Consider the following 57671-nt stretch of genomic DNA (forward strand, 5'->3'; position numbering starts at 1 on the left):
GCCGGACGCCGGAGCAGGTCAACAATGACATCGAGCGCGACAAGATTCTTACCGCGGCCGAGGCCATGCAGTACGGCCTGATCGACCAGGTGCTTGATTCCCGCAAGATCAAGCCGCAGGCCATTGCCAAGTAGCGCAACAAGTACGTAACAAGAAGTTCCCGACGCCGGTGCGGCCCGCCTTAAGTGGCCGCACCGGTGTTGGCTTTCCACCCAACACGCCTAAAGTGACCTAGAGTGGAACATGTCACAGGCCGCAGCAAGATACTAAAGGGGTTCACATATGGCTCGGATTGGCGAGAGCACGGATCTGCTGAAGTGTTCTTTCTGCGGAAAGAGCCAGAAGCAGGTTCGGAAGCTCATTGCCGGGCCCGGCGTCTACATCTGCGACGAGTGCATTGAACTCTGCAACGAGATCATTGAAGAAGAACTCGCGGAAGTCGCTGACCTGGGCAGTTTCGAACTGCCCAAGCCCCGCGAGATTTTTGACTTCCTGCAGGAGTACGTCATCGGCCAGGAGCCGGCCAAACGCTCGCTCGCCGTCGCCGTGTACAACCACTACAAGCGCATCCAGGCCGGCCACGCCCCCAAGAGCGGCAGCCTGGCCGAGGGCGTGCACCACGACGACGTCGAGATCGCCAAGTCCAACATCCTGCTGATTGGCCCCACCGGCTGCGGCAAGACGTACCTCGCGCAGACCTTGGCCCGCCGCCTCAACGTCCCCTTCGCCGTCGCCGACGCCACCGCACTGACCGAAGCCGGCTACGTCGGCGAGGACGTCGAGAACATCCTGCTCAAGCTCATCCAGGCCGCCGACTACGACGTCAAAAAGGCCGAACAGGGCATCATCTACATCGATGAGATCGACAAGATCTCGCGCAAGAGCGAGAACCCCTCCATTACCCGGGATGTCTCGGGCGAGGGAGTCCAGCAGGCCCTGCTCAAGATCCTGGAAGGCACCGTCGCCTCGGTGCCGCCGCAGGGCGGCCGCAAGCACCCGCATCAGGAATTCATCCAGATCGACACCACCAACGTGCTCTTCATCGTGGCCGGCGCCTTCGCCGGACTCGAAGAGATCATCGGTTCGCGGTCCGGGCGCAAGGGCATCGGGTTCGGCGCCCCGCTCAACGAGGTCAAAAACAACGCGGACTCCTACGGCGAGGTTATGCCCGAGGACCTGCTGAAGTTCGGGCTCATCCCCGAATTCATCGGCCGCCTCCCGGTCATCACCACCGTCTCCAACCTGGACCGGTTCGCGCTCATCCAGATCCTCTCCACGCCCAAGAACGCCCTCGTGAAGCAGTACCAGAAGATGTTCCAGCTCGACGGCGTCGAGCTGGTGTTCGAGGACGAGGCGCTGAACACCATCGCCGACCAGGCACTCGAACGCGGCACGGGCGCCCGCGGTCTCCGCGCCATCATGGAGGAAGTCCTCCTCCCCGTGATGTTCGACCTGCCCAGCCGGGACGATATCGCAACCGTGGTCATCACCGAAGACGTCGTCGCGAACAAGGCGGCGCCCACGATGATCCCCCACGACGTCAAGCGCCGCAAATCCGCCTGAACCGGAATAAATAGGCCGCACGGGCCGCTGACACCTTTGGCGTGCCCGGTCATTGAGCCAGCGGCGCACCTGTTCCCCCCGCAGACTTCCCCTAGGAGAGCACCTGTGCCTGAAACCCTGAACACTCCAGCAACAACCAACAAAGCCGACTTCTGGTTTGATCCGATGTGCCCCTTTGCCTGGGTGACCTCGCGGTGGATCAACGAGGTGGAGGAAGTCCGCGACATCAGCACTGAATGGCACGTCATGAGCCTCTCGGTGCTGAATGAGGGCCGCGAGGAGCTCCCCGAGCAGTACCGGGAGTTCATGAAGAAGGCGTGGGCTCCCGTTCGCGTCATCACTGCCGCCGCTGAACAGCATGGTGCGCAGTACATCAAGCCGCTCTATGACTCCATGGGCACCAAGATCCACAACGAAGGCAACAAGGACATCGACGAGGTCATCGCCAAATCGCTCGCCGAGGCAGGACTGCCGGCCGAGCTTGCGGCGGCCGGCCAGAGCGACGAATTCGATGCGCAGCTCCGCACCAGCCACGAGGCAGGCATCTCCCTGGTCGGGCAGGACGTGGGCACCCCGGTCGTCGCCTTCAACGGAACGGCCTTCTTTGGCCCGGTCCTGACCCGCATCCCGCGGGGCGAGGAAGCCGGACAGATCTGGGACGCCACCGTGACCCTGGCGTCGTTCCCGTACTTCTTCGAAATCAAGCGCAGCCGTACCGAAAGCCCGGTCTTCAACTAGGCCCGTAGACACCGCGCCGGGCACCTGCCCGGCCTGCAAAGAGCCCCGGTAGAATTACTCTGATGTAGTTCTTCCGGGGCTCTTGTGCATCCCAAACCCGGGGATCACAATAGAACTTACCCACTTCGAAAGAAGCGGGACGCAGAAACCAAAGATTCAGTGACACTCATCCGACGCAGCCTTCGGCAAAGTCAGATGATGGCTACCAGTGACGAGGTAGGAAGACCTGGAAATCCGAGGATTCTGCCAGATTGTCTAAGACGTCACGTGACAATCGAAAAGTCGAAGCCCCACCAACGGCAAAACGCTGATGGGGCTTCCCCTTTGCCCGGAAACGGGCGGGCAGGATTGTCCCGGCTACGCCTCCGCGGGCGGCGCCAGGACGACGTCGCTCACGGCCAGTTCGCCCTCGCCGCCCACCAGGGCGAGCTCGCGCGCGTTGGCTGCAGCCTTGAGGTCGGCCAGGCCGGCCTTCAGCTGCGTAATGAGGGACTCCGAGGCCGTGATGGTCGCGGACAGTACCTCGGTGCGCTGCTTGACCTTGGCCTCGGACTTGGCCTTGCGGATACCGCTGAGCGCGGTCCCCACGGTGGCCAGCAGGGTAGTGTCGCCGTCGATCTCGATCGCGGACGGCCAGGCCGCGCGGTGCACTGAACCGGTGCGCCACCAGCTCCAGACCTCCTCCGTGGCGAAGGGCAGGAACGGGGCGAACAGTCGCAGCAGCGTGTCCAGGCTTGTTGCCAGCGCCGCGAGGACGGACGCCTGCTCGGCCTCGCCCGCCGCACCGTAGGCGCGGTCCTTGATGAGCTCCACGTAGTCATCGGTGAAGTGCCAGAAGAAGCTCTCCGTGATCTGCAGGGCCCGGGCGTAATCGTAGTTCTCGAACGCCTTCGTGGCCTGCTGGACCACATCGGCCAGCTGGGACAGCACGGCCCGGTCCAGGGGGTTGCCGAGCACGGACAGGTCCGAGGACACCACAGAGTCCTCGGTGGCGCCCAGGTTCAGCACGAACTTGGAGGCGTTGAGCAGCTTGATGGCCAGCCGCCGGCCGATCTTCATCTGGGCGATCTCATAGGCCGTGTCCGCGCCGAGCTTGGCCGAGGCCGCCCAGTAGCGGACGGCGTCCGAGCCGTATTCCTCGAGCACGTCGGTCGGGACGATCACATTGCCCTTGGACTTGGACATCTTCTTGCGGTCCGGGTCCAGGATCCAGCCGGAGATGGCCGCGTGCTTCCACGGCGCGGAGCCCTGCAAGGCGTCAGCTCGCACGGCGGAGGAGAACAGCCAGGTCCGGATGATGTCGTGGCCCTGCGGGCGCACGTCGAAGGGGTAGACCTTGGCGAAGAGCGCCTCGTCGGTGCTCCAGCCGCCCACGATCTGCGGGGTCAGCGAGGAAGTTGCCCAGGTGTCCAGCACATCGGCGTCGCCGGTGAAGCCGCCCGGCACATCGCGCTGGGCTTCCTCATAGCCGGGGGCGGCGTCGGCGGCCGGGTCCACCGGCAGCTGCGCGTCGGACGGGACGATCGGAGCGGCGAAGTCCGGGTTGCCGTCGGCGTCCAGGGGGTACCAGACGGGCACCGGCACGCCGAAGAAGCGCTGGCGCGAAACGAGCCAGTCGCCGTTCAGCCCGGAGATCCAGTTCTCGTAGCGTGAGCGCATGAATGCCGGGTGGAAATCGATCTCGTGGCCGCGGGCAATGAGCCGTTCGCGGCGTTCCGCGTCCCGGCCGCCGTTGCGGATGTACCACTGGCGCGAGGTCACCACCTCGAGGGGCTTATCGCCCTTTTCGAAGAAGTTGACCGGGTGCATGATTTTCTTCGGCTCGCCGTCGAGGAGCTCCGCGGCGGTAAGGAGCTCCACGACCGTTTCCTTGGCGCTGAAGACCGTCTTGCCGGCGATGGCAGCGAAGGCCTCGCGGCCTTCGGCGGTGGTGACCCACTCCGGGGTGTCGCCGATGATGCGGCCGTCGCGGCCCACAATCGCGCGGGTGGGGAGCTGCAGTTCCCGCCACCAGGTGACGTCGGTGAGGTCACCGAAGGTGCAGACCATGGCGATGCCGGAGCCCTTGTCCGCCTTCGCGAGCGGGTGGGCCTTGACCTCCACCTCGACGCCGAACAGGGGGGAGGTGACCTTCTTGCCGAACAGCGGCTGGTACCGTTCGTCGTCGGGATTCGCCACGAGCGCGGCGCAGGCGGCCAGCAGCTCGGGGCGGGTGGTCTCGATGTAGATTTTGTCGCCGTCTTCGGTGAAGAACGGGTAGCGGTAGTAGGCGCCCGCGACTTCCCGGTCCTCGAGCTCGGCCTGGGCCACTGCGGTGCGGAAGGTGACATCCCACAGCGTGGGAGCCTCGGCCATGTACGCGTCGCCGGCGGCGAGGTTGGCCAGGAAGGCGCGCTGGGAGATGGCGCGGGACTTGTCATCGATGGTGCGGTAGGTCAGGTCCCAGTCCACGGACAGGCCGAGGGTCTGGAAGAGGTTCTCGAAGACCTTTTCGTCTTCGACGGCGAGTTCCTCGCACAGTTCGATGAAGTTCCGGCGCGAGACGACGTCGAAATCGCGCTGGTTCTTGGCGGGCTCCGCCGGGGGCCGGTAGCCGGCGTCGTACGCGGTGGTGGGGTCGCAGCGCACACCGTAGTAGTTCTGCACACGGCGCTCGGTGGGCAGGCCGTTGTCGTCCCAGCCCATCGGGTAGAACACGTTCTTGCCGGTCATACGCTGGTAGCGGGCCAGGACGTCCGTCTGCGTGTAGGAGAACATGTGCCCCACGTGCAGCGAACCCGACGCCGTGGGCGGGGGAGTGTCGATCGAGTAGACCTGCGCCCGGGTGGTGTCCGGGTTGAACTTGTAGGTCCCTTCGTCAAGCCAGCGCCGGGTGAGGGCGTCTTCCAGCCCCTCCAGGGCGGGCTTGTCCGGAACGTTGATGGGGGCGGTGGTGGGCGTGTCTGTACCCTGCGTGTCTTCAGCCATGGAGCAATTCTTTCACGGTCCGCCCCGGGCAGGCGCAGTGGCCCGCCGCAGAGCCGTTAGTGTGGTGCCATGACTGAGGGAATCCAGAACAAAGCAGCAGTTGTCACCGGCGCCAGCACCGGAATCGGCGAGGCCACCGTGCGTGCGCTCCGGACCGAGGGCTGGACCGTGTACGCGGTCGCCCGCCGCGCGGACCGGCTGGAGGCGCTCGCCGCGGAAACCGGCGCCGTCGCGCTGCCGGCCGACGTGACGGACGACGCCGACGTCGCCCGGCTGGTCGACGAGGTAACGCGGGCCGGCGGCATCGACACACTCATCAACGTCGCCGGCGGCGCCCGCGGCGCGGACAAGGTGGCCGAGGCCAAGACCGAGGACTGGGAATGGATGTTCGAGGTCAACGTTCTGGGCACCATGAAACTCACCCGGGCGTTCCTGCCCATGCTGCGCGCCTGCGGTGAAGGCACCGTCCTGAACCTGACCTCGACGGCGGGACTGTCCGCCTACGAGGGCGGCGGCGGCTACAACGCGGCGAAGTTCGCCCAGCACGCGCTCACCGGGGCGCTGCGCCTGGAAGAGGCCGAGCACAACCTCCGCGTGATCGAGGTGGCCCCCGGCCTGGTCCAGACGGAGGAGTTCGCGCTGAACCGCCTCGGCGGCAACTCCGACGCCGCCGCGAAAGTGTACGCCGGCGTCGAGAAGCCCCTGACCGCCGCGGACGTCGCCGACGTCGTCCGGTACGCCGTCACGGCACCGCACCACGTCAACCTCGACCAGATCGTGATCCGCCCGGTGGCGCAGGCCGCCAACTACAAGCTGATCCGCAAGGGCTGACGGGACCGGCGGCGGCACGGGGACGCGGTGCAGGCACTGCGTCCCCGTGACAGTTGTTAGACTTCTCGTAACAGCTTTGACCCGGCCATCACCGGTGAGCTTCCGGAAGAACGCCCCGGCGTAACGTCAGCACGTGCCAGGGCCAGTAGAACCGGACGGGTAAGCCCGTCACAGCAGTAATGAGCGGCCGACGCCGGTGCTTCCCCACGGGGAGAGGAACCGGCGACGGTAAGTGAGGTGGTACCGCGGTGCCGGTGGTGTCTGAAGACAACGCAGGAGCCGTCCTCGCATCCTGAATGAATCCATTTGTTCACTAGCTCAACCCAGGATGTCGAGATGACTTATTACCCGAAGGCCTCCGCCGCACCGTCCGGCGCCGGCGCCCGCACCTCTGATTCCAACGCAGCAGGCGTATCCGCCTCCGTGAAGTTCCCGGAAATCGAAGAACGCATCCTCAAGTACTGGGAAGCGGACGGCACCTTCCAGGCCAGCATCGACCAGCGCGATGCTGGCAAAGATGGGTCCAACGAATTCGTCTTCTACGACGGCCCGCCCTTCGCCAACGGCCTGCCGCACTACGGCCACCTGCTGACCGGCTACGCCAAAGACCTTGTGGGCCGCTACCAGACCCAGCGCGGCCGCCGGGTGGAGCGCCGCTTCGGCTGGGACACCCACGGGCTGCCCGCCGAGCTGGAGGCCATGAAGCAGCTGGGTATGACGGACAAGACCCAGATCGAGGCCATGGGCATCGACAAATTCAACGACGCCTGCCGCGCGTCGGTGATGAAGTACGCCGATGAATGGAAGAGCTACGTCACCCGCCAGGCGCGCTGGGTCGACTTCGAGAACGACTACAAGACGCTCAACGTCGAGTACATGGAGTCCGTGCTGTGGGCCTTCAAGCAGCTGCACGAAAGGGGCCTGACCTACAACGGCTACCGCGTGCTGCCGTACTGCTGGAAGGACGAGACGCCGCTGTCCAACCATGAACTCCGTATGGACGACGACGTCTACAAGAACCGCCAGGACCAGACCGTCACGGTGACGTTCCCGATCACGGCAGGGGAGTCGGAGCTGTCCAGGCAGCTCGCCGGCGTGCAGGCGCTCGCCTGGACCACGACGCCCTGGACGCTGCCCACCAACCTGGCGCTCGCCGTCGGGCCCGCCATCACCTACGTCGTCCTGCCGGCCGGCCCGCACGGGATCAAGGCCGCCTCGGCCGAGGCCCCGGTCACGGGCAGCTTCCTGCTCGCCGCCGAGCTGCTGGGCGCCTACGCCAAGGACCTTGGCTATGGCGACGGTGCCGAGGGCGTTGCCGCCGCCGAGGCCGCCGTCACGTCCAGCCACACCGGCGCCGAACTCGACGGCCTGGGCTACGAGCCGCTGTGGGACTACTTCAGCGACGCCGAGAAGTTCGGCACGGAGAACGCCTGGCGTTTCCTCGTGGCCGACTACGTCACCACCACCGACGGCACCGGCATCGTCCACCAGGCGCCCGCCTACGGTGAAGACGACCAGAAGGTCTGTGAAGAGGCAGGCATCCCGGTGGTCCTCTCCGTGGACGAAGGCGCGAAGTTCCTGCCGCTGTTCGGCCACGGCGACCTCGCCGAGATCGCCGGACTCCAGGTCTTCGACGCGAACAAGCCCATCACCCAGGTGCTCCGCGCCCAGGGCCGCCTGGTCCGCCAGGCCAGCTACGAGCACAGCTACCCGCACTGCTGGCGCTGCCGCAACCCGCTCATCTACCGTGCCGTGTCCTCCTGGTACGTCGAGGTCACCAAGTTCAAGGACCGCATGTCCGAACTCAACCAGGACATCAACTGGATCCCCGGCAACGTCAAGGACGGCCAGTTCGGCAAGTGGCTCGCCAACGCCCGCGACTGGTCCATCAGCCGCAACCGCTACTGGGGCAGCCCCATCCCGGTGTGGCAGTCCAGCGACCCTGACTACCCGCGCACGGACGTCTACGGCTCGCTCGCCGAGATCGAGGCCGACTTCGGCCGGCTGCCGCTGAACAAGGCCGGCCAGGTAGACCTGCACCGGCCGTTCATCGACGAGCTCACCCGCCCGAACCCGGACGACCCCCGCACCCCGGAGGAGGGCCAGTCCGTGATGCGCCGCGTCGAGGACGTCCTGGACGTCTGGTTCGACTCCGGCTCCATGCCCTACGGCCAGGTCCACTACCCGTTCCAGAACGAGGAATGGTTCGACACCCACAACCCGGCGGACTTCATCGTCGAGTACATCGGCCAGACCCGCGGCTGGTTCTACATGCTGCACATCCTCTCCACCGCGCTGTTCGACCGGCCGGCCTTCCGCAATGTCATCAGCCACGGAATCGTGCTGGGCTCGGACGGGCAGAAGATGTCCAAGAGCCTGCGCAACTACCCGGATGTCTCCGAGGTCCTGGACCGCGACGGTTCCGACGCGATGCGCTGGTTCCTGATGTCCAGCCCGATCCTGCGCGGCGGCAACCTTGTGGTCACCGAGCAGGGCATCCGCGACGGCGTCCGTCAGGTCATCCTGCCGCTGTGGAACGTGTACAGCTTCTTCACGCTCTACACGAACGCGGCTGACGGAGCGCGGGGGTACGACGCAAAGCTCCGCTACGACGGCTACGCCGACACCCTGGACCAGTACCTGATGGCCAACACCGGGGACCTCGTCCGGAACATGACCGCGCAGCTGGACGCCTACGACATCTCCGGGGCCTGCGACGAACTGCGCAGCTACCTGGACATGCTCACCAACTGGTACGTCCGCCGCAGCCGCCAGCGGTTCTTCGACGAGAACGTCGACGCCTTCGACGCGCTCTACACCGCCCTGGAAACGGTCTGCCGGGTCTCCGCGTCCCTGCTGCCGCTCATCTCGGAAGAGATCTGGCGCGGCCTCACCGGCGGGCGCTCCGTGCACCTGGCCGACTGGCCGGACGCGGACCTGTTCCCCGCCAACCCGGAACTTGTTGAGGCCATGGACCGGATCCAGCAGATCTGCTCCACCGGCTCCTCGCTGCGCAAAGCCGCAAACCTGCGCGTGCGCCTGCCGCTGCAGGAACTCACCGTCGTGGCGCCCGGCGCGGACGCGCTGGACGGCTTCGCCGCCGTCGTCCGCGACGAACTGAACCTGCGCTCCGTCCGCCTGCTCGACGCCGGCAACGCCTCCCCGGAGGAGTTCGGCATCGAACAGAAGCTTGTGGTGAACGCGCGGGCCGCGGGTCCGCGTCTCGGCAAGAACGTCCAGCAGGCCATCAAGGGCTCCAAGTCCGGCGACTGGTCCGTCAGCGAAGCCGGTGTGGTGACCGCGGGCGGCCTCGAGCTCGAACCGCAGGAGTACACCTTGGAAACCGTCGTGGCAGAAACCGCGGAAGGCGAGGGAGCTGGTCCTGCCACAAGGGCGGCCGCCGTGCTGCCCGGCGGCGGCTTCGTGGTCCTCAACACCGAGGTCACCCCGGAACTGGAAGCCGAAGGTGCCGCCCGCGACATGGTCCGCGCCATCCAGCAGGCCCGCAAGGACGCCGGGCTCAACGTCAGCGACCGGATCCACACCACCGTCACCGCCCGGCAGGACGTTTTGGATGCCCTGCTGGCCAACGCCGGGCTCGTCCAGACCGAAACCCTGACGGTCCGGCTGGACACGGTGGCGGCCGACGTCAAGGAACCCCAGGTCAGCGTCGTCAAGACCGCTGCAGAAAAAGTAGAGGCCTAATCCATGACCGATGAATTCTCCGTAGAAAGCGTCTACGCCGAGCTGCTGGGCCGGGCGCCGGAAAACAAGATGGAGCCCCGGCTGGCCCCGCTGCACCGGGCCATGGACATCCTGGGGGAGCCGAACAAGGCGTTCCCGATCATCCACGTCACCGGCACCAACGGCAAAACCTCCACCGCACGGATGATCGAGGCCGGCCTGCGGGCCCACGGGCTGAGCACGGGCCGGTACACCAGCCCGCACCTGTCCAAAGTCACCGAACGGATCAGCATCGACGGCGAACCGGTACCGGACGAGACTTTCGTCCGGATCTGGGACGAAATCCGCCCGTACCTGGCGATCGTGGACAGCGAACTCGAGGCCCAGGGCCAGCCCCGCTTGACCTACTTCGAGTGCCTCACCATCCTGGGCTTCGCGGTCTTCGCGGACCAGCCGGTCAACGTCGCCGTCATCGAAGTGGGCCTGGGCGGCATCACCGACGCGACCAACGTCGGCGACGGCCAGGTCTTTGTGGTCACGCCGATCTCGCTGGACCACACGGACCTCCTCGGTGACACCACCGAGGACATCGCGCACGAAAAGGCCGGCATCATCAAGCCCGGCGGCTTCCTGGTCAGTGCCGCGCAGCCCCGCGACGCGGCTCAGGTACTGCTGGAAAAGGCCAAGGAAACGAACGTCCCGTTCCGCTTCGAAGGCGTCGAGTTCGGCGTCGAATCCCGCACCGTCGCCGTCGGCGGGCAGATGGTCACCATCCAGGGCATCGCCGGCCGCTACGAGGACCTCCTGGTGCCGCTGCACGGCGCCCACCAGGCCGAGAACGCCGCCGTGGCGATCGCCGCGCTGGAGGCCTTCTTCGGCGCCGAAAAAGCGCTCGACGCCGAGGTGGTCCAGGAGGCCTTCGCCTCCGTCACCTCGCCCGGCCGGCTCGAGGTGGTGCGCACGGCGCCGACCATCATCGTGGACGCCGCGCACAACCCTGAAGGCATCCGGGTGTCCGCCGAGGCCATCCACGAGGCGTTCAGCTTCACCAAACTCGTGGTGGTGGTCGGTGTCCTGCGGGAAAAGGACGCCGAGGAGATCCTCCGCCAGCTCAAGGAATCCCTGGGCGACCTGGCCGCCGAGTACTGCTTCACCCAGTCCAACTCGCCGCGCGCCGTGCCGGCCGAAGACCTCGCGGAACTCGCCGTCGAGCTGGGCTTCGGCGAGGACAACATCCACGTGGCCGAGAAGCTCGACGACGCCCTCGAATGGGCGGTGGAACGCGCCGAATCCAACGACGACCTCGCCGGCGGCGTCCTCGTCACAGGCTCCATCACGCTCGTCGCGGACGCCCGGATCCTGCTCGGAAAGGCGGATGCGTAAGTCATGGCGAAACTCACCAAGGCCCAGCGCGAATGGCGACCGGGCATGCCCAAGAAGCGCCGCTCCACCAAGGTCATGTTCGCCTCGACGGTGCTGCTGCTGGAGGCCTTTGTGGTGCTCTTTGGCACCCTCACCGTCTTCGGGCTGCGGCGGGACGAGTTCCCGCCGGTCCTGATCTTCTCGGTCGGGATCGGACTGGCGCTCGTCTACGTCTTCACGTGTGCGGTGCTCTCCAAACCGTGGGGCGTGGCTTTGGGCTGGATCCTGCAGATCGTGTTGATCCTGACCGGCCTCCTGGAACCGGCGATGTTCCTGGTGGGCGGCCTCTTCGCCGTGGCCTGGTGGTACGGGATCCGCACCGGCATCCGGATCGACCGGGAGGCCGCGCAGCGGGAACGCGAGCAGGCCGCCTGGGACGCCGCGCACCCCGAAGACCAGAGCAACTAGACTTATTTCCGAATCCCACCCCAAACACATTGGAGCAGCTGTGAGCATTGAGCGCACCCTCGTCCTGATCAAGCCCGACGGCGTCACCCGCAACCTGACCGGCAGCATCATCGCCCGCATCGAAGCCAAGGGCTACACCCTGGCCGAGCTCAAGAAGGTCGATGCGAGCCGCGAACTGCTGGAGCAGCACTACGAGGAGCACGTGGGCAAGCCGTTCTACGAGCCGCTGGTCGAGTTCATGCTCAGCGGCCCGGTTGTCGCCGCGATCTTCGAGGGCCACCGCGTCATCGAGGGCTTCCGCTCCCTCGCCGGCACCACGGACCCGACGACGGCGGCGCCCGGCACCATCCGCGGCGACTTCGGCCGCGACTGGGGCCTGAAGGTGCAGCAGAACCTGGTCCACGGCTCGGACTCCGTAGATTCCGCGGAACGCGAGATCAAGATCTGGTTTCAGAACTAAACGGTTCCCCGCCGTGTGAGAGTCACCGAGGTGACAGTTAAGGCCCATGTTCAACGTGAACATGGGCCTTAACTGTCACCTCGCGGCGGTTAACCGGGGTCCATCTCCTCAGTAGCCGGACGTCCCGATGAAAACCTGGATGAAGGCGAAGAAGATGGTGGCGATGACGGCGACATAGAGCAGCGCCGTGATGATCCAGCCGGAGTCACCCAGGACCCTCGTAGGGCCCGCGGGCAGCCGGATCACACCGTGGCTCACATTGCGGACCGTGACCCAGACGAACAGCGGAATCATCGCGGCCCAGACCACCATGCAGAACGGGCACAGGATGTGGATGGAGTACAGCGCCTGGGACCAAAGCCACACCACAAACGCGAAGCCCAGTGTCACCCCGGCCTGCAGTCCCAGCCAGTACCAGCGGGCGAACCTGGCACCCGCGAGCATCCCCATCGCAGTGGTGATGATGACAGCGAACGCCACGATGCCGATGAACATGTTGGGGAATCCGAACACCGAACTCTGCGGTGTCTGCATGACCTGGCCGCAGGAGATCCAGGGATTTACATCGCAGACCGTGACGTGGCCGGGATCCTTGAGGACCTCAAGCTTCTCCAGCACCAGAATTCCGGAGGCGAGCCAGCCGACGACGCCGGTGATAAGCAGGAGCCACGCGAAAGGCCGGTCGCGGGTCATCGGAGGCAACGGCCGTTCCGCAGCGGACGGGTTGGTGTCTTGCTGCTGCGCGGCTGCCTCGCCGGTGGCGCTGGAGATGCTGGGCATGAAAGTCCTTCGGGTCGGTGCAACTGGTCCGATTCTATCGCCGGTGACTGGACGAAGCCGGGGAAGGCCCCTGCCTTCCCCGGGGATTCGTTTCCACAGTGCGGTCCGGATGCCTTGGTTACGCCTGCTTTGACGGCTCCTGTGAGACAATGATCGTGGCTGGAACCCGATCCACATCCGGGTCCCGGTCCGGCGACTTTGTTCCCAAGACCGCCAATGATGAGCAGGGAGCTACGGATCCTCTGATCCAGGCTGTCCCGCAATGCCATTGGACGGCACCTGGTTGTGGCGTGTAGATCAACGGGTTTCAGAACAATTCCGCCGGCCCTCCAGGGCTGCCGCACCCCACTGCCGGTGCGAACCTGAGGGTATCCAATTGACTTCTGTCAATGCCTGCGGGTGCTGACAAATATTTGCCCCAACGGGTGCCGGATGTGGCGGCACGTCAGGGGCAGGAGCATCGCCATATATGGATAATGACCAGGTTGTCACGGGTAACGGAGATTCTCTCGTTGCCGAAGAAGCAGTAGAAACGGCAGAGGCTGCTGTAGCCACACCGCCGAAGCGGCCGGTCCGGACCCGCCGCAAGGCCCTGCCGAAGAAGGAAGCCGCAGCGGAGGCCGCGCCGGACGCTGCAGTCGCCGCGCCGGATGCAGCTGTCGCGGCAGAGGCTCCCGCTCCCGAGGCCAAGGCGCCTGCGCGCCGCACCCGGGCCCGCAAGGTCGCCGAGCCGGCCGAACCCCTGCCGGCCTTCGCTGAGGAAACCGCGGCCGAGGCGCCGGCCGTTGAGGCGCCGGCAGTAGCCGCCGCCGAAGCACCCGTTGAGAAGCCGGTCCGCCGCCGCGCGAGCCGCGCCAAGGCCGCCGCCCCTGTAGCGGAGACCACTGTCCCTGATGTCGCTGTCGCTGAGGCTCCGGCTGTCGAAGCCCCGGCAGCGGAAGCCGCCGCGCAGACGCCGGAAGCACCGGCCGAAACCAGTGTCTCTGTAGCAACAGAAGCCACAGAATCGCCTGCCGAAGCGCCCTCCGCCGCCGCCTCGCTGTTCCTGGAGCCGGGAGCGGTCACCTCGATGATCTTCCAGGCGCCGGACCTGAACGCCGTCGTGCGCCCGGCGCCGGCCGCCGCCGTCGCAGAGGTTGAGGAAGAAGAGACCGAGGAGGGCGACGGCGAGGACGCCGGAAGCCGCCGTCGCCGGCGCAGCCGCGGACGCCGCGGACGCAGCAGCCGTGGGTCCGACAGCGAGTCCGGTGCCGATTCCGATTCCGATTCGGCTGAAGGCGACAAAGCCGAAGCAGAAGAGGCAGAAGAAGGCTCCGAGGGGACGCTCGAAGACGGCGTGACCTCGCGTCGCCGTCGCCGTCGCCGCCGCGGCGAGCAGGACCTTGAACTGACCGGCGGGGAAGACAACGATCCGCCCAACACCGTGACCCGGGTCCGCGCGCCCCGTGCGGCCGCCGAGGCCCCGGTCAACAACCGCGTCACGTCCCTCAAGGGTTCCACCCGGCTGGAGGCGAAGAAGCAGCGCCGCCGCGAGTCCCGCGATACCGGCCGCCGCCGCACCGTCATCACCGAGGCCGAGTTCCTGGCCCGGCGCGAATCCGTGGACCGCCAGATGATCGTCCGCCAGCGCGACGACAGAATCCAGATCGGCGTCCTCGAGGACGGCGTCCTGGCCGAGCACTTCGTGTCGAAGACCCAGCAGGATTCCCTGATCGGGAACGTGTACCTGGGCAAGGTCCAGAACGTGCTGCCGTCGATGGAAGCCGCCTTCGTCGACATCGGCCGCGGCCGCAACGCCGTGCTCTACGCCGGTGAAGTCAACTGGGAATCCGTGAACCTCGAGGGCAAGCAGCGCCGGATTGAAAACGCGCTGAAGTCCGGCGACTCCGTACTGGTCCAGGTCACCAAGGATCCGGTGGGCCACAAGGGCGCCCGGCTCACCAGCCAGATCTCCCTGCCCGGCCGCTACCTCGTTTACGTTCCCGGCGGTTCCATGACCGGCATCTCCCGCAAGCTGCCCGACGTCGAACGCAACCGCCTCAAGCGGATCCTCAAGGACCGCCTGCCGGAAGATGCGGGCGTCATTGTCCGCACCGCCGCCGAGGGTGCGTCCGAGGAAGAACTCACGCATGACATCAACCGCCTCCGCGCCCAGTGGGAAGGGATCGAGGGTCAGTCGACCTCGACGAAGATCCTCGCGCCCGAGCTGCTCTACGGCGAACCCGATCTGACCATCAAGGTGGTCCGTGACGTCTTCAACGAGGACTTCTCCAAGCTGATCGTCTCCGGCGAGGAAGCCTGGGACACCATCGAGGCCTACGTCACCTACGTGGCCCCCGACCTCGTGGGCCGGCTGGAGAAGTGGACCAAGGACACGGACATCTTCGCGGCCTGGCGCATCGACGAGCAGATCCACAAGGCCCTGGACCGCAAGGTCTTCCTGCCCTCTGGCGGCTCCCTCGTGATCGACCGCACCGAAGCCATGACCGTGGTGGACGTCAACACCGGCAAGTTCACCGGCAGCGGCGGCAACCTTGAGGAAACCGTCACCAAGAACAACCTTGAAGCGGCCGAGGAAGTCGTCCGGCAGCTGCGCCTGCGCGACATCGGTGGCATTATCGTCATCGACTTCATCGACATGGTGCTCGAGTCCAACCGCGACCTGGTGCTGCGCCGCATGGTGGAGTGCCTCGGCCGGGACCGGACCAAACACCAGGTGGCTGAGGTGACCTCGCTGGGCCTCGTGCAGATGACGCGCAAGCGCATGGGCACCGGTCTGCTGGAAGTCTTCGGTGAACAGTGCGAAACCTGCGCTGGCCGCGGCATCGTTACCCATGACGAGCCGGTGGAACACCGCCGCGCCAACGTGGTGGCCGCCGAGCACCACATCCCGCGGACCGAGCAGCAGCCGGCCGCGCGGACCGAACGCAAGAGCCGCCGCCGCGGCCGGGGGGGCCAGGGCACGGACGTGCAGTCCGCCCCGGCAGTTGCACACGCCGAACCCACGGAAGCTGAGCGCCACGCCAAGGCCGAGGCAACCCGGGCCGCGTTGGCGAACATCGCAGCAGCGGCGCACGCCGCCCACCTGCACGACGACGAGGCGGGCACCGCTGCCGACGCCGGGGCCCGCGAGGCAGCCGTCGAAGCCGCTGTCGAGGCAGCTGTGGACCTGGCAGCATCCGAGGAAGCAGCCGGACGCCCCGCCGCCGTGCTGACGTTCGGCGGCGAGCAGGTCGCCCTGCCCTTCGTGGAGCACGCGGACGAGGCCAGTTCGCCTGCATTGACGCTGGACCTGCTGACCGAGGCCTTCGCCCACCTGGGTGAAACCGAGGAAGCGAAGGCACCGGCAACACGGGAACCGGCAACACGTGAACCCGCAGGCCGGGCCGCGCCCGCCGCTCCGGCGCGCACCGGCGGAACCGGACCGGGGCGCGCCGCCCAGGCGCCGGGTTCGCAGACTGAAGCGGAAGCCGGGGCAGGCACGTCCCGGGCCCGCCGCGGCCGCCGCAACCGGAGCGCCAGCCGCGCCCAGGGTGCAGCGAACGAGACCTCGGTGGAACAGCGCCAGGAATCCCCGCAGGCGGCAGCCGTTTCGGTGCACGAGGCGAAGGTCCCGGCAGCGACGACGCCGGCGGCCAAACCGGCCGCCAGTGAACCGATCATCCTCGGTGTCGGCGTTCCGGCCTCGGAGCTCTAGGAATCGGGCTCTAGCACCGGAACATTTCAGCAAGGCCGCGGGTGCGGTCCGGCCGGCGTAGCAATACGCCTGGTTCGGGCCGTGCCCGCGACTTCGTTAAGGCATGCGGCTAGGCTGGATCCCTGACACGGGGTGCCGCGCATCGAGCCGGCTGAGATCCAGACCCGTTGAACCTGTCCGGCTAGTACCGGCGAAGGGATGTCTCTCGTGACCACCGCCTCATCGTTTCTTCCGCCTGTCCCTGCTCTTTCGGCGCCCCGGATCCCGCGGGTGCTGGCCATCGCCGGCTCCGACCCCTCCGGCGGCGCGGGGATCCAGGCCGACCTCAAGAGCATCGCCGCACACGGCGGCTACGGCATGGCGGCCATCACCGCCCTGACCGCCCAGAACACCCGCGGCGTCAGCGCGGTCCACGTCCCGCCGGCGGCCTTCCTGACCGCCCAGCTGGAAGCCCTCAGCCAGGACATCACCATCGACGCCGTCAAAATCGGGATGCTGGGGGACGCGTCCGTGATTGACGCGGTCCGCAGCTGGCTGGAGAAGACCCGCCCCGGCGTCGTGGTCCTGGATCCCGTGATGGTGGCGACGAGCGGCGACCGGCTGCTGCAGGAGGCGGATGAGGCGGCGCTTCAGGCGCTGCTGCCGTTCGCGGACCTGATCACACCCAACCTCGCCGAACTCGCGGTCCTGCTCGGAGAATCTGCCGCCGCGGACTGGGCCGCTGCGCTGGACCAGGGCAAGCGGCTCGCCGCCAGGACCGGCACGACGGTCCTGGTGAAGGGCGGCCACCTCGACGCCGGCAACGGCGGCAGCGGCGCCGACGCCAACGCTGGTGACGGGTGCCCCGATGCTCTGGTCAACACCGTTGGGCTCCTGGCGCAGGACGTCATCGTGGTGCCGGGGGAGCGGGTACACACCCGCAACAGCCACGGCACCGGGTGTTCGCTGTCCTCGGCGATCGCCACCGTGCAAGCCAGAAATACCGTTCAAGCGAGAAGTACTGCCCAACCCGGGAGTGCAGGGCAAGCGAGTAAGACTTTGCAGGCAGGGCCGGGGGACTGGGAGGCCGCGCTCCGCGAGGTCAAGCCCTGGCTGCGGGAGGCGCTGCGCGCCTCGGAGGCTCTCGACGTCGGAACCGGGAACGGACCGGTCCATCACTTCCACCACGTCCAGCGGCACACCCAGGACCATGGCACCATCGTGAGGGAACCGGCCGAGGGTGAGTTCGCCGTCGCGCTCCGCGAAGTGGCCGCCCCCGACCTTGAGGCGATTTACGGACTGGAGTTCATTAAGGCCCTGGCCGACGGGTCCCTTCCGGAGAAGGACTTCGCCTACTACCTCGGCCAGGACGCGCTTTACCTCAACGGCTATTCCCGTGTGCTGGCGCGCGCCGCCGCGATCTCACCCACTGAGGCGGAGCAGCTCTTCTGGGCCCGCTCCGCGCAGAACTGCCTCGAAGTGGAATCGGAGCTGCACCGGACCTGGCTGAGTACCCGCCCGGCCCAGGTAACGCCCGGACCCGTCACCAAGTCGTATGTGGACCACCTGCTGGCCGCCTCGGTGTCCGGCAGCTACGGGGTCCTGGTAGCCGCCGTGCTGCCGTGCTTCTGGCTCTATGCCGAGGTCGGGGAGTCCCTGCACGCCCAGTTCCTCGCCGCGGGAGCACCGGAGGCACATCCCTACGCCGTGTGGCTGGCCACCTACGCGGACGAGGACTTTGCCTCCGCCACCCGGCAGGCCATCGCGTACACCGACGCCGCGGCGCGGTCGGCCTCGGCGGGCGAGAGGCACGCCATGGCTCTGGCTTTCCGGCAGTCCGCCCGCTACGAGGTCGAATTCTTCGACGCGCCGCGGCTGCACGCCTGACCGTGGTGACCGGGAGGAGCCTGTACGATAGGTGGGCACGGTTCCGGAAGTCGTTGCGGCAGGCTCTGTCCATACAGAGTGGCGCCTATCACGTACCTCACTCCGGAACCAGCCTCATTTGCGGCCGAAGGCAAAATTAGCGTAGTCTAGACCTTCGGTGCTTACGCCAACACTTGGGTTATGACCTTGAGGACTCTCCGCTCGATTTCGGGTGCGATTGTCCACGGGATAGCTCATGGGTTCCCTTGGGGAATCCACCGGCGTAGAGGCACAGCGTGAGCCGGACCAAACACATTGGACCCAGGTTCCGCACGCAAATCTAGTAATAAACGTCGAGAGAAGTGAGTTCCCCAGTGGTGTACGCGATTGTCCGCGCAGGCGGCCGCCAAGAGAAGGTTTCCGTTGGAGACTTCGTTACCCTGAACCGCGTCCCCGGTGGAGCCGGCAGCACCTTTGAGTTGCCCGCACTGCTCCTGGTAGACGGTGACAAGGTTACGTCTGCAGCTTCGGACCTGGCCAAGGTAAAGGTTACGGCTGAGATCCTTGAGGACCTTCGTGGTCCCAAGATCGTCATCCAGAAGTTCAAGAACAAGACCGGCTACAAGAAGCGCCAGGGTCACCGTCAGGAATTGACCAAGGTCAAGATCACCGGTATCAAGTAACTAATCGTTACTGTTCAGGTTTTCAGCAGATTCCCCAGAATTTTAAGGCAGGCATTTCCAAATGGCACATAAAAAAGGCGCGAGCTCCACTCGCAACGGTCGTGACTCGAACGCCCAGTACCTTGGCGTCAAGCGCTTCGGCGGCCAGGTAGTTTCCGCAGGCGAGATCATCGTCCGCCAGCGTGGCACCCACTTCCACCCGGGCGCCGGCGTAGGCCGTGGCGGCGACGACACCCTGTTCGCTCTGACCCCCGGCGCTGTCGAGTTCGGCACCCGCCGTGGTCGTCGCGTTGTGAACATTGTGGCTGCTGCAGCTGCAGAGTAACAACAAGTCTTAAATCGGTGGGGCGGGCCATTAGGTCCGCTCCACCGGTGTTTTAACCGCATTACAATCATCTTGGGCGTCTTCGGACCCCGAGGAACAGCACTGAGGAGATCCACGTGGCTAGCTTTGTAGACCGGGTAGTACTGCACGTATCCGGCGGTACCGGCGGCCACGGTTGTGTCTCCGTCCACCGCGAGAAGTTCAAGCCGCTGGGCGGCCCCGACGGCGGCAACGGCGGCAACGGCGGCGACGTCATCCTGCGCGTGGACCCCCAGACCACCACTCTGCTGGACTACCACCACGCCCCTCACCGGCACGCCACCAACGGCGGCCCCGGAATGGGCGACTGGCGGGCCGGCAAACACGGCGAAACCCTGATCCTTCCGGTCCCGATTGGCACCGTGGTCAAGTCCAAGTCCGGCGAAGTCCTCGCGGACCTCGTGAGCGAAGGCGCAGAATACGTTGCCGCAGCCGGCGGCATCGGCGGACTCGGCAACGCCTCGCTGTCCTCGCAGAAGCGCCGCGCCCCCGGCTTCGCGCTGCTCGGCATCGAAGGCGAATCCAGCGACGTTGTCCTGGAACTGAAATCCATCGCCGACATCGCCCTGGTGGGCTACCCGTCCGCCGGCAAATCCAGCCTGATTGCGGCCATGTCCGCCGCGCGGCCCAAGATCGCCGACTACCCCTTCACCACCCTGATCCCGAACCTGGGTGTGGTCCAGGCGGGCGAGGTGCGCTTCACCATCGCCGACGTCCCGGGCCTCATCGAAGGCGCCAGCGAAGGCAAGGGCCTCGGCCACCACTTCCTGCGCCACGTTGAGCGCTGCGCCGCGCTCGTCCACGTCCTGGACTGCGGCACCCTCGAATCTGACCGGGACCCGCTCTCCGACCTCGCGGTCATCGAAGCGGAACTGGAAAAGTACGCGGTGGACATGAGCTACGCGGGTTCCGACGGCGAAGTGGTTCCGCTGAACCACCGCCCCCGCCTGGTCGCCCTCAACAAGGTGGACCTGCCCGACGGCAAGGACATGGCCGAATTCGTCCGCCCCGAGCTCGAATCCCGCGGCTACAAGGTCTTCGAGATCTCGGCCACCAGCCACGAAGGCCTCCGCCAGCTCGGCTTTGCCATGGCCGAAATCGTGCAGGCCGCCCGCGACGCCGTCGCCGCGGCCCCGCCGAAGGTGCAGGCCCCGGTCCTCAAGCCCCGCGCCGTCAACGAATCCGGCTTCAAGATCCGCCGCGAAGAGAAGAACCTTGAGCCGCTCTTCCGCGTCCTCGGCGACAAGCCCGTGCGCTGGGTCAAGCAGACCGACTTCACCAACGAGGAAGCCATCGGCTACCTCGCCGACCGCCTGGCCAAGCTCGGCGTCGAAAACGAGCTCTTCAAGCAGGGCGCCAAGCCCGGCGACATGGTGGTCATCGGCGAGGACGACGGCGTCGTCTTCGACTGGGAGCCCACCATGATGGCCGGCGCCGAACTGCTGGCCGCGCCCCGCGGCACCGACGTGCGCTTCGCCGACATCGGCGACCGCCCCACCCGCGGACAGAAGCGCGACGAGCAGATCGAACGCCGCGAGGCCAAGGCCGCCGCCCGTGCCGAACTCGAAGCCGAGCGCAAGGCCGGCATCTGGACCGAGTCCGTCAGCGGACGCCGGGCCGCCAAGCCGCTCAAGGAGAGTGGACTGGGCGCAACCGATGACGAGTAAAGCCGTCACTGACCGGGCCGGGGCGCTCACCCCGCGCCAGGCGTCGGACGCCGCCGCATCGGACGCATCCGCGCCCGACCGCTCCGTGCTGTCCGGGGCGCGCCGGATCGTGGTCAAGGTCGGATCCTCGTCACTGACGTCCATCAGGGGCGGCATTTCGGAAGAGGCCCTGACCGAGCTCGCCGACGCCCTGGCACACAAACGCAACGCCGGCACCGAGATCATCCTGGTGTCCTCCGGTGCGATCGCCGCCGGGCTGGCCCCGCTCGGGCTCGCGAAGCGCCCGCGCGACCTCGCCACCCAGCAGGCCGCCGCGAGTGTGGGCCAAGGCCTGCTGATGGCCCGCTACACACACGCCTTCGGCGCCCACGGGGTCACCGTCAGCCAGGTGCTGCTCACCGCCGAAGACTTCATGCGGCGCAGCCAGCACACCAACGCCTTGCGTGCCCTTGACCGGCTGCTGAACCTCGGCGTCGTGCCTGTGGTCAACGAAAACGACACCGTCGCCACCCACGAGATCAGGTTCGGCGACAACGACCGGCTCGCGGCCCTCGTGGCCCACCTGGTCCGCGCCGACGCGCTCGTGCTGCTCTCCGACGTCGACTCCCTCTACGACGGCCCTCCCGCGCACGGCGCACAACGGATCCCGCATGTGGCGGGTCCGCAGGACCTCGACGGCGTGACCATCGGGCGGACCGGCAAAGCCGGGACCGGCACCGGCGGAATGGTCACCAAGGTCGAGGCGGCCACCATCGCCGCCGGTTCGGGCATCCCCGCACTGGTCACCTCCACCGGCAACGCCGCCGCCGCGCTTGCGGGAAAGGACGTGGGAACCTGGTTCTCCGTCAACGGCTCCCGCAAGCCCGTCCGCCTCCTCTGGCTGGCGCACCTCGCATCCGTGGAAGGCACCCTCGTGCTCGACGACGGCGCCGTCAGGGCCGTGCGCGACCGCCGCACCTCGCTGCTGCCGGCCGGTATTTCCGCCGTGCACGGACACTTCGAGGCCGGCGACGCCGTCGAGATGGTCTCGCAGGACGGCACGGTGATCGCCCGTGGCCTGGTGAATTACGGCGCTGCGGAACTCCCGCAGATGCTGGGCCGCTCCACAAAGGAACTCGGCAGCAGCCTCGGCCGCGGATATGACCGGGTTGTTGTTCATGTTGACGATCTGGTGCTGGTCTAAGCTCCCTGCTCGCCTAAACTGGAACCATGACTGAGGCCCTGACCCCCCGCTCTGCCCTGCTCGCCGAGAAGCTGTTCGCCGAAGGTCTGCTCCCCGCGGACGGCCCGGCGGAAGGCAGCACGGAGCCCGGCGCGGCAACCTCGCCGGATGTCCCCGGCGCCCGCGAAGAAATCGACGTCGAGGCAGCCGTCCACGCCATTGCCGACCGCTCGCGCCACGCCGGCCGCAGGATGGCCCGCGCCAACCGGGCCTGGAAGGACCGCGGACTCCGCGCCATCGCCGCCGCGCTGCTGGAGCGGAAGGCCGGAATCCTCGCCGCCAACGCCAAGGACGTTGCGGCCGGCAAAGCCAACGGCACGTCCGCGGCGATGCTGGACCGTCTCACCCTCACGGAGGCCCGCATCCAGGGCCTCGCCGCCGCGCTGGAAAACCTCGCCAACCTGCCGGATCCCGTGGGCAACGTGGTCCGTGGCCAGACCCTGCCCAACGGGCTGCGGCTGCGCCAGGTCAACGTGCCCATGGGTGTCGTTGCTGCCATTTACGAGGCCCGGCCCAACGTCACCGTGGATATCGCCGGGCTGGGACTGAAGAGCGGCAATGCCGTCATCCTGCGCGGCGGCACCGCCGCCGCCGCCACCAACGCCGCCCTGGTGACGGTGCTGCGGGACGCCCTCGATTCGGTGGGCCTTCCCGCCGACGCCGTGCAGAGTGTCGACCAGTACGGCCGCGAAGGCGCCAACGCCCTGATGCGCGCCCGCGGACGGGTCGACGTCCTGATTCCCCGCGGTGGCCGCGAACTGATCCAGTCCGTCGTGACCAACGCCAAGGTTCCCGTGATCGAGACCGGCGAAGGCAACGTGCACATCTTCCTGGACGCCTCCGCGAACGAGGAAATGGCCGTGGAGATCCTGGTGAACGCCAAGACCCAGCGGCCCAGCGTCTGCAACACCGTGGAAACCCTGCTGGTCCACTCTGCCTCAACCGTGCTGCCCGCCGTCGCGGCCGCCCTGCGCGCCAAGGGCGTCACGCTTCACACCGACGAACGGACCCGGGCCGCGCTGCCGGCGTCAGTCGACTCCGTCCCCGCCACCGATGAGGACTGGGCCACGGAATACATGGACCTGGACCTCGCCGTAGCGATGGTGGACAGCCTGGACGAGGCCGTCAAGCACATCCGCACGTGGTCCACCGGCCACACCGAAGCGATCCTCACCAATGACCTCGGCAACGCCGAGCGCTTCATCGCCGAGGTCGATTCCGCCGCCGTGATCGTGAACGCCTCCACCCGCTTCACCGACGGCGGCGAACTGGGACTCGGTGCCGAGGTGGGCATTTCCACCCAGAAGCTGCACGCCCGCGGCCCGATGGGACTGACGGAACTGACCACCACCAAGTGGATCGTCCAGGGTGAGGGCCAGATCAGGGCCTAGCAACGCTGTAACATGGAACAGAAGTCCGGAACGGCGGGGGTATCCGCCGTCGTCAAATTTTGAACTCACTAGGGGAGAACATGCTGTCGCAGCAGATCGCCACCATCATCGCCGCCGCAGGCGAATCAGGCCACGAGGAACTGGCGCCGCTGATTGCACCGCCGTTCGTCATCGGCGGCGTCATGTTTGCGGTCCTGATGATCATGCTCTTTATCACGCTGTCCTACTCCAACCTGGGTAGGCGCCACGAAGTTGTCGAGGAGCACGCGGATCCGCACCGCCAGCACCCGAACAAGCACGATCACGGCCAAGGGCACTAATATTTCCGCCACCGTGAAGCAGCGCGGCGCCAAGCGCCGCCTGCGTCTGGGTGTGATGGGTGGCACGTTTGACCCGATCCATCACGGCCACCTTGTCGCGGCCAGCGAGGTCGCGGCCAAGTTCGACTTGGACGAAGTGGTCTTCGTGCCCACGGGGCAGCCGTGGCAGAAGATGAACAAGTTGGTCAGCGAGGCCGAGCACCGCTACCTCATGACCGTGATCGCCACGGCCTCAAACCCCCGCTTCACCGTCAGCAGGGTTGACGTGGACCGGCCGGGGCCGACCTACACGATCGATACCCTCCGGGACCTGCACACGCTGCGCCCCGACGCGGACCTGTTCTTCATCACCGGAGCCGACGCCCTGGCCCAGATCCTGTCGTGGAAGGATATCGACGAACTGTGGTCTCTGGCGCACTTCGTCGGCGTCACCCGGCCCGGCCACGTCCTGGACGGGATGGGCCGCAAGGACGTCAGCCTTCTCGAGGTTCCCGCCATGGCGATCTCCTCGACCGACTGCCGCACCCGGGTGGCCGCCGGGAACCCCGTCTGGTACCTCGTGCCCGACGGCGTGGTCCAGTACATCGCCAAGTACGGACTGTACGGGGGAGATCCGGAGACCGGAGACACCTCCGCCGGCAATGGCGCCGCACGCTATGACCGAAGCACCGAGATAGCCCAACCCGCCAGCACCGAATGAGTTTGCAATGAGTCAGGAACAGCCACCAATCCGCAGCCGTCGCGAACTGCGACAGGCCAGAGATGAACGCCTGGAAGCGAACCAGGAGGCCGGCACCCCGGGTGCCGCCGCGGTTCCCCCTGCCTCAAATGTTCCAGCCTCGAAGGAGCCCGCGCCGACGGCTCCTGATTCCGGAGACCCGCGGCCAGCCGACGTTGTAGACCCCGGAGAGCCCACCGAGGCCGAGATCACCGGCCGCCGCCGCATTCCGGGCCCCGCCGACACAGTACGCAGCACCACCGGCTCCGAACGGTCCTCCCAGGTCCGCGCCCGGGACCGGGCCACGCTGCGCACCATCAAGGAACTGGCCGAAAAAGAAGGCAACCTTGCCGGGGGCGGACCGCCCACCCGGCGCCAGCTGCGGCTGATGCAACTGGCGGCGGAAACAGCCCCGGCCACTTCCGCCAACATGATTGTGCCGGCTTCTCCGCGCACGCGGTCCACGCCGGTTGTTACCCAGCCCGGGGCAGCCGGGGGAGCCCGTCCCGGTGTTGAGTCCGTTCCCGCCGGCGGTGGCCCCGACGGCGGCGCCGGACCCACCGGCGGTCAGGGTCCCGAGGGAATGACCGTGGAGCAGGCCCTGGCCGCACGCGAACTTCTGGCCCAGCAGGCCCAGAACCAGCTGGCCAAAATGGAGCACATCAACGCCACGGACCCCGACGCCGTCGATCCGGCCGTTCTGGCGGAGCAGATCGCCCTCGCCGAGCGGGCCGCCGTGCTGAACCGCCGCGCCGCCGCCAAACAGAAACTGGCCGAGCAGAACAACAAGCCGGAGCCCGTGCGGAACGATCCCACCACGGCCAACAACCTGGCCATGGTCACACCCCTGGAGTTTGTCCAGGTCCCCGGCGTGGAGCGGCCCGTCATGAAGCGCCCTGCCACGACGCATGTTCCCGTCGCCACCAACCCGGGACCCCGGGTCGAGCAGCCCCGGAAGTCCGGCAACCGCCGTCCGGCGTCGTCCCGCCAGCGGACTGCGGCATCCGCAAGCAGCCGCGGCGGGGTGCTGGCCCGCGCCGAGGCGGCCGCCAAGGCCGCCTCCGCGCCCCAGGCCACGTCGACGCCGGCGGGAAATCCGGCCGCGGTCCAGCCGGAGGAGGACTTCACCGGCAGGATGCCCGTCGCCGCGAATGCCGCCAACGGGCTCGAACCCCTGGACGCCGCTACCGCCGGCCTCGGCCGGGCGCGCCGGCTCCGCCTCGTGCAACTGGTCGTGCTGATTCTCGGCGTGATGGCCCTGATCGCCGGCATCACCCTCATTGTTACCGGCCTATCCGGCTAGGCAACTACCGTTCCAGGCTCTGCTGTCCTGGCAGCCGGCCGCTCCACTCATTTTCACAACACAAGCTTTTCGCCCAACAACTTTTCACCCAACAAGGAGTCCCGTGACTGCAACAGAATCATCCATCGCCACAGCCCGCCACGCCGCCCGAGCCGCCGCGGAGAAACTGGCCGAGGACATCATCGCAATGGACGTCAGCGAACGGCTGGCCCTGGCCGACATCTTCCTGATTGCCTCGGCACCGTCCGAGCGCCAGGTCAACGCCATTGTGGACGGCATCGAAGACGAACTTTCCAAGTTCGAGCTCAAGCCGATCCGCCGTGAAGGACGTTCCGGCGGCCGCTGGGTCCTGCTGGACTACGGCGACATTGTCATTCACGTCCAGCACGAGGAAGACCGTGTGTTCTACGCCTTGGAGCGTCTCTGGAAGGACTGCCCGGTCGTGGACCTGCAGCTCGGGGACGACGCGTCCGCGAAGGCAGCAGCAGCATCCGAATCGGAGTAGCAGCAGGGCGGGAAAATCGGAATATGCCCGATTTGGAATTTTCCGAAAGGCTGTTCTAAGATATTTGAGTTGCTTCGGAGAGATCCGGACAAAGAGCCGGAGCCGAAAGCGCAAGCTGACGGAGTCGGAGCAACGAAAATTCGGGGCTGTGGCGCAGCTGGTAGCGCACCTGCATGGCATGCAGGGGGTCAGGGGTTCGAGTCCCCTCAGCTCCACCGAAGAGGTCCTGCTCATTGAGCAGGGCCTCCTTTGTTTTGCCGGGTTCGTGACTATCCGGTGCCCGTGTTTTGTTGGTGCCAGTGTTCGTCGGGCGGGCTGCCCGCGGACCTGGTCACTTGCCGGTTTGGCGGGCTTTCCGGGACTGCCGCCACTCCTTCCAGGCGCCCGTGGACCACAGGGCCCACACCACCAAGAGCGGCTGGAACAGCAGCCGGATTCCGCGGCTCTGGTCCGAATTGAGGCCGAACGAATCGGTGCCCGTGGCGAACTGCGAAATGTTGCCCGGGAAGACTGCCACAAAGAACGCCGCAACAACCCAGCCCAGCGCCGTCCGCCTCCGCCTGAGCAGCAACAGGGCCGCGCCCAGGGCGATCTCCACGAGTCCGGAAGCGACCACGATGAAGTCCCGGTCCAGCGGCAGCCACGGCGGCACCTGCGCGTAAAACGCCTCCCGGCTCCAGCCCAGGTGGCTGACGCCGGCCAGGATGAGGAACCCGCCCAGCAGCAGCCGGCCGGCGGTACGCCAGCCCGGGCCCAGCCCGGCATCACCGTTGTGGGACCGGGCAGGACCGGTTGGTTGGGCCGGACCGGTTTCCTGGGCCGGACCTTCGGATTGATCTGGACTGTCGGCCATAAGGCGCCGCCTTCACGTGGGGTGAGAGCAGCTTAGCAATGCGGCCCCGCTGCCCCTCCGCCCTCCCGCTCGACTAACATTGGGGGCGTGAATGAGACGTTGCCCCCGTGCCCCGAATGCTCCAGCGAGTACACCTACGAGATGGGGGCGCTCCTGGTCTGCCCGGAGTGCGCGCATGAGTGGTCGGCCGCCGTCGAGCAGGAGCCCGGTGACCAGGAAGCGAAGCCGATCAAGGACGCCGTCGGCAATATCCTCGCCGACGGGGACACCGTCACCGTGGTCAAAGACCTCAAGATCAAGGGCAGTTCCACTGTCATCAAGGTGGGCACCAAGGTCCGCGGGATCCGGCTGGTGAACGGCGTCGGCGACCACGACATTGACTGCAAGGTGGACGGCGTCGGTCCCATGCAGCTGAAATCCAGCGTGGTCAAGAAGATCTGACCAGCATGTCCGCAGGGATGGACGGCCGGGTCCGGTCCGCCGACGTCGTGGTGATCGGCGCGGGCCAGGCCGGGCTCGCCGCCGCTTACCACCTGCACCGCCGGGGCTTTCTCCCGGCCGGAACCGCACTGGAGGCCCGGAATCCTGCCGGGCCGGTGAGGAGCTACATCGTCCTCGACGCCGAGGACGGCCCCGGCGGGGCGTGGCGCCACCGCTGGAAGAGCCTCCTCATGGCCACCGTGAACGGCATCAGCGACCTGCCCGGTATCCCGCAGCCGGCCGTCGACCCGGAAGAAGCCAGCTCGAGCTTCCTGGCCCGCTACTTCGGCGGCTACGAACAGCAACTGGGGCTGGCCATCGAACGGCCGGTCAAAGTCCGGTCCGTCGCGGCGGAGGACCACGACGCCGGCGGGCGGCTGAGGATCGCCACGTCAGGCGGCGACTGGTCGGCCCGCGCCGTCATCAACGCGACCGGCACCTGGACCAGGCCGTTCTGGCCGATCTACCCGGGCCGGGCGTCCTTCCGCGGACGGCAGCTGCACGTTGCGGACTACGTCTCGGCGGAGGAGTTCCGCGGCCGGCACGTGGTGGTGGTGGGCGGGGGCATCTCCGCCGTCGGGCTGCTGGACGAGATTTCCCAGGTCACCACCACCAGCTGGTTCACCCGCCGGGAGCCGGTCTGGCGGGACGCCGCGTTCGACCGGCAGGCCGGGCACGACGCCGTCGCCCTCGTCGAGGAGCGCGTGCGGCAGGGTCTGCCGCCGCAAAGCGTCGTCGCCGTCACGGGCTTGATCTGGACTCCTGCCCTGCGCGCGGCTGCCGCCCGGGGTGTGTTGGAGCGCCACCCCATGTTCACCGGCATCGAGCCCGGGGGAGTGCGGATGGCGGACGGGAGCTTCCTGGCCGCCGATGTCATCCTCTGGGCCACCGGATTCCGGGCCGAGCTCGAGCACCTCGCCCCGCTGCACCTGCGCGGCCCTGGCGGCGGGATCGCCATGGACGGCACCCGAGTGGCCGCCGAACCCCGGGTCCATCTGATCGGCTATGGGCCGTCCTCATCCACGATCGGCGCCAACCGGGCCGGGCGGGCAGCGGTGGCGGTCATCCTGCGTTTATTCGAGGAGCAGGATAAGTTTGCAGGGAACCTCAACCTCCGGGCCTGAACAGCCCGACTCACACCTGACTCACAAAAGGCGGCAGCTCGCGCGTGGCGGACAACACTCTTGATTCCCTCTTCTCCCGGATGGGCAGGTTCCCGGACGTGGAGGCGCCCAACCTGCAGGCCTGGGACGCCACGGACAAACTCCTTCTGGACACCGCCGCGGACTTGCTCGCTGCCGGAGCCCTCCACCCCGGCAGCCGGATCGCCGTCGTGGGGGACCGGTACGGTGCGCTGACCCTCGGCGCCCTCACGCTCGGCGCCTTCAACCCCGACGCCGCCAACCCCGACGCTAACTCTGACGCCGCCAACCCCGACGCCGCCGGCAGCAGGACCCGTCCCGTCCGCGTGCATCAGGACCTCATCACCGGTGAGCGGGCCCTCCGGCACAACGCCGAGAAGCTGGGCATCACCGGCGGCTTTGAACAGCACCCGCTGGGGCCAGGGCTCCTGTCGGGGGCCACCGTGGTGCTCCTCCAGCTGCCCAAATCCCTCGCGGAACTGGACGAGATTGCCGACGCCGTCACCCGCCACGCCGACCCCGGCGTCGTACTCCTGGCCGGCGGCCGGGTCAAGCACATGAGCCTGGGCATGAACTCCGTGCTGGAGCGTCACTTCAGCGAGGTCCAGCCCCAGCACGCCCGGCAGAAATCCCGCATCCTGCTGGCCCGCGGACCTCAGCCCACCACGGGCGCCCAGCCCTTCCCCGTCACCGAAGTCAACGCCGAGCTCGGACTGACCGTGTGTGCGCGGGGCGCCGTGTTCGCCGGCACCGGGCTGGATATCGGCACCCGGTTCCTGCTGGAGTTCCTGCCCCGGATGCCGCAGGCACGGCACGCCATCGATCTGGGCTGCGGCACCGGAATCCTCGCCGCCATGTACGCCCGCGGCAACCCCGGCTCCCGGGTCACGGCCACCGACCAGTCCGCCGCCGCCGTCGACTCGGCCAGGGCGACGGCGGAAGCCAACGGCCTCGCCGGTCAGATTGTGGCACTCCAGGACGACGCCATGGGTTCGCTGCCGGATGCCAGCGCCGATTTGATCCTGCTCAACCCGCCGTTCCACGTCGGAGCGGCGGTTCATGCCGGGGCCGGCGTCAAGCTGATCGAGGCGGCCGGGCGGGTCCTCGCACCGGGCGGGGAGCTTTGGACGGTGTTCAACAGCCATCTCCACTACCAGCCCGCGCTGCAGCGGCTGATCGGTCCCACCCGGGAAGTTGGCCGGAATCCGAAATTCACGGTGACCGCCAGCACCCGAAAATCTTCCGGTGTATGAAGCGGGCGTGTGGGCGGTCACACCCGCGTAACGTACGATTCTGGAATAAGCAGTGCGTGGCCAAAGACGTTTAGGGGTTATCAGTGACTGAGATCCGCCAGCCCTCACCGAGGCGCGGAACCAACTTGCCCCGCATGGGGGACTTTAACCTCACGGTAATCCTCGATGCCATCCGGCGTTCCCCGGCCGGCCTCAGCCGGGTGGAGCTGGCCCAGATCGTCGGGCTGTCCCCGCAGACGATTTCCAATATCTCCCGCCGGCTGCTGGACCAGGACCTGATCTACGAGGCAGGCAAGGAAGGCACCGGACCGGGCAAGCCCCGGACCATGCTCAGGCTCAAGTCGTCCGGCATGTACGCCGTGGGAGTCCACTTGGACCCGGCAGTGACCACGTTCGTGGTGCTGGACCTGGTGGGGGCCGTGGTGAAGCATTCGCGGATCAAGACCCCCGGCGGCAACCACCCCGGGGCCGTCATTGACACCATCGCCGCCGAAATCAAGCTGCTCATTGCGGATTCCGGCGTTGACCCATCCAAGATCGCCGGCCTGGGGATCGCCTCGCCCGGTCCGATCGACCTTGAGGAGGGCACGGTTGTGGACCCTCCGCTCCTGCTGGGCTGGGACCGGGTGCCGCTCCGCGACGCCCTGTCCGCGGCCACCGGGCTGTCCACCATCGTGGACAAGGACGTGACCAGTGCCGCCGTGGCCGAGACCTGGGCCGGCGGCCCCAGCGGCGCCGGCAGCTTCGTCTTTATGTATATGGGCACCGGAATCGGCTGCGGGATCGTACTGAACGACGAGGTGGTGCGCGGCACCTCGGGAAACGCCGGCGAGATCGGGCACATCATCGTCGACCCCGACGGGGCGCTGTGCGACTGCGGGATGCGCGGCTGCGTCAAGTCCACCAGCATTCCCCAGGTGCTGGTGGCCCGCGCCGTCGAAGCCGGGGTCCTGGACGGCCCCCTCGAGGCCGTGACCGGCCCCGCCATCCAGGAGAGCTTCGCCGAGCTGTGCGCCGCCGCGGCGGCCGGCGACCCCAAGGCGGAGGAGATCATCGACCACTCCGCCGTCCTGGTAGCCCGGGCAGTCTCGACCATCACCAATGCACTGGACGTGGACCGTGTGGTGTTCGGCGGGCCCTTCTGGAGCTGCCTCTCGCAGCGCTATCTGGAACGGGTCCCGGCGCTGGTCCGGGAAGGCAGCGCCACCCGGAAGATCCACGAGATCGAGGTGGTCGGCACCGGCGTCGGGGAAGATGTCGGCGCGATCGGCGCCGCCTGCCTCGTGCTGGAGCGCATGCTGGCACCCCGCTCGCAGCGCCTCCTGCTGGAGGGCTAGGGCCGCCGGAGGCTAGTGCCGGCCGGCTCCCGGGGCAATGGCGTCAGTCGATGTCCTCGACGACGGTGCCGAAGGGGAGCGATTCGTCCACGTGCGCCTGATGGCCGGTAGGGCCGCGGTTGTAGGACACCTTGACTCCGTGCGCCTTGTCCGCCGCCGACTGCATCAGAATGGGCCGGACCGTATTAACGAAACTCTCGCTCTTGCCGGCGAGATACTCCTGGTAGCTGGCTGGAAGCTGGATCATGGCAAAAGAATAGTCCTGCGCGGGCACAAAGGGGAGGGCTCCCCGTCCCCGGAAATCCGGACGCAGCCGGGCAGCCGCCGGGTGCGGTACCGGGCCTGTGGCGAACAATATTCTGCCCAGACATGAAATATGCCGTAAAAGTGCGTCTTAATTCGGAAGCCGACTTGATCCGCTTCCCGGGCGGCCCGTAGAGTCTTATCCAAGTTACCTCAGTAACGTGTCAGCGATCCTCCGCTCACGGCCAGCCCCACGGCGGCCCAGGAGGGTGTGGGTGCCCCCATGTGGGCCTGACATTTGCTCACGGACAACTTCGTATCAGGCGTAACAGTCGCGGCTGCGTCCTGCCGGTGTTTGCTCCGTGTTCCCCAAACTCAACTCACCGACAGCACCCGTATTCCGGGCCAAGCCGTCAGTGCTCACAGCCAAGGACGCAAATGTCTCCCCCTAGCCTTATTGACACCCACCCAAACCTGGCTGGCACGGCCCCCGTCGCCTTGTCCTATGAGCTCTTCCCGCCGCGGTCGCCCGCGGCGGCGGAATCGCTCTGGACCACCATCGGCGAACTGGAAAGCACGGACCCGGACTACGTCTCCGTGACCTACGGCGCCAGCGGCTCCAACCGGGACACCGCCGTCGAGCTCATCAACCGCCTCGTCCAGGAGACCACCCTGCGGCCGCTGGCACACCTGACCTGCGTAGGGAACTCGCCGCAGGAGCTCGCCGAGATCATCGGCGAACTGCTCGACGTCGGCGTGCGCGGCATCCTGGCCCTGCGCGGTGACCAGCCCAAAGACGGCGGCGTTCCGCCCGAGGGGTCCCTGCGCTACGCCCAGGACCTGATCGAGCTCATCCGCCGCGTCGAACAGCGCCGCTCCGCGCTGCTCTGCGCCGGCAAGGTGGCCGTCGGCGTCGCCGCGTACCCCACCCGGCACCCGGAGTCCCCGAGTGAGGCGCACGACGTCGAGGTGCTGCTGGCCAAGCAGCGCTCCGGCGCCGACTTCGCCATCACCCAGGTCTTCTTCCACACCGAGCAGTACGCGGACCTCCTGACCCGGGCCCGCCGTGCCGGCGTCACCATCCCGATCATCCCGGGCGTTATGCCGCTGACCAGCATCCGCCGGCTCACTCGCCTCGGCGAGCTGACCGGCGTCGAACCGGCCCCGGAACTGATCGACCGGCTGGCCGCCGCCGATACCGACGCCGAACGCACCCGGATCGGGGTCGGCGCCACCGTGGACCTGGCCAACGCGGCACTGGACGCCGGAGCCCCCGGTCTGCACCTCTACACCTTCAACGAACACTCGGCTGCGCTCGACGTGCTGGACAAACTCGCCCTGGCCCGTCCTCAACGAGGCAACCGGCACGGTGGCAACCGGCACAGTAGCCACCGCCCCACGGCCGGCCGCCGCCAGCTCGCCAGCTAACCTCACCACCAACATTTAGGACTTCCCATGACTGAAAAGAACACGCTCAACCCCACTCCGTTCCCGGCTGCCTCGATCCTGGGCTACCCGCGCATCGGCCGCCGCCGCGAACTCAAGAAGGCCGTGGAGGCCTACTGGGCCGGCAAGATCGACGCCACCGCCCTGGACGCCGCCGCCAAAGAGATCCAGCTCGGCACCGCCAAGCGCCTCCAGGGCCTGGGCCTCACCGAAGCCGCCGCCGTTCCCGGCACCTTCTCGTACTACGACCAGGTGCTCGACGCCGCCGCCCACCTCGGCGCCGTGCCGGCACGCTTCGGCAACCTCCTGGACGCCGACGGCCAGCTCGACATCGACGGCTACTTCACTCTTGCCCGCGGCAACAAGGACCAGCAGCCGCTGGAAATGACCAAGTGGTTCGACACCAACTACCACTACCTCGTCCCGGAAATCGGCCCGGAGACCACCTTCGCGCTGACTTCCAACCGCATCGTCGAGGAATTCGAATACGCCCTCTTCAACGGCGTCGAGACCCGCCCATATATCGTTGGCCCGGTCACCTTCCTCCTGCTGAGCAAGGCCTCCGATGACGCCCCTGCCGGCTTCAGCCCGCTGTCCCGCCTCGAGGACGTCCTCCCCGTCTACACCGCACTGCTGGGGAAGCTTGCCGCCGCAGGCGCCAGCTGGGTCCAGCTCGACGAGCCCGCCCTCGTGGTGGACCAAGACACCCCGGCCGGGGAAATCCAGGCCGCCGTCGCCCGCTCCTACGAGGTCCTCGCCGCCGCGGCACAGCGCCCGCAGCTGTTCGTCTCCACCCCTTACGGCGCGCTCAACGGCCAGCTGGGCACCCTCGCCGCCACCGGCATCGACGCCCTGCACCTGGACGTTTTCAAGGGCGAGGTTCCCTCCGCCGCCGCCCTGGCCGCACTGGGCAACACGACCCTGGTTGCCGGCGTCGTGGACGGCCACAACATCTGGCGCAATGACCTCGCAGCCTCCGCGGCCAAGATCGCCGAGCTGAAGAAATCCGTGGCCAAGCTCGCCATCAGCACCTCCACCTCCACCCAGCACGTTCCGCACGACGTCGACGAGGAGGTCCAGCTCTCCGCTCAGCTGCGCAGCTGGCTCGCGTTCGCCGACCAGAAGGCCGCCGAGGTTGTCACCCTCGCGGGCCTGCTGACCGACGAGGCAGCAGTCCAGCCCGCCATCGACGAGGCCACCCGCATCATCGCCTCCCGCGCCGCCGCCGACGGCGTCCGCCGGGCCGAGGTCCGGAACCGCACCGCCGCCCTGACCGGCGCCGACTTCAGCCGCTCCGCGTACGGGGTCCGCGAGGCCGCACAGACCGAGGCCCTTCACCTGCCGCCGCTGCCCACCACCACCATCGGCTCCTTCCCGCAGACCGGCGAGATCCGCACTGCCCGGGCCCGCGCCAACAAGGGCGAACTGAGCACTGAACAGTACGAGCAGCTCATGAAGGACGAGATCAAGCGCGTCGTGGAGCTGCAGGAAGAGCTCGGCTTCGACGTCCTGGTCCACGGCGAGCCGGAGCGCAATGACATGGTCCAGTACTTCGCCGAGAACCTCGAAGGCTTCGACGTCACGGTGCACGGCTGGGTCCAGTCCTACGGATCCCGCTGCACCCGCCCGTCCATCCTGTGGGGCGACGTCACCCGCAGCGCCCCGATCACGGTGGAGTGGGCCCGGTACGCGCAGTCCCTGACCACTAAGCCGATGAAGGGCATGCTCACCGGACCGGTCACGATCCTCGCTTGGTCCTTCGTCCGCGATGACCAGCCGCTGGGCGAGACCGCCAACCAGGTGGCCCTGGCCCTCCGCGACGAAATCGCCGACCTCGAAGCCGCCGGCATCAAGGTCATCCAGGTGGACGAGCCCGCCCTGCGCGAGCTCCTGCCGCTGCGCAAGGCCGACCAGGCCGCGTACCTGGACTGGTCCGTGAAGTCCTTCCGGCTCGCCACCGCCGGCGCCGCGGACGCCACCCAGGTCCACACGCACCTGTGCTACTCGGAGTTCGGCGCCATCATCGACGCGATCGACGGCCTCGACGCCGACGTCACCTCGATCGAGGCCGCCCGCTCCCGCATGGAGGTAGTCCACGACCTGGAATCCCACGGCTTCGGCCGCGGTGTGGGCCCGGGCGTCTACGACATCCACTCGCCGCGCGTCCCGGGCGAGCAGGAAGTCACCGAACTGCTCAGCACCGCCGTCAAGCACGTCCCGTCCCGCCAGCTCTGGGTCAACCCGGACTGCGGCCTGAAGACCCGCGGCTACGCCGAGACCGAAGAGTCCCTGCGCAACCTCGTCACGGCCACCAGGACGGTCCGCGCCGAACTGCTGGAAGCCGCCAAGTAGCAAGAGCCGGCGGCCGGGGGAGCGGAAATCCTCTGAGTGGTTGAGCCTGTCGAAACCCCGGTTTCGACAGGCTCAACCACTGGGGCGGGTGAGGACATGTCCTCAGACGTCCGCGCCTGCCCGCTCTTTCAATCGCCAGGCGCTGATAAGCAGCCAAACGGTCCAGACCACGGTGAGGAGTATCCCGAGCAGCGTCGGCACCGCGTTCGCGGCTGCGAATCCTTCGGTTCCAATGATCCATCCTTGCGCCAGATACGACACGCCGGATAGCCCCATAAGGATGCCGATTGTGCGGGAGACCCGGCGTGTGGCCACGATGACCACGCTGGAAATAATCAGGGCGCTTCCGAACAGGAAGCTGTGGTAACTGCGCATTCCCCACTCCAGCCAGCGGATTCCTTCCGCGCTGACAAAGCGCATTGCCTTCTCCGGCTCTGCAGCGGACGCCCAGGCATTCACGGCGTGCTTCAGGGCGACGCCGTCCACGGCCTGGAGCGCGCCATAGAGCGCAATGGAAACAGCCGCCGAGAGGGCGCCGAAACGGGCTGTCAGGGCCAGTGCACCGTGCGGCACATTCAGGGCGCCCAGCAGGGCAATCATTCCGCCGGCGAACAGGGCCATGCCTACGAACTGGCCCAGGTGCACCGCGGTCCAGATGTCGCTATGGGCATACTCGGTGAAGGAGGCAACGTGGTCGTTGGCGCTGGCCGCATCGGCATGAAACAAGCCGGCCAGCAGTGAAATCACGACGCCGCCAAAGATCAGCATCGCGGCAGTACGCAAATACCCTCTGTCCACCGTGCGCGATCCGGATCCCTCAAGGGGCACCGAACGCGTGGTGCCGCTGTCTCCTGTTTGGATATCGTCCATGGTGGCCGCCTTTGGTCGGCGCAGAGAAATAAGCCGGGGTCAGGATTCCCAGAGGATCTCGTCGTCCACGACGCCGTCCTCGTCCGCGGAGGCCACCAGCACCTCGTCGGTGAAGTGCGAGCCGAGGGTGAAGTCCAGGACGAAATAGCGTTCCGGCTGGCCGGGGAAGATGCCCACGTGGCCCAGCTTCAGCGCCTTGAGGAACACGGCGTCGGTGAGCTGGCTCTTATCCTCGACGCCGAACACGGTCCTCAGGTGCTCGTCCTTGATCGCGTTGCAGTGGAAGTGCCGGTACTCCTGGGGGCTGGTGCCGTCCTGCTCCAGTTCCTCGGCGATCATTTCCCGGACCTGGTCCACGAGTTCGGGCAGGAAGCGCAGCCGGTAGTCAACTTTGTGCATCGCCGCTTCGTCGAAGTGGTCATGCGCATTGACATTCAGGTCAAGCTCCACGATCTGGCCCGCCAGTTCATGCTTGGCGGTGAGGTTGTGGTCCCTCCCGTGGTTGAGCTCGACCTCTCCGAAGTGCTTGCTCGCTACCTTGTTCATATCTTCAACATAGTCCTCAAAACCGGCCCGTTCCAGCATTCGCAAGGTTTTATCCGGTACCGCACCCGGCCGGGCGCCCGCTGCCGGTACATTGGGCGGATGCAAACCGTTGCCCCCGCCGTAGCCCGCGCCCGTGAACTTTACGACAGCGGAGTGACCCGTCCCTTGGCCTGGCGGCTGGAGCAGCTCGGCAGCCTCCGCCGGATGCTGGCCGAGCGCCGCACCGAGTTCGCCGAAGCGCTGGGCGCCGACCTGGGCAAGCACGCCACCGAGTCCCTGCTGACGGAAATCGGCTTTGTCACGGCCGAAGCCGCGCACCTGGAAAAGAACCTTGAGGCCTGGCTGCGGCCGCGTCCGGTCGCAGTGCCGCTCGCCGTCCAGCCGGCCAAGGCGTGGACCGAGCTGACCCCGCTGGGAGTAGTGCTGGTGATCGGCCCATGGAACTATCCGCTGCAGTTGCTGCTCGCCCCGCTGGCCGGTGCCCTCGCAGCCGGCAACACCGTGGTGCTCAAGCCGAGCGAACACGCCCCCGCCACCTCGGCAGCCCTGGCGCGGTGGATTCCGGAGTACCTGGCCGGCGCGGCCGAGGTGGTCCAGGGCGGCATCCCGGAAACCACCGCACTGCTGGGCATGCCCTTTGACCACATCTTCTTCACCGGCGGGGAAACCGCTGCCAAGGCGGTGCTGCGCGCGGCGGCGGAGAACCTGACGCCGGTGACCCTGGAACTGGGCGGCAAATCCCCGGCCTACGTGGACGCCTCCACCGACCTGGCCAGGGCCGCCAAGCGGCTCGCATGGGGCCGGTTCATGAACGCCGGCCAGACCTGCGTGGCGCCCGACTACATCCTGGCCACCGAAGACGTGCTGGTGCCGCTGGAGCGCGAGCTGGTCAAGGCGATCGGCGCGCTCTTCGGTCCGGACTCCGCCCGCAGCGGGTCCTACGGCAGGATCGTCAACGACCGCCACTTCGAACGGATTGCCGCCCTCGCCGACGGCAGCACTGTGGTCCACGGCGGCGAACGGGACGCCGCGAGCCGCCACTTCGCCCCGACCCTGCTCCGGCCCGCCCCCGGGGACACGGTCATGGGGGAGGAGATCTTCGGGCCGCTGCTGCCGCTGGTCCCGGTCGCCGGCCGTGATGAGGCCATCCGGATGATCAACGACGGCGCCAAGCCGCTGGCGTTGTACGTGTTCAGCAACGACGCCGGCACGCGCCGGGCCTTCTCGGAACGCACCTCCTCGGGGGCGCTGTGCTTCGACGTCCCGGCCGCGCATCTGATGGTCCCGGGCCTGCCCTTCGGCGGGGTCGGCGGCAGCGGCATGGGCGCCTACCACGGGGAGCACTCGCTGCGGACGTTCTCGCACGAACGGGCCACCCTGGCCAAGCCGCAACGGCCGGACACTCTGGAACTGATCTACCCGCCCTACAGCCCCGCCAAACACCGGATCATCAGCGCCCTCGCCGGGATGGGCACGGGACTGCGCAAGCGGCTCCGTAGGCGGTGAGCCACCGCTGACTCAGCCCTTGCGGGCGATTGCCTGTTTCAGGGTGGAGGAGTTGAAGGTGTCGGCCAGCAGTTCGACGAACAGCTGGACCTGCGCCGTCTGTTTTTCATTGATCAGCAGGGCAAAGACGTTGCGTGCCAGCCGGATTTCGGGAACATCCAGCACCACCACGCCGGCCGGCCGGTGCAGCAGGGCCAGCTCGGGAACCAGTGCGGCGCCCAGCCCCGCCGCCGCCATCTCGAGGCTGGCATGGAAGTCATCGCTGTAGGCGACCACCCGCGGGTGGAGGTTGCAGCTGGCGAAGAGCCGCTCGATCACGGTGGCGTCACTGGTGCCGGGGTGGTGCACAATCCACGGCATGTCGGAGAGGTGGTCCGCCGCCACCTTCGACTCCGTGCCGATGCCCCAGGCCGCCGGCAGCACGACCCGGAAGTCGTCGTCGCCGATCCATTGCCGGTTGACGGTGTGCGGCCACGCGAGCCCTGACTGCCCCACCTGGTACACGAGGGCGACGTCGAGCTCGCCGCCGGTGCGCAGGCCCTGGATCGTCTGGGCGGGCTCCGCCACGGACACCCGCAGGTCAATCCCGAGTTTCTTCCAGGCCGGGTTTTCCAGGAGCCGCGGCAGCACATAGGTGGCCAGGCTGGGGAAGATGCCCAGCCGGAGTTCCTGCCGGGCGGGATCCCCGGTGCGGGAGGCCGCCGCCATCAGCGCCTCGATGTCCGTGAGGACCTTGGCCGCGTGCCGGGTCATGACCAGGGCCGCCTCGGTGGGCTGGATGCTGCGGGCCGAACGCTGGAAGAGTTCGACGCCGGTGTCCCGTTCCAGCGCCGACATCTGCTGGGAAACCGCCGACGCCGTGTAGCCGAGCCGCGTGGCGGCCGCCGCGAAAGAGCCGAGCCTGGTCACTTCGACGAGGGTCCGCAGATGGACGGGGTTGATCAAGGGTTTGCCCTTCGCGTGTTCCGGTGAGGCGGGACCGCAATCCCGCTTCATTCTGGCACATTGGACGGAAGCGAATTGCTGAAAAGTCGCACACATCCGTCAGCCCCCCGGCGACGAATTGCCCATAAGACGATTCACCAGGACGATTCCGGCAAAGCCAACAGGAGCAGATCAGTGTCAGATGCAGCAGGAATTCCCCCGGGCCGGCGAGTAGCCGTAATTGGCAGCGGCGTGGCGGGCCTGACCGCCGCGTACGTGCTGAACCGGCAGGACACCGTGACCCTCTTCGAAGCCGACGCACGGCTCGGCGGACACGCCCACACCCACGACGTAAGGCAGGCCGGCGGTCCCAGCCTCGGGATCGACACGGGCTTCATCGTCCACAATGAACGGACCTACCCCACACTGCTGCGGCTCTTCGCCGAACTGGGCATTGAAACCCAGGACTCGGAAATGAGCATGTCCGTCCGCTGCGACGGCTGCGGGCTGGAGTACGCCGGAGCCCGGGCCAAGGGCCGGGGAATCCTTCCGCGGCCCTCCACCGTGCTGCGCGGCCGCTACCTGCTGATGCTGCTCGAGGTGATGCGTTTCTACCGCAGGGCCCGCGCCCTGCTCGCCGCGGACACCCCAGCCGGGGAACAGGAGCTCACCCTGGGGGAGTTCCTGGCCCGGGAAAAGTTCAGCAGCTACTTCATCTCGCACTTCATGACCCCCGTGGTGAGCGCGGTCTGGTCCTGCGATCCCACCACCGCGCTGGCTTACCCGGCACGCTACCTCTTCACCTTCCTGGGCCACCACGGCCTGCTCGGGGTCTCCGGTTCACCGCAGTGGCGCACCGTCACCGGCGGCTCGCGCACCTACGTGGACAGGGTCGCCGCCACCTTGCCGGATATCCGCCTCTCCAGCCCTGTCACCGGAGTGCGCCGCCACGAGCACGGTGTGGAGCTGACCACGACGACCCGCACGGGAACAGTGACCACCGAGAACTTTGATGCCGTGGTCATCGCCACACATCCGGCCCAGGCCCTGGACATGCTCACCGACGCCTCGCCCGCCGAGCGCGAGGCCCTGGCCGGCATGCCGTACTCGGTCAACCACACGGTCTTCCACCGCGACGCCGCCGTCTTGCCGTCCAGCGACAACGCCAAGGCCTCCTGGAACTACCGGCTGCCGTCCTGCGATGCCCAGCCGGACAAGGTCCTGGTCAGCTACGACATGACCCGGCTGCAGCGGCTGGCCCCCGTGGACATGGGGCGCTACATCGTCAGCCTGGGCGAATCGGAGCTGATTGCGGACGACACCGTGATCGAGCGCATGGTCTACGCGCACCCGCAGTACACCCCGGATTCCTTGAGGGCCCAGCAGGGGATCCTGGCGTTGGGCGATGACCGGCTGGCCTTCGCCGGCGCTTACCACGGCTGGGGGTTCCACGAAGACGGCGCCCTCTCCGGCGTTAAAGCCGCGGAGCGGCTCGGCCGCACGTGGGACGACCCCGCCGTCGCGCTGAACGAGGAATACCGCGCCGTCGCCGTCGATCCTGACCTGCAGACCGTCCCCGCGGAGGGCTCATGAACGCATCGGCCGCTATCTACCGCACGTCCATCGCGCACGTGCGCCGCACCCCGCTGCATAACGCCTTCACCTACCGCAGCTACAGCTGGTACGTCGACGTCGATGCCCTCCCCAGGCTCCCGCGCTGGCTGGCCCCGCTGGCCGGCTTCTCCGTGGCGGACCACCTGGGCGACCCGGACGGGACGCTGCGAGGCAACGTCGAGCGCTACCTTGCCACCCAGGGCATCACGCTCGACGGCGGCCGGATCACCATGCTGGCCAGCGCCCGTGTCTTCGGACACGTCTTCAACCCGCTAAGCCTGTTCTGGTGCCACGACCCTGCGGGCGGGCTGCGCTGCGTGATCGCCGAGGTCCACAACACCTACGGGGAGCGGCACTGCTACCTGCTGGAGACCGACGACGCCGGCCGGGCCACCGTCCCGAAAGCGTTCTACGTCTCCCCGTTCAACGACGTCGAAGGCCGGTACCGGATGAAGCTTCCGGAACCGGGGGAGCGGCTCGCCGTCTCGATCGTCCTGGAGCGGGAAGGGCAGAAGCCCTTCGTCGCCACTGTTGACGGCGTCCGCCGCGAATCCACCGTGCCCAACATCTTGGCCGCGGCGCTCGCCGTCCCGCTGGCGCCGCTGCGGGTCGCAGCGCAGATCCGCTGGCAGGGAATCAAACTTTGGGCACGTCAGTTGCCCGTCATCAAAAGACCACACCACCCCTCACAGGAGGCAGTCCAGTGACCATGACCGAAGCGACCGGACCCCACACGGCGCAGACGAACCCGGCGCACACGAACGCTCAGACGAACCCAGGCGTGCCCTACATGGTGCCGCAGCCGCCCGCAGCCATTGACGCCGCGGTCTGGCCCAGCGTTGCCACCGTCCCCTCGAGCCTCAAGGCCCGGCTGGCGGGCCGGGCCGCGGACGCCATCTTCCGCGCCGCCGTGCGCCGCCTTCCGCTGGAGGTGCGCTACCCCGACGGCACCGTCCTGGGCAAGGCCGCGTCCGGCCAGACCGAACCGGGCCAGGTCTTCCCGGTCATGACCATGAACCGCCCGGAGGCCTTCGCAGCCCGGCTCGGCGACGGCGGCCTGATCGGCCTGGGGGAGTCCTACATGGCCGGGGACTGGGACGCCGATGACCTGACAGCGGTGATGGAAGTCTTCGCCGCACGGGTGGGGACCCTGGTGCCTGAGCCGCTGCAGAAACTGCGCGGACTCTACCTCCCGCGCACCCCGCGCACGGAACGGAACACGGAGCAGAACACCCGCTCCAACATCTCCCGTCACTACGACCTGTCCAACGAACTCTTCGCGACGTTCCTGGACAGCACCATGACGTACTCCAGCGCTCTCTTCCCGGAGAACGGTGATGCGCTGCGCAACGTTGCCTGGGACGGCCTGGCCGCCGCACAGCAGGCGAAGATCGACCGGCTGCTGGACAGGGCCGGAGTCACCAAGGGGACGCGCGTGCTGGAGATCGGCACCGGCTGGGGCGAACTGGCCCTCCGCGCCGCGGCGCGCGGCGCCACGGTCTACTCCGTGACCCTGTCCAGCGAGCAGCAGGAGCTGGCCAGGCAACGCGTCGCCGAGGCAGGCTACGCCGACGCCGTCACGATCGAGCTCAAGGACTACCGCGCGGTGGAGGGCGAGTTCGACGCCGTCGTTTCGGTGGAAATGATTGAGGCGGTCGGCTATGAGTACTGGGCCACGTACTTCCAGACGATCGAGCGGGTCCTGGCCCCCGGCGGGAAGGTGGCCATCCAGGCGATCACCATCGGACACGACCGGCTGATCGCCACCCGGACCAGCTACACCTGGGTGCACAAGTACATCTTCCCCGGCGGCGTCATCCCGTCGGTCCGGGCCATCGAGGAGATCACCGAGAAGCAGACAGGGCTCAGGGTCCGTGAGCGCCTCGCCATGGGCGAGCACTACGCCCAGACCCTGCGGCTCTGGGAGGAGCGCTTTATGGCCCGCGCGGACGACGTCCGGGCCCTCGGTTTTGACGAGGTTTTCCAGCGGATGTGGCTGTTCTACCTCTGCTACTCCCGCGCCGGCTTCGAGACCGGCTACCTCGACGTGCAGCAGATCGTGCTGGACAAGGCCGCAGGCAGGTAGCCGGCTAGGGGTAGCCGCTCAGCCGGTGAAGGATTTGCCCAGGACTCCCGCGAACATCCCGGGTTCCTGCGCCACTCCGCTGCAGCTGCTGGAAGCGTTGCTGCCCGGTTCGCGCGGGCTCGAGGAACTGCACGCAGTGTCCCTGTTAGACGACCACATGGACATTCGCCCGATGCCCCGTTCCAGGCCGAAGCTGTTCAGGCCCTCCGCGTCCGCGAGGGTGAACACCTGGCCCTTCACGTCGTTCTCGCCGATCATGGGCGTGAGCCCCATCCTGTTCCACAGGGCCGCATCGTCGAGCGGTTTACCGGCGGTCCTGTACAGCGCATCGAGTGTCTGATGCGTGGCCTCGGCGGCGCTCTTGGCCGCGTCGAGCATGGTTCGGCCCGGTGCCAGCGGCTCGAAGTTCATCACCATGATATTGATGCCGGCGAGTTCCACTCCGGCATCCAGCATGGATGTTACGGACGTCCCGCCGTCCGGGGTGAGCCCGTCCGTCGAAACCGGAAGGGTCAGCCACACCTTCAGCGGGTCACCGGCCGGACGGTTTGCCTGAATCCGCGCGACCGCCTCGGCGCGCCGCTTAGATGCGGAGTGGTCAGCCAAGCCTTCGCCTTCGACGTCGAAATCCAGGGTATCGAGGCCGTACTTTGTGATGACCGCCGTGTAAGCCTTAACCAGCGCATCGACGTCGGTGCAGGCTACAGCCAGCTCCGTGGCGAGCTGCCCCCCGAAAGCTATCGCGACGTCATTGCCGGCGGCGCGGAAGGACTTGATTTGTCCTTCGAGGTCAAGTCTGGCGCCGGCCTGATCGAGAGTGTAATAGCCGTCCCAGGATGGTTCGCACGGCTGCGTCGGATGGGCTCCGATGAACGACAGGACCGCTGTGATGGTGCCTTGCGCGGGCAGGTCCTGGAGCCGGAGGTTCGGGGTCAGTGTCACGTCAAGGTAGCCGCCGAACCACTGCGGAACCGCCGGGGCCTTGCTCATGCCGTCCTCCCGTCCGTAGTTCCCCGGATCCGCGGGAGCGCAGGTCCCCACGGCCATCACGACGACGGCGGCCGCCAGTAGCCTGCTCCAGCTGCGGGACATTGGCGACTGTCGTGATCGCATGCATGCTCTCCATTGTTCACCAGCCGGGACGGCCGCCAGGGCTCAGGCGGTTCCTTGGCCGGAAGGCCTGTGGTCATGAAGCGGCCAATCGGTCGGAGGTGGCCGGGGCGAGGGCGGCCAGCTTCCCGGGGCCGGCCGGCATCAGGACGCTGTTGGTGCGTTCGGGCCGGTACCAGCCGACTGCGGTGCCGCGCAGTGCCAGGATTGCGGATCCGAACAACACGTAGGCGCGGAGAGGTTCGTAAATGAGCCTGTAGATGGGAACCACCAGGAGGTGCGTGGGGCTCTCACCGACCATCACGATCGCCACAATCGAAATGAGCATGTGCGTTGCGACGACGAACAACGAGAACAGCGCGACGGCCTGCCATTCCCCGCGGGCGAGGCTGGTCACCGCGACTGCGACCGTCAGGGGCATAAAAACCAGCGGGACAAGTACCGAAATCAGTGCGTACGGCATGGTGAGCAGACCGAGGGCGCCGAACCGGGGATTGAACAGCATGTGCCGGTGCTTGTACAGGGTCTGGATGTTGCCATAGGTCCAGCGGAGCCGCTGCTTGAACAATCCCCGGACAGTCATGGGCGCCTCGGTCCACGCGACGGCTTTGTTCTCCTGGACGATGCTGTACCCGAGTTGCTGCAGGGAAAGGGTCAGGTCCGCGTCCTCTGCGAGCGTGTCATGGGAGTAGCCGCCTCCCTTGACGAGGGCGTCCCTCCGCCAGGCCGCGCAGGCGCCGGGAACAATGGAGATTGCTCCCATGAGGCCCTCCGCCATTCGGGTGACACAGATGCCGGAAAGGTATTCCAGGCCTTGCCAGGCCGTCAGGATATTGCGGCGGTTTCCGACTTTCACGAGCCCGGCAACCGCGCCGACTATCTTCCCGTTCCGAGGTTCCAGGAAATGGCGGGCGAACATCTTGATCGTCTGCGGTTCAAACAGCGTGTCACCGTCGAGGGTGATCACGATTTCGCCGCGCGACTGGTTTATTCCATGGTTACTCGCGGCTGATTTTCCGCCGTTGGGTTGGTCGATGACGCGCAGTTGCGGCCATGTCTTGGCGTAATCGGAAAGAACCGCGAGGGTGCCGTCGGTGGAGCCGTCGTTGATGGCGACGACTTCCATACGCGGGTAGTCGCTGGCTCTGAGGGCGTCGAGCGTTTTGGCGACAACGAGTTCCTCGTTGAAGACCGGCAGGACGACGCTGACGAATGGCCATTCTTCCTCTTCGACGTCCGGCCAGACGCGCTTATTCTGCCGGTGATTGTTGATCACCGCGAGGACAACGTAAAGGAATGTCAGGATAGTCAGCGAGCCGATGCCGAACCAGAACAACCATGTGAGCAGCACGTTCGGTGTGACCAAATACGTGGTCATCGCGGCCAGGGTCGCGTTGTCTTCCACGGCGCCCTGGACGTCGCCCCGGGGGATGAATTCGGGTGGCAGTATGGGTGCGACCGTGGTGAAGGTGTAACCCTGCGCTTTTGCCTGGGGGATAAACGTTTTCAGCATTTCGAGGGTCGCGCTGCGGTCGCCGCCGCCATCGTGAACCAGGACAATATGCCCTTGCCCGTCAAGTTTCTGCGCCTTGATCGGAACTCCTGGCGCGTAGGACCAGTCACGCGTATCAAAGTCCATATTGATGTGGAGGAACCCCAGCTGCTGGGACTGCAGGAGGGCCAGGGAGTTGTTTCCCGGGTCGCCGGTCGGAATCCGGAACAGTCGGGTTGCGTAATTATCCGAGGCACGCATCACCCGGTCCGCCCCGATGATCTGCTGGCGGTTGAACAGGTCGTCGTGAGCCCAGAAATCGATGTGGGACATCGTGTGATTGCCCACCATATGACCTTCCTGCGTCATGCGGCGGAAGATATCCGGGTATTTGACCACGTTGTCGCCCACCGTAAAGAACGTCGCCGGCACACCTTCACGGGACAGCAGGTCCAGAATTTCCGGTGTGTTTCGGGGATCGGGCCCGTCATCAAAGGTCAACATCAAGGTGTGGTCTGCCGGTTTCCCGAAGGTCTCCATGGCGTAGGGGCTGTCGCCGATTAGCTCAATTTCCTCCGCTGTGGCCTCCCGCCAGATGGTGCTGCTGAAGGGGTCCTTCAGCAGCACTTTGCCATTAACCCGCTCAATCAGGGCGATCCGGTCGAAAGCAAAGCCCCCTTCAGGGCCGATCCGGGGAATATTCTGCAGGTCCGCAGTGGACAAGAGCTTGCGCGGATACTCCACGGACTGGTTCTCCTGGCCCTTCCACACTGGTGCGCTGGCGGCAGGCAGAATCGAGACGACCGAGAGGACTATCAACAGCACGCTGGCCACCAGCGCTACAAGTATTTTGCGCCAACGCTTTCCACTCGGGTCAAAGAAGACCGGGGGACTTACGGGAAGGGGGGCAGGTTTTGTCATGAATTTCCTCGCCAGGGAATCGTGTTTCTAATGGCCTGACCTGAATCAGGGTGTGAGCGCCAAGGCTCGGTTTGGGGCTCGAAGCCCGAAACGGCGATCAATTCGCAGGAGGAGAATCGGCGCTCATCTGACCCCGCCCCTTACTTCGTCCGAGCCGCCGTTCTCCGGCGTACTCCATGTCTTCGAGGTTAGGAGCGCCGGATAGGGTCGCACACGCGTAAGAAACACCTGCGTTTTCCGGACGCTTCTACTTGCTTCGCGGGCGGACTACGTCGCCCTGATGACTTGGGTGCGAGTATGGGCGGCCCGGCCCGGCCCATTTGGCGGCACCGGTTGACGGTTATGGACGTTCGGCATACAGCTGTTTTGCGAACGTTGAAGCGCCGTGCCAAAAGGCGCCGGGGCCCTTCGTTTGTACTTTCTTTGGCGGTGCCCGAAAGGGCGCGAATTCCCCGTTTTCGGGCCGTAATTCGGCCGTGCCTTCGCAGCGGGGCAGCTTCGCCTGAGGGAATCTGTAAGACGTCCTACTTGCGGCTATCGCGACAGCCGGGGGCAAGGTAGCGTTCGACGTACTTGGCAGGGCTTTGTGGAGGCAGAGGCAAAATGCGCAGAGGAGTCGGAGTGGCCGCAGGCTTGGTGGCGGTTGCCTTGGCGGCCGCCGCATGCCAAGGCCCGGGCCCGTTGCCGTCACCGTCGTCCCAGCGACCGTCGCCGGCGCCGTCGTCTCAGCGACCGTCGTCGCCGCCGATACCTGCCCCGTCGCAGGCGATCCGGACGGCAGCTCCCGACACGTTCATCACGGCTTACACGTGGTATGACAACACCCCGCCGGGCTCTCCGAACATCAGCCACCCGGTGCTGCACAAGAAGGCCGGGGGGACCGGAACCTATGCGGATCCGGTGACTATCGCCGTCGGGCATTCCTTGGAGACGGGGAAGGACGTCCTTGATGTCCCCGCTGGTACCCGGATCTATCTTCCTGACGTGCGGCGCTATTTCATCGTCGAGGACACGTGCGGGGACGGCCCGGTCCCGGAGGAAGGGCCGTGCCACGCCGGCGCGGACGAACACGGTGACACGTCGACCTGGCTCGACATCTGGATCGGCGGCGAAGGCGAAAGCGAGGCGTTTGCCGATGACTGCACGGAGCAGGTAACCGGTGTGCGTGCCGCGGTCTTCCACCCTGCCGATAATTTCGTCGTAGCCTCCGGCGAAGGCGTGATCCACGACGGCACGTGTGACAGCGGCTACGGCAATCAACTGATCACCACGACGCCGGCCCGGTAGCAGCCGCCGGGATGTGATGCGGAAACCCTGAAATCCCGCGATGGGGAGACGGCGCGCCGTCGATTAGCCAGTCTGTGCCCGTCGAGGTAACGTTTAGGTCACCGGTTGGCACACACGCCAAAATGGAGCGTCCCGAACGCTGTTGCGTGTGATAAGTCCCCAGGTCGGGGCGCCTTGCGTTCCTTATGCCGGTACCAACTCCGGGCAGGACTTCCCCCTTGGGGTCTGCCCTTTTCCGCACTCGCACGAAGAGGCTTTATTTTCCATGCGCAGAAATAGTCTGCTGGCCGCCGGCCTGCTCTCGGTCCTACTCGCCACGTCGGCGTGTGGCGCCGGAACCGGCACGCCAAACTCATCCGCACAGTCTTCAGCGTCGGCCGGTGCCTTTGAAGCTAACGCCAGCACCGGGCCCGATTCCGCATCCGGCGAAGTCGGCACCTCCCAGCGTGCCGCGGCCGAGAAGGCCAAACTTGCCGCCGCGGCTGCCAAGAAGACCAAGGCTGACGAAAAGGCCAAGGCTGCCGCCGTCCAGAAGGCCAAGGCAGCCGCTGCCGCAGCAGCCCGGAAGGATGCCGCGAAGGCGCCGGCAGCACCCCCGGTGCCGGCGGCCGACGCCGTGCCCGCCGTACCTGTCGCGGTTCCTGCCGCTCCGAAGCCCGCGCCGGCACCCGCCGTGCCGGCGTCGTCCTCCGAACGGATCGTCACCACCGCGTTCACCACGGCGTACACCTGGCACGACAACACGCCGGCGGGCTCGGCCACCATCAGCCACCCGATCCTGCACAAGACTGCGGGCGGCACGGGCACTTACAACGACCCGATCACCATCGCCGTCGGGCATTCCCTCGCCACCGGCAAGGACGTGCTGGATTTCCCGGCCGGCACGCGGATCTACCTCCCGGACGTGCGCCGCTACTTCATCGTTGAGGACACCTGCGGCGACGGCGACGAGCCCCAGGGCGGCCCGTGCCACCAGGGCGTCAACGTGCACGGCACCAACTCCACCATCTGGATCGACATGTGGATCGGCGGCCAGAGCCTCAGTGCCCAGGGCGCCGACAACTGCGCCAGCAAGGTGACGGACGTCCACACTGCCGTCTTCAACCCGGCCAGCAACTACGCAGTGGCACCGGGCGCAGGCGTCGCCCATGACGGCAAGTGTGACGCCGGGTATGGCAGCACCCTCGTAAAGAAGTAAGCACAGGGGACTGGCTTCCGGCTGCTGTCGGACGCCTTGCGGGGGCCGGCGGATCTTCGCCGGCCCCCGCCTTCGTGTGCTGGCGTTGGCGGAGGCCCAAAGACCCTGTTCAACCGGCCCGGATTCGGCAGAATTGAGCGGACTAGTCGCACCCAATAGGGGGAGGGCGCCATGTTCCGGTCCGGCAGAGCAGTTGCCGCAGCGTTTTGCGTCGCCGTCCTGCTGGCGGCCTGCACGCCGTCCGGCACCCCGGCACCAAGTTCCGGGACAGCCTCGCCCACTTCCTCGCCCGGCTCCTCGGAACCGGCTCTCACTCCGGCGGCGGGGGCAGCGCCCGGGGAGTCGGACGAGCCCGAGTGGAATACCTTCACGACGCCGGACGGCAGGCTGATGTTCGACTACCCGCCGGACTGGAGCGTCGAGGACCGGGCCCGTGAGGCGGCGCCCGGCGGGATCTTTGTGGACGTCGTCGACGCGGCCGGGAAATCGATGGCAACGTTGCGGACCAACATTGCCGCCAAGGCCGAATGCACCCAGAAGTATCCGTACGCCTTGATGGACTCGGAGTCGTTGCCGGCCCTGGCTCAGAAAGGGGCGGCGCCGCGCTTTGTCTTCGAGGGCCGCGACGACCACGGAGCATACCCCTCGAAGCCGGCCCCCCTGTCCTATGGGATTACCTCCGCGCCGGTGCCCTCCGGGCGCACCGCCTGCCCGATCTTCCAGTTCTTCACGTGGCCGCCCGGGGTGGCGTCGTTCAGCGGTGTCTACAACGCCGTCGCCACGGCCCCGGGTGTCACGCCCGACGTGAACACGCCGGAGGCCTACACGGCAACGGAGGAGTACGACCAAATACGGCAGACGATCACGTCGCTCCGCCCTGCGAAGTGAGGCAGCTGCGTACTGGGCGCCGGGCCGGTACCAATCCTGTGCCGTTGACCACTACATGTAGTGCTTAGTACCACCGTGGCTCCCCGTGGCAGCAGACCGCGACACGCCGTCCAGCGTGCGACACGCGGAGCGGTTAATTGTGGCTAAGTACTCCACAGGGTGTGGATTTCGTCCTTGAAAATGGCTGAAACCCGGACATTTTGAAGCCCCCGGGCTGTGGATTAAAAGTGGGCGGAATGACATACTTGTAATACATCATCTTGGGGTCCGCGCGGGACTCGTGCACTACATGTAGTATCGACATACAGTTCGAGCGAAGCGGTAGCAGACCGCCAGGCGAGGCCAGTAACGGATAAGAATTCCTGTTCCGGGCGGGCCCACCGGACACGAACCAAAGACTTCAACAAAGGGGACAGGGACATGACCGTTACGGTTTACACGAAGCCGGCTTGCGTGCAGTGCAACGCGACCTACCGCGCGCTGGACAAGAAGGGCATCACCTACCAGAGCGTCGACATCTCGCAGGACGCGGATGCCCTCGAACGCCTGAAGGCCCTGGGCTACATGCAGGCCCCGGTTGTCGTCACGGATCAGGACCACTGGTCCGGCTTCCGCCCCGACAAGATCGAAGAACTGGCGCAGGCTTCCGCCGTCGCCGTAGCCTGAACCGCTTCGACAGAAAACGCACGTCAGATGAGGTGACTTCCATGGCACTGGCAACCGCCGTTACGACGCCGACCGGCGCCCGGTCGCCGGCGGGGGACGACGCCAGGACCACCGGCAGCCACCTCATCTACTTCTCCTCAACCTCCGAGAACACCGCACGCTTCATCAGGAAGCTGGGCATCGACGCCGCCCGGATTCCCCTCCACGCGAGGGAACCCGCGCTCGTGGCAACCGAACCCTATGTGCTGGTGCTTCCCACCTACGGAGGGACTGGGGGAGAGGGATCCGTTCCGAAGCAGGTCATCCGCTTCCTGAACGATCCGCGCAACCGGCAGCAGCTCCGGGGAGTGATCGGGGCGGGCAATACGAACTTTGGGGACAACTACTGCATGGCCGGCGACATCATCGCCGCGAAATGCCAGGTCCCGCACCTATATCGATTCGAACTCATGGGGACGCCGGAAGACGTCAGCCGAGTACAACAAGGATTGGAAGAATTTTGGACACGACTGTCGCAGACACAGAAGTAACCGGGTCCGGCTCCGCCGCCAAGCCCGCCGTCGAGAAGACCACCGCCGTCGAGAAGCACACCGTCCCCGGTGAGAAGCCGGCCATGCCGGCCGCCTACCAGGGCCTGGGCTACCACGAGCTCAACGCCATGCTGAACCTCTATGGTCCCAACGGCGAGATCCAGTTCGAGGCCGACCGCGAGGCCGCGCACCAGTACTTCCTGCAGCACGTGAACAACAACACCGTGTTCTTCCACGACCTCGAGGAAAAGCTCGACTACCTCGTCAAGAACGAGTACTACGAGCGCGAAACCCTCGACCAGTACACGATGAACTTCATCCGCGAGCTCTACAACCGCGCGTACAAGAAGAAGTTCCGCTTCGAGACCTTCCTCGGCGCGTTCAAGTTCTACACCTCCTACACCCTGAAGACGTTCGACGGAAAGCGCTTCCTGGAGCGCTACGAGGACCGCGTCTGCATGGTGGCCCTGCACCTGGCCCGCGGCGACGAAAAGCTCGCCACCCAGATGGTGGACGAAATCATCGAAGGCCGCTTCCAGCCGGCCACCCCGACGTTCCTGAACGCCGGCAAGCGCCAGCGCGGCGAGCTGGTCTCCTGCTTCCTGCTCCGCATCGAAGACAACATGGAGTCGATCGGCCGGTCCATCAACTCCGCGCTGCAGCTCTCCAAGCGCGGCGGCGGCGTCGCCTTCGCGCTGACCAACATCCGCGAGGTCGGCGCGCCGATCAAGCAGATCGAGAACCAGTCCTCCGGCGTCATCCCCGTGATGAAGCTCCTCGAGGACAGCTTCTCCTACGCCAACCAGCTCGGTGCCCGCCAGGGTGCCGGCGCGGTGTACCTGCACGCGCACCACCCGGACATCTACCGCTTCCTGGACACCAAGCGCGAGAACGCGGACGAGAAGATCCGCATCAAGACCCTCTCGCTCGGCGTCGTCATCCCGGACATCACCTTCGAGCTGGCCAAGAAGGACGAGGACATGTACCTGTTCTCGCCGTACGACGTCGAAAAGGTCTACGGCATGCCGTTCTCCGACGTCTCGGTCACCGAGAAGTACTACGAGATGGTGGACGATTCCCGGATCAAGAAGACCAAGATCAAGGCGCGCGAGTTCTTCCAGACTCTCGCCGAGATCCAGTTCGAATCCGGCTACCCGTACATCATGTTCGAGGACACCGTGAACCGGGAAAACCCGATCGACGGCAAGATCATCATGTCCAACCTGTGCTCCGAGATCCTCCAGGTCTCCCAGCCCACCACCTACCACGATGACCTGTCCTACGACCAGACCGGCAAGGACATCTCCTGCAACCTGGGTTCGCTGAACATCGCCAAGACCATGGACTCGCCGGACTTCGGCCTGACCATCGAGACGGCCATCCGGTCCCTCTCGGCTGTCTCGGACATGTCCAACATCACCTCGGTGCCCTCGATCGCCCGCGGCAACGACCAGAGCCACGCGATCGGCCTCGGCCAGATGAACCTGCACGGCTACCTGGCCCGGGAGCGGGTGCACTACGGCTCCGAAGAGGGCCTGGACTTCACCAACATCTACTTCTACTCGGTGGTGTTCCACGCGGTCCGCGCGTCCAACCTGCTGGCCATCCAGACCGGCCAGACGTTCGGTGGCTTCGAGAAGTCCAAGTACGCCTCCGGCGAGTTCTTCGACAAGTACACGGACCAGGAATGGGTCCCGCAGACCGCCAAGGTCGCGGAGCTGTTCAAGAACATCCACATCCCCACGCAGGATGACTGGCGCGAGCTGAAGGCCTCCGTCATGGAGCACGGCATCTACAACCAGAACCTGCAGGCTGTTCCGCCGACCGGCTCGATCTCCTACATCAACAACTCCACCTCCTCGATCCACCCGGTAGCGTCCAAGATCGAGATCCGCAAGGAAGGCAAGCTGGGCCGCGTGTACTACCCGGCGCCGTACCTGACGAACGACAACCTGGAGTACTACCAGGACGCGTACGAGATCGGCTACGAGAAGGTCATCGACACCTACGCCGCCGCCACGCAGCACGTGGACCAGGGCCTGTCCCTGACGCTGTTCTTCAAGGACACCGCCACCACGCGCGACATCAACAAGGCCCAGATCTACGCCTGGAAGAAGGGCATCAAGACCATCTACTACATCCGTCTCCGCCAGCTCGCGCTGGAAGGGACCGAGGTCGAGGGTTGCGTCAGCTGCATGTTGTAGCCGATATCGGTTGATTTTGCTGAAGTACGACGGCGGGCGCCCGCCCGCCGTCGTACGCTTTAACTAGAGAACTAACCCAACATTGAGGGGATGACATGACCGAAAAGGTCAAGCTGCTTAGCCACGTTGAAGCCATTAACTGGAACCGCATCCAGGATGAGAAGGACGTGGATGTCTGGAACCGCCTGGTCAACAACTTCTGGCTGCCGGAGAAGGTGCCGCTGTCCAACGACGTGCAGTCGTGGGCGACGCTGACCCCGGACGAGCAGCAGCTCACCATGCGCGTGTTCACCGGACTGACCCTGCTGGACACCATCCAGGGCACCGTCGGCGCCGTCTCGCTGATTCCGGACGCCCTCACCCCGCACGAAGAGGCTGTCTACACGAACATCGCGTTCATGGAGTCCGTGCACGCCAAGAGCTATTCCTCCATCTTCTCCACGCTGGCCTCCACCAAGGAGATCGACGAGGCGTTCCGCTGGTCCACCGAGAACGAGAACCTTCAGAAGAAGGCCCAGATCGTCATGGACTACTACCAGGGCGACGATCCCCTGAAGCGCAAGGTGGCCTCCACGCTGCTGGAGAGCTTCCTGTTCTACTCGGGCTTCTACCTGCCGATGTACTGGTCCTCGCGGGCCAAGCTGACGAATACGGCCGACCTCATCCGCCTCATCATCCGCGACGAGGCCGTGCACGGCTACTACATCGGCTACAAGTTCCAGAAGGGCCTGGAGAAGGTTTCCGAGGAGCGCCGGCAGGAAATCAAGGACTACACCTTCGAGCTGCTCTTCGAGCTGTACGAAAACGAAGTCCAGTACACGCACGACCTCTACGACTCCGTCGGCCTGGCCGAGGACGTCAAGAAGTTCCTGCACTACAACGCCAACAAGGCGCTGATGAACCTGGGCTACGAGGCCATGTTCCCGGCCTCCGTCACCGACGTGAACCCGGCCATCCTCTCGGCCCTGTCGCCGAACGCTGACGAGAACCACGACTTCTTCTCGGGCTCGGGTTCGTCTTACGTGATTGGCAAGGCTGTCAATACTGAGGACGACGACTGGGACTTCTAGTTCTTTCGCTTCTTTCGTTCCTTCCTTGTGAGATGCCGACCTAATTGGGAGAATAGCCCTCTATCAGGAAGAAACGCATCGCCGAGCTGGAAATCTTCCAAATAGCGACCACTTAAGCGGGCCCTGCACGGCAAATTGTGCAGGGTCCGCTTTGTGACTTCTCAGCAGCCCACGACTTGATGACGACCGCGCACGGAGTTGGATTTAGCGGCGTTTATGCGGCCAGGGAAATGACCGAAAACCCGGGCCGCGATGTGGAACTCCCAAGCCCCGGCCGGCATTAGGCGGCAACAGCCATCAGTGTTGCCTGGTTTGGCCGTGTAGGCGCTCGGCGTCCTAGCATGCTGGCTGGCAAGCCTGTGTTCGGAACGGAGGGTGCGTAACCGCAGTTGTCCAAGCAGCCCTCGTCTAAGTGGCGCAGGTAGGTTGCCAACAGCACTTTCACCGAACACAAAGGAACCCAGTGCGAATCGTCTCGTGGAACTGTTCTATGGCGTACTACAAAAAGCGACACCTGATCGAGGCGCTGCGCCCGGACGTCGTCATTCTCCAAGAGGTCGCCAAGAAGGACATTTCCGCGACGGAGCAACCCTTCGCGGCATGGACCGGCAGCAATATGAACAAAGGTCTCGGAGTCATCGGATTCGCCGACGCTCGTTACAAAATTTCAGAACCCGCGGACCCCAACTTGCCTTGGCATCTTCCCTTTTCGATAGACGGCCTCAACGTCATTGCCCTTTGGGCGCATCAGTTGGATCGTGAGCTGAGGTATGTTCGCGTGACCCACGAGATTGTGGACCGCCACGCTGGATTCCTTGGCGGCGGCAACTCGTTGCTGGTGGGGGATTTCAATAGCAACACGGTCTGGGACAGGGTGCATCCGGGGAGGAACCACAGCATGCTGGTCGAAAAGCTTGCTGTGCTTGGGCTGAGCAGTGTGTACCATCGCGACGCCGGGCATGGCCACGGGGCGGAGCCGACGAAAACGTACTTTCACACTCGGAACCTACGATTCGGGCATCACATTGACTACGCATTCCTCAGCGACGGCATCCCAGCCCACCTCCGCGTAGGGGGATCTGAAGACTGGTTGGCGCATAGTGACCATATGCCGCTGATCTTGGACATCGCCTAGTACATGCGGTTTCAGGCGTCCAAGTCTGCTCATCCAGCTTCGCTCTCACGGCACCCGGATTGCCTGCGTCAGGTGAAGCCTTTCCTCGATCACGCGTGGACTCACCATCCGGAGCTATGTCGGGATCTTCGACAACCCGGCCGACGCCCGCGGAACCTTCGGCCAGGACATAAAGCGTGTGATTCCGCGATAAACGCTTTTGTTCCGTCAGAATGATGACGGCACATGGATTCTTGGGGGAAGCCGTCGTTGACGGTGCTGCCGCCCGGACGTCGTGGGCTGCATCATCACTTCATCGAAAGGCACTAACGTGACCCAGCCCCACCCCGACCCGAAGGCTGTTCCTCCGCAAGGCTACGAACCGCGCGAAGCGCCGCCGGCTTACCAAGGGCAGCAGTACTCAGCCCCGCAGGAACAGCAGCCGTACCAGGCGCAGCAGGGCTACCCGGCCGGACCCCACCAAGCACAGCAGCCTTTCCAGGCTCAGCAGCAGGGCCACCCCGCTGGCCCGCAGCAGCCCTACGCGGGACAGCCCCAGTATCAGGGCTACCCGCAGGCGCCGCAGCAGTACCAGCCGCAGCCCCCGATGCCGAACCCTGCCTACGGGTACCCGCAGCCCAAATCCAAGATCGTCGCCGGTCTCCTGGGCATCTTCCTTGGTCCTCTCGGCATCCACCGCTTCTACTTGGGCTTCACCAAGATCGCAGTCATCCAGCTCATCCTGACGCTCGTCCTGGGTGCCTTCACCTTCGGTATCGTCGGCCTCTGGGGCGTCATCGAAGGCATCATGATCATCGCAGGCTCCGCCTACTTCCGCGCCGACGCCCAGGGTGTCCCGCTCCGCGACTAACCGCCGCCACAGTTCACGACCCATCCGAGACACCAAGGGGACATCTTGACTCAAATCATCCATGACAGGTACGAACAGCTCGAGCAGATCAACGCAGGGCTGCTCCAGGGCGAAACTGTTTACGCGGTCTACGACTGCATCGGCGTCGGCACCGGCTTCGTCGGGATCACGAACATGCGGGTCATCCTGCAGGATAAGAGCTTCGTCGGCAACAAGCTCGCCGTTGTCTCGATTCCGTACAAGAACATCCGGTCCGTCTCCATGCTGTCGAACAAATCGATGATGGGGCGGTTCGCCTCGACCTCCTCCATCGGCATCGACACCGGTGGCGGCGTCAAGGAGGCCGACTTCCGCGGCGACGACAAGGCACGCCACGCGCACGACCTGATCCTCTGGAACGTGATCAACACCAAGTAGCCTCACAGTAATTGGCGAACTTCGCAGATCGGCCCCGCATGACAACGCGTGCGGGGCCGTTCTCGGTAAGAACCAGCGAAACCTGTCGATGGGCCGCCAGGTTTGGCGTCGTGACTTTCGGCGCTGGCGGCCGGTTGCAAACTACCTATGGACACGGACGAAAGGCACGAATGAGCGAGGTAATGCGTGAACAGCGACGTCCTTGGTGAGCTTCGACTGGGACACCTCTTCCAAGCTGCCGGGCTGGTCCCAGAGGACGTAGTCGCTATTCGGCATACACTCACGCCTGAGGGGCTAACCAGTCAGTCGGACGCGACCGGTCCGAAGCTTCTGGCGTACACGCGCGAACAAGGGCGACGTAACAACAAGCTCGGGAAAACCCCTCCGCGGATCTGGTTGAACTTTCTCGCCACTTCCGGCCGCCGCGCCCGGTTTCTCACCGCCTACGAAAACCACGGAGAAGTCCTGGAAGAACGTACCGACCTTCGTCGCTTCTTTGATTTGCGGCCCTCAACGGTGTTTTCGGCACACGAGCACCGTCTGGTTATTGATTGGACAGCGGATACGGTGAACTGGGCCAAGTCAGGAACCCAGGCACTCATGATGCCCGTCGTCGAGATTGCCGATCCACTGACTAAGCCATTCCCCGGATTTGATTCCATCATTGTGAGCTTCGACGAACT

At 66.2% G+C, this 57671-nt stretch carries 49 protein-coding genes, 1 tRNA gene and 1 riboswitch (2 of these 51 only partly in view); of the genes, 41 read left to right on the forward strand and 9 right to left on the reverse strand.

The features are described from left to right. The 3 genes from AC6EUH_RS14830 to AC6EUH_RS14840 all read left to right on the forward strand — a co-directional run. Positions 1–134, forward strand: partial view of an ATP-dependent Clp protease proteolytic subunit gene (locus AC6EUH_RS14830; protein WP_056430069.1) — the 3' portion only. It extends 526 nt beyond the left edge of the window; only the last 134 of its 660 coding nucleotides appear in the window; its start codon lies off the left edge, out of view; the stop codon is at positions 132–134. Between the two features lie 148 nt (positions 135–282). Then, positions 283–1563 carry an ATP-dependent Clp protease ATP-binding subunit ClpX gene (gene clpX / locus AC6EUH_RS14835; protein ID WP_499739131.1) on the forward strand — a complete coding sequence of 427 codons (1281 nt, stop codon included), beginning with the start codon at positions 283–285 and terminating at the stop codon, positions 1561–1563. A gap of 105 nt (positions 1564–1668) precedes the next feature. Continuing rightward, positions 1669–2301 carry a mycothiol-dependent nitroreductase Rv2466c family protein gene (locus AC6EUH_RS14840; RefSeq protein ID WP_499739132.1) on the forward strand — a complete coding sequence of 211 codons (633 nt, stop codon included), beginning with the start codon at positions 1669–1671 and terminating at the stop codon, positions 2299–2301. 357 nt (positions 2302–2658) lie between these two features. Here the strand turns inward: AC6EUH_RS14840 and valS are convergent, their stop codons facing one another. Further along, entirely contained in the window at positions 2659–5268 is a 2610-nt protein-coding gene (valS, locus tag AC6EUH_RS14845; RefSeq protein WP_499739133.1) for a valine--tRNA ligase, read from the reverse strand. Between the two features lie 69 nt (positions 5269–5337). Between valS and AC6EUH_RS14850 the strand changes: the two genes are divergently transcribed. From AC6EUH_RS14850 to ndk, 5 genes are all read left to right on the forward strand, one after another. Continuing rightward, on the forward strand, positions 5338–6099 hold the full coding sequence (locus AC6EUH_RS14850; RefSeq protein ID WP_499739134.1) for an SDR family oxidoreductase: 762 nt from the start codon (positions 5338–5340) through the stop codon (positions 6097–6099). Between the two features lie 336 nt (positions 6100–6435). Continuing rightward, positions 6436–9804 carry an isoleucine--tRNA ligase gene (ileS, locus tag AC6EUH_RS14855; protein ID WP_499739135.1) on the forward strand — a complete coding sequence of 1123 codons (3369 nt, stop codon included), beginning with the start codon at positions 6436–6438 and terminating at the stop codon, positions 9802–9804. Between the two features lie 3 nt (positions 9805–9807). Further along, positions 9808–11166, forward strand: a complete 1359-nt coding sequence (locus AC6EUH_RS14860; RefSeq protein WP_056429820.1) for a bifunctional folylpolyglutamate synthase/dihydrofolate synthase — start codon at positions 9808–9810, stop codon at positions 11164–11166. Positions 11167–11169: 3 nt separating this feature from the next. Beyond that, complete coding sequence (locus tag AC6EUH_RS14865; protein ID WP_499739136.1) at positions 11170–11613, forward strand: DUF4233 domain-containing protein; 444 nt, start codon at positions 11170–11172, stop codon at positions 11611–11613. Positions 11614–11653: 40 nt separating this feature from the next. Then, entirely contained in the window at positions 11654–12073 is a 420-nt protein-coding gene (gene ndk, locus AC6EUH_RS14870) for a nucleoside-diphosphate kinase (protein WP_056429812.1), read from the forward strand. Between the two features lie 108 nt (positions 12074–12181). Here ndk and AC6EUH_RS14875 read toward each other — a convergent pair whose 3' ends face one another. Further along, positions 12182–12853 carry a vitamin K epoxide reductase family protein gene (locus AC6EUH_RS14875; RefSeq protein ID WP_499739137.1) on the reverse strand — a complete coding sequence of 224 codons (672 nt, stop codon included), beginning with the start codon at positions 12851–12853 and terminating at the stop codon, positions 12182–12184. Positions 12854–13322: 469 nt separating this feature from the next. On the opposite strand from AC6EUH_RS14875, the gene AC6EUH_RS14880 reads away from it, so the two are divergent. From AC6EUH_RS14880 to AC6EUH_RS14935, 12 genes are all read left to right on the forward strand, one after another. Continuing rightward, a complete protein-coding gene (locus tag AC6EUH_RS14880; protein WP_499739138.1) occupies positions 13323–16550 on the forward strand; it encodes an Rne/Rng family ribonuclease in 3228 nt (1075 codons plus the stop codon). A gap of 118 nt (positions 16551–16668) precedes the next feature. Beyond that, positions 16669–16766, forward strand: a riboswitch (TPP riboswitch). After that, on the forward strand, positions 16749–18416 hold the full coding sequence (locus AC6EUH_RS14885) for a bifunctional hydroxymethylpyrimidine kinase/phosphomethylpyrimidine kinase (RefSeq protein WP_499739139.1): 1668 nt from the start codon (positions 16749–16751) through the stop codon (positions 18414–18416). Its footprint overlaps the riboswitch before it by 18 nt. Before the next feature lie 353 nt (positions 18417–18769). Continuing rightward, positions 18770–19078 (forward strand): 50S ribosomal protein L21, encoded by a 309-nt coding sequence (rplU, locus tag AC6EUH_RS14890; protein ID WP_024368343.1) that lies wholly within the window; start codon positions 18770–18772, stop codon positions 19076–19078. 61 nt (positions 19079–19139) lie between these two features. After that, entirely contained in the window at positions 19140–19403 is a 264-nt protein-coding gene (gene rpmA / locus AC6EUH_RS14895; protein ID WP_009372867.1) for a 50S ribosomal protein L27, read from the forward strand. A 116-nt stretch (positions 19404–19519) separates the two neighbouring features. After that, on the forward strand, positions 19520–21109 hold the full coding sequence (obgE, locus tag AC6EUH_RS14900) for a GTPase ObgE (protein ID WP_056429798.1): 1590 nt from the start codon (positions 19520–19522) through the stop codon (positions 21107–21109). After that, positions 21099–22292 carry a glutamate 5-kinase gene (gene proB / locus AC6EUH_RS14905; protein ID WP_082492685.1) on the forward strand — a complete coding sequence of 398 codons (1194 nt, stop codon included), beginning with the start codon at positions 21099–21101 and terminating at the stop codon, positions 22290–22292. The genes obgE and proB overlap by 11 nt, the downstream gene beginning before the upstream one ends. A gap of 26 nt (positions 22293–22318) precedes the next feature. Then, positions 22319–23722: a glutamate-5-semialdehyde dehydrogenase gene (locus tag AC6EUH_RS14910; RefSeq protein WP_499739140.1), complete on the forward strand. Its 1404-nt coding sequence runs from the start codon at positions 22319–22321 to the stop codon at positions 23720–23722. 80 nt (positions 23723–23802) lie between these two features. Further along, positions 23803–24042, forward strand: a complete 240-nt coding sequence (locus tag AC6EUH_RS14915; RefSeq protein ID WP_056429796.1) for a hypothetical protein — start codon at positions 23803–23805, stop codon at positions 24040–24042. Between the two features lie 55 nt (positions 24043–24097). After that, the gene (nadD, locus tag AC6EUH_RS14920; protein WP_056430062.1) at positions 24098–24742 is read left to right on the forward strand and encodes a nicotinate-nucleotide adenylyltransferase; all 645 of its coding nucleotides are present in this window, start codon (positions 24098–24100) and stop codon (positions 24740–24742) included. A 7-nt stretch (positions 24743–24749) separates the two neighbouring features. Continuing rightward, positions 24750–26063, forward strand: coding sequence for a hypothetical protein (locus tag AC6EUH_RS14925; RefSeq protein ID WP_499739141.1), 1314 nt, complete (start codon positions 24750–24752; stop codon positions 26061–26063). A 103-nt stretch (positions 26064–26166) separates the two neighbouring features. Further along, positions 26167–26568, forward strand: a complete 402-nt coding sequence (rsfS, locus tag AC6EUH_RS14930) for a ribosome silencing factor (protein ID WP_056429794.1) — start codon at positions 26167–26169, stop codon at positions 26566–26568. Positions 26569–26710: 142 nt separating this feature from the next. Further along, positions 26711–26783: transfer RNA gene (locus AC6EUH_RS14935), tRNA-Ala, on the forward strand. Between the two features lie 116 nt (positions 26784–26899). Here AC6EUH_RS14935 and AC6EUH_RS14940 read toward each other — a convergent pair. Then, the gene (locus AC6EUH_RS14940) at positions 26900–27421 is read right to left on the reverse strand and encodes a DoxX family protein (RefSeq protein ID WP_499739142.1); all 522 of its coding nucleotides are present in this window, start codon (positions 27419–27421) and stop codon (positions 26900–26902) included. An 87-nt stretch (positions 27422–27508) separates the two neighbouring features. Here AC6EUH_RS14940 and AC6EUH_RS14945 point away from each other — a divergent pair, with 87 nt between their 5' ends. From AC6EUH_RS14945 to AC6EUH_RS14960, 4 genes are all read left to right on the forward strand, one after another. Next, positions 27509–27862 carry a zinc ribbon domain-containing protein YjdM gene (locus AC6EUH_RS14945; RefSeq protein ID WP_056429792.1) on the forward strand — a complete coding sequence of 118 codons (354 nt, stop codon included), beginning with the start codon at positions 27509–27511 and terminating at the stop codon, positions 27860–27862. A gap of 5 nt (positions 27863–27867) precedes the next feature. Beyond that, positions 27868–29025 (forward strand): NAD(P)-binding domain-containing protein, encoded by a 1158-nt coding sequence (locus tag AC6EUH_RS14950; RefSeq protein WP_499739143.1) that lies wholly within the window; start codon positions 27868–27870, stop codon positions 29023–29025. Positions 29026–29069: 44 nt separating this feature from the next. Next, the gene (locus AC6EUH_RS14955) at positions 29070–30296 is read left to right on the forward strand and encodes a class I SAM-dependent methyltransferase (protein WP_499739144.1); all 1227 of its coding nucleotides are present in this window, start codon (positions 29070–29072) and stop codon (positions 30294–30296) included. Between the two features lie 134 nt (positions 30297–30430). Beyond that, entirely contained in the window at positions 30431–31633 is a 1203-nt protein-coding gene (locus AC6EUH_RS14960; protein WP_499739145.1) for an ROK family transcriptional regulator, read from the forward strand. Between the two features lie 43 nt (positions 31634–31676). Here AC6EUH_RS14960 and AC6EUH_RS14965 read toward each other — a convergent pair whose 3' ends face one another. After that, a complete protein-coding gene (locus tag AC6EUH_RS14965; RefSeq protein ID WP_499739146.1) occupies positions 31677–31880 on the reverse strand; it encodes a hypothetical protein in 204 nt (67 codons plus the stop codon). A 434-nt stretch (positions 31881–32314) separates the two neighbouring features. On the opposite strand from AC6EUH_RS14965, the gene AC6EUH_RS14970 reads away from it, so the two are divergent. Further along, positions 32315–33304, forward strand: a complete 990-nt coding sequence (locus AC6EUH_RS14970) for a methylenetetrahydrofolate reductase (RefSeq protein WP_056429784.1) — start codon at positions 32315–32317, stop codon at positions 33302–33304. 27 nt (positions 33305–33331) lie between these two features. Then, positions 33332–35674 (forward strand): 5-methyltetrahydropteroyltriglutamate--homocysteine S-methyltransferase, encoded by a 2343-nt coding sequence (metE, locus tag AC6EUH_RS14975; RefSeq protein WP_499739147.1) that lies wholly within the window; start codon positions 33332–33334, stop codon positions 35672–35674. A gap of 102 nt (positions 35675–35776) precedes the next feature. On the opposite strand, the gene AC6EUH_RS14980 is transcribed toward metE, so the two are convergent. Beyond that, entirely contained in the window at positions 35777–36544 is a 768-nt protein-coding gene (locus AC6EUH_RS14980) for a hypothetical protein (RefSeq protein WP_499739148.1), read from the reverse strand. Between the two features lie 39 nt (positions 36545–36583). Beyond that, complete coding sequence (locus AC6EUH_RS14985; protein WP_056430052.1) at positions 36584–37090, reverse strand: DUF2004 domain-containing protein; 507 nt, start codon at positions 37088–37090, stop codon at positions 36584–36586. A gap of 99 nt (positions 37091–37189) precedes the next feature. On the opposite strand from AC6EUH_RS14985, the gene AC6EUH_RS14990 reads away from it, so the two are divergent. Next, positions 37190–38596 (forward strand): aldehyde dehydrogenase family protein, encoded by a 1407-nt coding sequence (locus tag AC6EUH_RS14990; RefSeq protein WP_499739149.1) that lies wholly within the window; start codon positions 37190–37192, stop codon positions 38594–38596. A 12-nt stretch (positions 38597–38608) separates the two neighbouring features. Here the strand turns inward: AC6EUH_RS14990 and AC6EUH_RS14995 are convergent, their stop codons facing one another. Beyond that, entirely contained in the window at positions 38609–39541 is a 933-nt protein-coding gene (locus AC6EUH_RS14995) for a LysR family transcriptional regulator (protein WP_056429775.1), read from the reverse strand. A gap of 174 nt (positions 39542–39715) precedes the next feature. On the opposite strand from AC6EUH_RS14995, the gene AC6EUH_RS15000 reads away from it, so the two are divergent. From AC6EUH_RS15000 to AC6EUH_RS15010, 3 genes are read left to right on the forward strand one after another with little or no spacing between them, the layout of a single operon-like run. Next, positions 39716–41113, forward strand: coding sequence for an NAD(P)/FAD-dependent oxidoreductase (locus AC6EUH_RS15000; RefSeq protein WP_499739150.1), 1398 nt, complete (start codon positions 39716–39718; stop codon positions 41111–41113). Next, complete coding sequence (locus tag AC6EUH_RS15005) at positions 41110–41841, forward strand: DUF1365 domain-containing protein (RefSeq protein WP_056429771.1); 732 nt, start codon at positions 41110–41112, stop codon at positions 41839–41841. Before AC6EUH_RS15000 ends, AC6EUH_RS15005 begins: the two co-directional genes overlap by 4 nt. Then, positions 41838–43220 (forward strand): class I SAM-dependent methyltransferase, encoded by a 1383-nt coding sequence (locus AC6EUH_RS15010; protein WP_442853894.1) that lies wholly within the window; start codon positions 41838–41840, stop codon positions 43218–43220. The genes AC6EUH_RS15005 and AC6EUH_RS15010 overlap by 4 nt, the downstream gene beginning before the upstream one ends. An 18-nt stretch (positions 43221–43238) precedes the next feature. On the opposite strand, the gene AC6EUH_RS15015 is transcribed toward AC6EUH_RS15010, so the two are convergent. Both AC6EUH_RS15015 and AC6EUH_RS15020 read right to left on the reverse strand, forming a co-directional pair. Beyond that, positions 43239–44333: a chitinase gene (locus AC6EUH_RS15015; protein WP_156367567.1), complete on the reverse strand. Its 1095-nt coding sequence runs from the start codon at positions 44331–44333 to the stop codon at positions 43239–43241. A gap of 73 nt (positions 44334–44406) precedes the next feature. Continuing rightward, positions 44407–46647 (reverse strand): bifunctional polysaccharide deacetylase/glycosyltransferase family 2 protein, encoded by a 2241-nt coding sequence (locus AC6EUH_RS15020; protein ID WP_499739151.1) that lies wholly within the window; start codon positions 46645–46647, stop codon positions 44407–44409. A gap of 699 nt (positions 46648–47346) precedes the next feature. On the opposite strand from AC6EUH_RS15020, the gene AC6EUH_RS15025 reads away from it, so the two are divergent. From AC6EUH_RS15025 to AC6EUH_RS15075, 11 genes are all read left to right on the forward strand, one after another. Then, on the forward strand, positions 47347–48030 hold the full coding sequence (locus AC6EUH_RS15025; RefSeq protein WP_499739152.1) for a hypothetical protein: 684 nt from the start codon (positions 47347–47349) through the stop codon (positions 48028–48030). Positions 48031–48295: 265 nt separating this feature from the next. Continuing rightward, entirely contained in the window at positions 48296–49228 is a 933-nt protein-coding gene (locus tag AC6EUH_RS15030) for a hypothetical protein (RefSeq protein ID WP_056429763.1), read from the forward strand. A gap of 171 nt (positions 49229–49399) precedes the next feature. Then, positions 49400–50116 carry a hypothetical protein gene (locus tag AC6EUH_RS15035; protein ID WP_499739153.1) on the forward strand — a complete coding sequence of 239 codons (717 nt, stop codon included), beginning with the start codon at positions 49400–49402 and terminating at the stop codon, positions 50114–50116. A 420-nt stretch (positions 50117–50536) separates the two neighbouring features. Then, positions 50537–50782, forward strand: a complete 246-nt coding sequence (gene nrdH, locus AC6EUH_RS15040) for a glutaredoxin-like protein NrdH (RefSeq protein ID WP_056429759.1) — start codon at positions 50537–50539, stop codon at positions 50780–50782. Between the two features lie 41 nt (positions 50783–50823). Continuing rightward, entirely contained in the window at positions 50824–51312 is a 489-nt protein-coding gene (gene nrdI / locus AC6EUH_RS15045) for a class Ib ribonucleoside-diphosphate reductase assembly flavoprotein NrdI (protein ID WP_499739154.1), read from the forward strand. An 83-nt stretch (positions 51313–51395) separates the two neighbouring features. After that, on the forward strand, positions 51396–53516 hold the full coding sequence (gene nrdE / locus AC6EUH_RS15050; protein WP_056430045.1) for a class 1b ribonucleoside-diphosphate reductase subunit alpha: 2121 nt from the start codon (positions 51396–51398) through the stop codon (positions 53514–53516). 95 nt (positions 53517–53611) lie between these two features. Further along, the gene (nrdF, locus tag AC6EUH_RS15055) at positions 53612–54586 is read left to right on the forward strand and encodes a class 1b ribonucleoside-diphosphate reductase subunit beta (protein ID WP_479780545.1); all 975 of its coding nucleotides are present in this window, start codon (positions 53612–53614) and stop codon (positions 54584–54586) included. 463 nt (positions 54587–55049) lie between these two features. Continuing rightward, on the forward strand, positions 55050–55721 hold the full coding sequence (locus AC6EUH_RS15060; protein WP_499739155.1) for an endonuclease/exonuclease/phosphatase family protein: 672 nt from the start codon (positions 55050–55052) through the stop codon (positions 55719–55721). Between the two features lie 310 nt (positions 55722–56031). Then, positions 56032–56571 (forward strand): TM2 domain-containing protein, encoded by a 540-nt coding sequence (locus tag AC6EUH_RS15065; RefSeq protein WP_499739156.1) that lies wholly within the window; start codon positions 56032–56034, stop codon positions 56569–56571. 45 nt (positions 56572–56616) lie between these two features. Further along, the gene (locus tag AC6EUH_RS15070; protein WP_499739157.1) at positions 56617–56988 is read left to right on the forward strand and encodes a PH domain-containing protein; all 372 of its coding nucleotides are present in this window, start codon (positions 56617–56619) and stop codon (positions 56986–56988) included. Positions 56989–57174: 186 nt separating this feature from the next. Next, positions 57175–57671, forward strand: partial view of a GIY-YIG nuclease family protein gene (locus AC6EUH_RS15075; protein ID WP_499739158.1) — the 5' portion only. 346 nt of this gene lie beyond the right edge of the window; 497 of the gene's 843 nt are visible here — the first part of the coding sequence; the start codon lies at positions 57175–57177; its stop codon lies beyond the right edge, outside the window.

Source organism: Arthrobacter sp. 001422645 (assembly GCF_059816125.1).

Coding starts and splice junctions, on each gene's coding strand:
- clpX (WP_499739131.1), top strand. CDS start 283: ATGGCTCGGATTGGCGAGAGCACGGATCTGCTGAAGTGTTCTTTCTGC.
- valS (WP_499739133.1), bottom strand. CDS start 5,268: ATGGCTGAAGACACGCAGGGTACAGACACGCCCACCACCGCCCCCATC.
- AC6EUH_RS14850 (WP_499739134.1), top strand. CDS start 5,338: ATGACTGAGGGAATCCAGAACAAAGCAGCAGTTGTCACCGGCGCCAGC.
- ileS (WP_499739135.1), top strand. CDS start 6,436: ATGACTTATTACCCGAAGGCCTCCGCCGCACCGTCCGGCGCCGGCGCC.
- AC6EUH_RS14860 (WP_056429820.1), top strand. CDS start 9,808: ATGACCGATGAATTCTCCGTAGAAAGCGTCTACGCCGAGCTGCTGGGC.
- AC6EUH_RS14865 (WP_499739136.1), top strand. CDS start 11,170: ATGGCGAAACTCACCAAGGCCCAGCGCGAATGGCGACCGGGCATGCCC.
- AC6EUH_RS14875 (WP_499739137.1), bottom strand. CDS start 12,853: ATGCCCAGCATCTCCAGCGCCACCGGCGAGGCAGCCGCGCAGCAGCAA.
- AC6EUH_RS14880 (WP_499739138.1), top strand. CDS start 13,323: ATGGATAATGACCAGGTTGTCACGGGTAACGGAGATTCTCTCGTTGCC.
- AC6EUH_RS14885 (WP_499739139.1), top strand. CDS start 16,749: ATGTCTCTCGTGACCACCGCCTCATCGTTTCTTCCGCCTGTCCCTGCT.
- rpmA (WP_009372867.1), top strand. CDS start 19,140: ATGGCACATAAAAAAGGCGCGAGCTCCACTCGCAACGGTCGTGACTCG.
- proB (WP_082492685.1), top strand. CDS start 21,099: ATGACGAGTAAAGCCGTCACTGACCGGGCCGGGGCGCTCACCCCGCGC.
- AC6EUH_RS14910 (WP_499739140.1), top strand. CDS start 22,319: ATGACTGAGGCCCTGACCCCCCGCTCTGCCCTGCTCGCCGAGAAGCTG.
- AC6EUH_RS14915 (WP_056429796.1), top strand. CDS start 23,803: ATGCTGTCGCAGCAGATCGCCACCATCATCGCCGCCGCAGGCGAATCA.
- nadD (WP_056430062.1), top strand. CDS start 24,098: ATGGGTGGCACGTTTGACCCGATCCATCACGGCCACCTTGTCGCGGCC.
- AC6EUH_RS14925 (WP_499739141.1), top strand. CDS start 24,750: ATGAGTCAGGAACAGCCACCAATCCGCAGCCGTCGCGAACTGCGACAG.
- AC6EUH_RS14940 (WP_499739142.1), bottom strand. CDS start 27,421: ATGGCCGACAGTCCAGATCAATCCGAAGGTCCGGCCCAGGAAACCGGT.
- AC6EUH_RS14950 (WP_499739143.1), top strand. CDS start 27,868: ATGTCCGCAGGGATGGACGGCCGGGTCCGGTCCGCCGACGTCGTGGTG.
- AC6EUH_RS14960 (WP_499739145.1), top strand. CDS start 30,431: ATGGGGGACTTTAACCTCACGGTAATCCTCGATGCCATCCGGCGTTCC.
- AC6EUH_RS14965 (WP_499739146.1), bottom strand. CDS start 31,880: ATGATCCAGCTTCCAGCCAGCTACCAGGAGTATCTCGCCGGCAAGAGC.
- AC6EUH_RS14970 (WP_056429784.1), top strand. CDS start 32,315: ATGTCTCCCCCTAGCCTTATTGACACCCACCCAAACCTGGCTGGCACG.
- metE (WP_499739147.1), top strand. CDS start 33,332: ATGACTGAAAAGAACACGCTCAACCCCACTCCGTTCCCGGCTGCCTCG.
- AC6EUH_RS14980 (WP_499739148.1), bottom strand. CDS start 36,544: ATGGACGATATCCAAACAGGAGACAGCGGCACCACGCGTTCGGTGCCC.
- AC6EUH_RS14985 (WP_056430052.1), bottom strand. CDS start 37,090: ATGAACAAGGTAGCGAGCAAGCACTTCGGAGAGGTCGAGCTCAACCAC.
- AC6EUH_RS14990 (WP_499739149.1), top strand. CDS start 37,190: ATGCAAACCGTTGCCCCCGCCGTAGCCCGCGCCCGTGAACTTTACGAC.
- AC6EUH_RS15005 (WP_056429771.1), top strand. CDS start 41,110: ATGAACGCATCGGCCGCTATCTACCGCACGTCCATCGCGCACGTGCGC.
- AC6EUH_RS15015 (WP_156367567.1), bottom strand. CDS start 44,333: ATGCGATCACGACAGTCGCCAATGTCCCGCAGCTGGAGCAGGCTACTG.
- AC6EUH_RS15025 (WP_499739152.1), top strand. CDS start 47,347: ATGCGCAGAGGAGTCGGAGTGGCCGCAGGCTTGGTGGCGGTTGCCTTG.
- AC6EUH_RS15030 (WP_056429763.1), top strand. CDS start 48,296: ATGCGCAGAAATAGTCTGCTGGCCGCCGGCCTGCTCTCGGTCCTACTC.
- AC6EUH_RS15035 (WP_499739153.1), top strand. CDS start 49,400: ATGTTCCGGTCCGGCAGAGCAGTTGCCGCAGCGTTTTGCGTCGCCGTC.
- nrdH (WP_056429759.1), top strand. CDS start 50,537: ATGACCGTTACGGTTTACACGAAGCCGGCTTGCGTGCAGTGCAACGCG.
- nrdI (WP_499739154.1), top strand. CDS start 50,824: ATGGCACTGGCAACCGCCGTTACGACGCCGACCGGCGCCCGGTCGCCG.
- nrdE (WP_056430045.1), top strand. CDS start 51,396: ATGCCGGCCGCCTACCAGGGCCTGGGCTACCACGAGCTCAACGCCATG.
- nrdF (WP_479780545.1), top strand. CDS start 53,612: ATGACCGAAAAGGTCAAGCTGCTTAGCCACGTTGAAGCCATTAACTGG.